The sequence below is a fragment of the Gillisella vitis genome (assembly GCF_021559775.1).
In the GTDB taxonomy this organism is placed as follows: domain Bacteria; phylum Pseudomonadota; class Alphaproteobacteria; order Rhizobiales; family Rhizobiaceae; genus Allorhizobium; species Allorhizobium ampelinum.
In genome coordinates this window covers 57414-114720 of sequence record NZ_CP056047.1, presented here as the reverse complement: position 1 = coordinate 114720, position 57307 = coordinate 57414, and the positions used below count along the sequence as shown (strand labels likewise).

At 58.2% G+C, this 57307-nt stretch carries 53 protein-coding genes and 1 tRNA gene (2 of these 54 only partly in view); 20 read left to right on the top strand and 34 right to left on the bottom strand.

What is annotated here, in order from left to right:
• On the top strand, window positions 1–440 hold the 3' portion of the coding sequence (locus AVCG78_RS00545; protein WP_071202659.1) for an SDR family oxidoreductase. Its footprint begins 292 nt before the window's first position; 440 of the gene's 732 nt are visible here — the last part of the coding sequence; its start codon lies beyond the left edge, outside the window; it ends in the stop codon at window positions 438–440.
• A gap of 42 nt (window positions 441–482) precedes the next feature.
• Here AVCG78_RS00545 and AVCG78_RS00540 read toward each other — a convergent pair whose 3' ends face one another.
• The 15 genes from AVCG78_RS00540 to AVCG78_RS00470 all read right to left on the bottom strand — a co-directional run bounded on the left by AVCG78_RS00540 (window position 483) and on the right by AVCG78_RS00470 (window position 18192).
• A complete protein-coding gene (locus AVCG78_RS00540; protein ID WP_071202657.1) occupies window positions 483–1409 on the bottom strand; it encodes a carbohydrate kinase family protein in 927 nt (308 codons plus the stop codon).
• Window positions 1410–1507: 98 nt separating this feature from the next.
• Entirely contained in the window at window positions 1508–2200 is a 693-nt protein-coding gene (locus AVCG78_RS00535; protein ID WP_071202656.1) for an orotate phosphoribosyltransferase, read from the bottom strand.
• Window positions 2201–2465: 265 nt separating this feature from the next.
• Complete coding sequence (locus AVCG78_RS00530; protein WP_071202654.1) at window positions 2466–3641, bottom strand: GGDEF domain-containing protein; 1176 nt, start codon at window positions 3639–3641, stop codon at window positions 2466–2468.
• Window positions 3642–3851: 210 nt separating this feature from the next.
• On the bottom strand, window positions 3852–4904 hold the full coding sequence (pyrC, locus tag AVCG78_RS00525; RefSeq protein WP_071202652.1) for a dihydroorotase: 1053 nt from the start codon (window positions 4902–4904) through the stop codon (window positions 3852–3854).
• A 108-nt stretch (window positions 4905–5012) separates the two neighbouring features.
• Entirely contained in the window at window positions 5013–6101 is a 1089-nt protein-coding gene (locus tag AVCG78_RS00520) for a response regulator (RefSeq protein ID WP_071202650.1), read from the bottom strand.
• Window positions 6102–6209: 108 nt separating this feature from the next.
• Window positions 6210–8465 carry an ATP-binding protein gene (locus tag AVCG78_RS00515; protein WP_071202648.1) on the bottom strand — a complete coding sequence of 752 codons (2256 nt, stop codon included), beginning with the start codon at window positions 8463–8465 and terminating at the stop codon, window positions 6210–6212.
• The gene (locus AVCG78_RS00510) at window positions 8465–8959 is read right to left on the bottom strand and encodes a molybdopterin-dependent oxidoreductase (protein ID WP_071202646.1); all 495 of its coding nucleotides are present in this window, start codon (window positions 8957–8959) and stop codon (window positions 8465–8467) included. Before AVCG78_RS00510 ends, AVCG78_RS00515 begins: the two co-directional genes overlap by 1 nt.
• Entirely contained in the window at window positions 8956–9357 is a 402-nt protein-coding gene (locus AVCG78_RS00505; protein ID WP_071202643.1) for a response regulator, read from the bottom strand. Before AVCG78_RS00505 ends, AVCG78_RS00510 begins: the two co-directional genes overlap by 4 nt.
• Window positions 9358–9681: 324 nt before the next feature.
• On the bottom strand, window positions 9682–10422 hold the full coding sequence (locus AVCG78_RS00500) for a Crp/Fnr family transcriptional regulator (RefSeq protein WP_071202641.1): 741 nt from the start codon (window positions 10420–10422) through the stop codon (window positions 9682–9684).
• Between the two features lie 335 nt (window positions 10423–10757).
• Complete coding sequence (locus AVCG78_RS00495; RefSeq protein ID WP_071202824.1) at window positions 10758–11801, bottom strand: proline racemase family protein; 1044 nt, start codon at window positions 11799–11801, stop codon at window positions 10758–10760.
• A gap of 107 nt (window positions 11802–11908) precedes the next feature.
• On the bottom strand, window positions 11909–13162 hold the full coding sequence (locus tag AVCG78_RS00490) for an alpha/beta hydrolase (RefSeq protein WP_071202639.1): 1254 nt from the start codon (window positions 13160–13162) through the stop codon (window positions 11909–11911).
• A gap of 197 nt (window positions 13163–13359) precedes the next feature.
• Window positions 13360–14850: an acetyl-CoA hydrolase/transferase family protein gene (locus tag AVCG78_RS00485; protein WP_071202637.1), complete on the bottom strand. Its 1491-nt coding sequence runs from the start codon at window positions 14848–14850 to the stop codon at window positions 13360–13362.
• Window positions 14851–15335: 485 nt separating this feature from the next.
• The gene (locus tag AVCG78_RS00480) at window positions 15336–15821 is read right to left on the bottom strand and encodes a hypothetical protein (RefSeq protein WP_071202635.1); all 486 of its coding nucleotides are present in this window, start codon (window positions 15819–15821) and stop codon (window positions 15336–15338) included.
• Window positions 15822–16002: 181 nt separating this feature from the next.
• Window positions 16003–17295 (bottom strand): MFS transporter, encoded by a 1293-nt coding sequence (locus AVCG78_RS00475; protein WP_071202634.1) that lies wholly within the window; start codon window positions 17293–17295, stop codon window positions 16003–16005.
• Between the two features lie 33 nt (window positions 17296–17328).
• A complete protein-coding gene (locus AVCG78_RS00470; protein WP_071202632.1) occupies window positions 17329–18192 on the bottom strand; it encodes a LysR family transcriptional regulator in 864 nt (287 codons plus the stop codon).
• Between the two features lie 181 nt (window positions 18193–18373).
• Here AVCG78_RS00470 and AVCG78_RS00465 point away from each other — a divergent pair, with 181 nt between their 5' ends.
• From AVCG78_RS00465 to AVCG78_RS00450, 4 genes are read left to right on the top strand one after another with little or no spacing between them, the layout of a single operon-like run.
• Entirely contained in the window at window positions 18374–19369 is a 996-nt protein-coding gene (locus AVCG78_RS00465) for a TRAP transporter substrate-binding protein (RefSeq protein WP_071202630.1), read from the top strand.
• Between the two features lie 9 nt (window positions 19370–19378).
• Complete coding sequence (locus AVCG78_RS00460; RefSeq protein WP_071202629.1) at window positions 19379–19897, top strand: TRAP transporter small permease; 519 nt, start codon at window positions 19379–19381, stop codon at window positions 19895–19897.
• Window positions 19894–21180, top strand: coding sequence for a TRAP transporter large permease (locus tag AVCG78_RS00455; RefSeq protein ID WP_071203055.1), 1287 nt, complete (start codon window positions 19894–19896; stop codon window positions 21178–21180). The genes AVCG78_RS00460 and AVCG78_RS00455 overlap by 4 nt, the downstream gene beginning before the upstream one ends.
• Complete coding sequence (locus AVCG78_RS00450) at window positions 21180–22415, top strand: aspartate aminotransferase family protein (protein WP_234665122.1); 1236 nt, start codon at window positions 21180–21182, stop codon at window positions 22413–22415. The genes AVCG78_RS00455 and AVCG78_RS00450 overlap by 1 nt, the downstream gene beginning before the upstream one ends.
• A gap of 112 nt (window positions 22416–22527) precedes the next feature.
• On the opposite strand, the gene AVCG78_RS00445 is transcribed toward AVCG78_RS00450, so the two are convergent.
• From AVCG78_RS00445 to AVCG78_RS00405, 9 genes are all read right to left on the bottom strand, one after another.
• Window positions 22528–22845, bottom strand: coding sequence for a hypothetical protein (locus AVCG78_RS00445; RefSeq protein WP_015914784.1), 318 nt, complete (start codon window positions 22843–22845; stop codon window positions 22528–22530).
• Between the two features lie 229 nt (window positions 22846–23074).
• Window positions 23075–24562: an HAL/PAL/TAL family ammonia-lyase gene (locus AVCG78_RS00440; protein ID WP_071202623.1), complete on the bottom strand. Its 1488-nt coding sequence runs from the start codon at window positions 24560–24562 to the stop codon at window positions 23075–23077.
• Between the two features lie 128 nt (window positions 24563–24690).
• A complete protein-coding gene (hutC, locus tag AVCG78_RS00435; RefSeq protein WP_234665123.1) occupies window positions 24691–25596 on the bottom strand; it encodes a histidine utilization repressor in 906 nt (301 codons plus the stop codon).
• Window positions 25596–26510 carry an ABC transporter substrate-binding protein gene (locus AVCG78_RS00430; RefSeq protein WP_071202621.1) on the bottom strand — a complete coding sequence of 305 codons (915 nt, stop codon included), beginning with the start codon at window positions 26508–26510 and terminating at the stop codon, window positions 25596–25598. Before AVCG78_RS00430 ends, hutC begins: the two co-directional genes overlap by 1 nt.
• A gap of 63 nt (window positions 26511–26573) precedes the next feature.
• Window positions 26574–27251 carry an ABC transporter permease gene (locus tag AVCG78_RS00425; protein WP_071202619.1) on the bottom strand — a complete coding sequence of 226 codons (678 nt, stop codon included), beginning with the start codon at window positions 27249–27251 and terminating at the stop codon, window positions 26574–26576.
• Entirely contained in the window at window positions 27248–27898 is a 651-nt protein-coding gene (locus tag AVCG78_RS00420) for an ABC transporter permease (protein ID WP_071202617.1), read from the bottom strand. Before AVCG78_RS00420 ends, AVCG78_RS00425 begins: the two co-directional genes overlap by 4 nt.
• A complete protein-coding gene (locus AVCG78_RS00415; RefSeq protein WP_071202615.1) occupies window positions 27895–29007 on the bottom strand; it encodes an ABC transporter ATP-binding protein in 1113 nt (370 codons plus the stop codon). Before AVCG78_RS00415 ends, AVCG78_RS00420 begins: the two co-directional genes overlap by 4 nt.
• Before the next feature lie 386 nt (window positions 29008–29393).
• Window positions 29394–29469, bottom strand: a tRNA-Thr gene (locus tag AVCG78_RS00410).
• Window positions 29470–29552: 83 nt separating this feature from the next.
• A complete protein-coding gene (locus AVCG78_RS00405) occupies window positions 29553–30518 on the bottom strand; it encodes an NAD(P)H-dependent flavin oxidoreductase (protein WP_071202613.1) in 966 nt (321 codons plus the stop codon).
• A gap of 312 nt (window positions 30519–30830) precedes the next feature.
• Here AVCG78_RS00405 and AVCG78_RS00400 point away from each other — a divergent pair, with 312 nt between their 5' ends.
• Window positions 30831–32099, top strand: a complete 1269-nt coding sequence (locus AVCG78_RS00400; RefSeq protein WP_071202820.1) for a hypothetical protein — start codon at window positions 30831–30833, stop codon at window positions 32097–32099.
• Window positions 32100–32205: 106 nt separating this feature from the next.
• Here AVCG78_RS00400 and ppk2 read toward each other — a convergent pair whose 3' ends face one another.
• Window positions 32206–33090 (bottom strand): polyphosphate kinase 2, encoded by an 885-nt coding sequence (gene ppk2 / locus AVCG78_RS00395; protein ID WP_071202611.1) that lies wholly within the window; start codon window positions 33088–33090, stop codon window positions 32206–32208.
• Window positions 33091–33341: 251 nt separating this feature from the next.
• On the opposite strand from ppk2, the gene phoR reads away from it, so the two are divergent.
• The 7 genes from phoR (at window position 33342) to phoB (ending at window position 41436) form a co-directional block, all read left to right on the top strand.
• A complete protein-coding gene (gene phoR / locus AVCG78_RS00390) occupies window positions 33342–34559 on the top strand; it encodes a phosphate regulon sensor histidine kinase PhoR (RefSeq protein ID WP_071202818.1) in 1218 nt (405 codons plus the stop codon).
• A 193-nt stretch (window positions 34560–34752) separates the two neighbouring features.
• Window positions 34753–35778 (top strand): substrate-binding domain-containing protein, encoded by a 1026-nt coding sequence (locus AVCG78_RS00385; RefSeq protein WP_015914773.1) that lies wholly within the window; start codon window positions 34753–34755, stop codon window positions 35776–35778.
• A 127-nt stretch (window positions 35779–35905) separates the two neighbouring features.
• On the top strand, window positions 35906–37393 hold the full coding sequence (gene pstC / locus AVCG78_RS00380; protein WP_015914772.1) for a phosphate ABC transporter permease subunit PstC: 1488 nt from the start codon (window positions 35906–35908) through the stop codon (window positions 37391–37393).
• A complete protein-coding gene (pstA, locus tag AVCG78_RS00375; RefSeq protein ID WP_071202609.1) occupies window positions 37390–38727 on the top strand; it encodes a phosphate ABC transporter permease PstA in 1338 nt (445 codons plus the stop codon). Before pstC ends, pstA begins: the two co-directional genes overlap by 4 nt.
• Window positions 38728–38825: 98 nt before the next feature.
• Window positions 38826–39641, top strand: a complete 816-nt coding sequence (gene pstB / locus AVCG78_RS00370; protein ID WP_015914770.1) for a phosphate ABC transporter ATP-binding protein PstB — start codon at window positions 38826–38828, stop codon at window positions 39639–39641.
• A gap of 43 nt (window positions 39642–39684) precedes the next feature.
• Window positions 39685–40392: a phosphate signaling complex protein PhoU gene (phoU, locus tag AVCG78_RS00365; RefSeq protein WP_015914769.1), complete on the top strand. Its 708-nt coding sequence runs from the start codon at window positions 39685–39687 to the stop codon at window positions 40390–40392.
• 360 nt (window positions 40393–40752) lie between these two features.
• Window positions 40753–41436, top strand: coding sequence for a phosphate regulon transcriptional regulator PhoB (gene phoB, locus AVCG78_RS00360; protein WP_015914768.1), 684 nt, complete (start codon window positions 40753–40755; stop codon window positions 41434–41436).
• A gap of 91 nt (window positions 41437–41527) precedes the next feature.
• On the opposite strand, the gene AVCG78_RS00355 is transcribed toward phoB, so the two are convergent.
• Entirely contained in the window at window positions 41528–42079 is a 552-nt protein-coding gene (locus AVCG78_RS00355; protein ID WP_071202607.1) for a GcrA family cell cycle regulator, read from the bottom strand.
• 429 nt (window positions 42080–42508) lie between these two features.
• On the opposite strand from AVCG78_RS00355, the gene AVCG78_RS00350 reads away from it, so the two are divergent.
• From AVCG78_RS00350 to AVCG78_RS00340, 3 genes are all read left to right on the top strand, one after another.
• On the top strand, window positions 42509–43717 hold the full coding sequence (locus tag AVCG78_RS00350; RefSeq protein ID WP_015914765.1) for an aspartate aminotransferase family protein: 1209 nt from the start codon (window positions 42509–42511) through the stop codon (window positions 43715–43717).
• A gap of 15 nt (window positions 43718–43732) precedes the next feature.
• Window positions 43733–44650, top strand: coding sequence for an ornithine carbamoyltransferase (gene argF / locus AVCG78_RS00345; protein WP_071202605.1), 918 nt, complete (start codon window positions 43733–43735; stop codon window positions 44648–44650).
• 292 nt (window positions 44651–44942) lie between these two features.
• Window positions 44943–45932 carry an Hsp33 family molecular chaperone gene (locus AVCG78_RS00340; protein ID WP_041696131.1) on the top strand — a complete coding sequence of 330 codons (990 nt, stop codon included), beginning with the start codon at window positions 44943–44945 and terminating at the stop codon, window positions 45930–45932.
• Between the two features lie 11 nt (window positions 45933–45943).
• Here AVCG78_RS00340 and AVCG78_RS00335 read toward each other — a convergent pair whose 3' ends face one another.
• From AVCG78_RS00335 to dapD, 5 genes are all read right to left on the bottom strand, one after another.
• Window positions 45944–47224 carry a glycerate kinase type-2 family protein gene (locus tag AVCG78_RS00335; protein ID WP_409065485.1) on the bottom strand — a complete coding sequence of 427 codons (1281 nt, stop codon included), beginning with the start codon at window positions 47222–47224 and terminating at the stop codon, window positions 45944–45946.
• 8 nt (window positions 47225–47232) lie between these two features.
• Complete coding sequence (locus tag AVCG78_RS00330; RefSeq protein WP_071202814.1) at window positions 47233–47832, bottom strand: DsbA family protein; 600 nt, start codon at window positions 47830–47832, stop codon at window positions 47233–47235.
• 130 nt (window positions 47833–47962) lie between these two features.
• Complete coding sequence (locus AVCG78_RS00325; protein WP_071202603.1) at window positions 47963–48559, bottom strand: hypothetical protein; 597 nt, start codon at window positions 48557–48559, stop codon at window positions 47963–47965.
• The gene (gene dapE / locus AVCG78_RS00320; RefSeq protein WP_071203062.1) at window positions 48546–49760 is read right to left on the bottom strand and encodes a succinyl-diaminopimelate desuccinylase; all 1215 of its coding nucleotides are present in this window, start codon (window positions 49758–49760) and stop codon (window positions 48546–48548) included. The genes AVCG78_RS00325 and dapE overlap by 14 nt, the downstream gene beginning before the upstream one ends.
• 104 nt (window positions 49761–49864) lie before the next feature.
• Window positions 49865–50722, bottom strand: coding sequence for a 2,3,4,5-tetrahydropyridine-2,6-dicarboxylate N-succinyltransferase (gene dapD / locus AVCG78_RS00315; RefSeq protein ID WP_071202599.1), 858 nt, complete (start codon window positions 50720–50722; stop codon window positions 49865–49867).
• A gap of 266 nt (window positions 50723–50988) precedes the next feature.
• Here dapD and AVCG78_RS00310 point away from each other — a divergent pair, with 266 nt between their 5' ends.
• Window positions 50989–51867 (top strand): LOG family protein, encoded by an 879-nt coding sequence (locus AVCG78_RS00310; RefSeq protein ID WP_071202812.1) that lies wholly within the window; start codon window positions 50989–50991, stop codon window positions 51865–51867.
• 250 nt (window positions 51868–52117) lie between these two features.
• Here AVCG78_RS00310 and AVCG78_RS00305 read toward each other — a convergent pair whose 3' ends face one another.
• Both AVCG78_RS00305 and AVCG78_RS00300 read right to left on the bottom strand, forming a co-directional pair.
• On the bottom strand, window positions 52118–53353 hold the full coding sequence (locus AVCG78_RS00305) for a flagellar hook protein FlgE (RefSeq protein WP_071202597.1): 1236 nt from the start codon (window positions 53351–53353) through the stop codon (window positions 52118–52120).
• A gap of 120 nt (window positions 53354–53473) precedes the next feature.
• Window positions 53474–53779 (bottom strand): hypothetical protein, encoded by a 306-nt coding sequence (locus tag AVCG78_RS00300; protein WP_071203064.1) that lies wholly within the window; start codon window positions 53777–53779, stop codon window positions 53474–53476.
• A gap of 33 nt (window positions 53780–53812) precedes the next feature.
• Between AVCG78_RS00300 and AVCG78_RS00295 the strand changes: the two genes are divergently transcribed.
• On the top strand, window positions 53813–55042 hold the full coding sequence (locus AVCG78_RS00295) for a DNA recombination protein RmuC (RefSeq protein ID WP_071202810.1): 1230 nt from the start codon (window positions 53813–53815) through the stop codon (window positions 55040–55042).
• 86 nt (window positions 55043–55128) lie between these two features.
• A complete protein-coding gene (locus AVCG78_RS00290; protein WP_071202595.1) occupies window positions 55129–56028 on the top strand; it encodes a ribokinase in 900 nt (299 codons plus the stop codon).
• Between the two features lie 57 nt (window positions 56029–56085).
• Here the strand turns inward: AVCG78_RS00290 and argB are convergent, their stop codons facing one another.
• On the bottom strand, window positions 56086–56973 hold the full coding sequence (gene argB, locus AVCG78_RS00285) for an acetylglutamate kinase (RefSeq protein ID WP_015914753.1): 888 nt from the start codon (window positions 56971–56973) through the stop codon (window positions 56086–56088).
• 101 nt (window positions 56974–57074) lie between these two features.
• Between argB and AVCG78_RS00280 the strand changes: the two genes are divergently transcribed.
• On the top strand, window positions 57075–57307 hold the start of the coding sequence (locus AVCG78_RS00280) for a sigma-70 family RNA polymerase sigma factor (RefSeq protein WP_015914752.1). It continues 349 nt past the right edge of the window; only the first 233 of its 582 coding nucleotides appear in the window; it begins with the start codon at window positions 57075–57077; its stop codon lies beyond the right edge, outside the window.

Sequence of the window (57307 nt, the reverse complement as noted above, 5' to 3'; positions counted from 1 at the left end):
TCGATATCGACGACGCGATGTTCGAGCGTCAGATCGCCGTCAATCTGAAGGGAACTTTCTTTGGCATGCGCGAAGCGGCGCGGCGAATGCACGAGGGCGGTCGGATCGTCAATATTTCCAGCAGCGTTGCGGCGATGCGAGCGGAAAACTACAGCATCTATGCCGCCACCAAAGCAGCCATCGAAACAATGACGAGCATCCTCGCCAAGGAATTGCGCGGACGCAGCATTACCGTCAATGCCATCGCCCCTGGTGCGACGGCCACGGACCTGTTCCTGGATGGAAAAAGCCCGGTAGCCATTGAGGCCTTTGCCCGCTTGGCACCGCTTGAACGGATCGGAACGCCAGAGGAGATCGCCGCCGCCGTCGCCTTTCTTGTCGGCCCCGAGGGAGGCTGGGTCAATGGCCAGACAATCCACGCCAATGGCGGCGTGATCTAGCGTTTGTCAGGGAAAAGTAAAAAGCGGTTTCCCTGGCAGACTCTAAAGCCCGATTTCATGCGCAAAGGGCGGATTGGCGCCTGCCCGCGATACCGTCACCGCTGCGGCTTTGGAGCCGAGTGCCAAGGCCTTGGCGATCTGCTCTTCTGTCAATTTTGTCACTTGTTGCTTGGTCAGCAGGTTCTGCATTTTCAGCGAGGCGAGAACACCTGCATCGAATGTGTCGCCTGCACCAACCGTATCGACCACCGTTACCTTTTCGCTCGGCACTTCGACCTTATGATCAGCTGTATAGCCAACCGCGCCATCGGCACCGCGCGTGACGACCACCAGTTTGGCACCGTGATGCAGCCAGTGACGGGCAAGCGTGTCTTCGTCGCCGTCCAGGCCGAACCAGGCGAGATCCTCATCGGAAAACTTGACGATGTCGGAAAGCGCTGCCATGCGGCGGATACGGGCCATATGGGCAGCCTTATCCTTGATGAAGCCGGGGCGGATATTGGGATCAAGCGAGATAACCCGGGTCTTGTGTTCGCGGTTGAGCAGCGCTTCATAGGTCGAGCCGCAGGGCTCGGGGATCAGGCTGATTGCGCCGAAATGCAGCGCTTCACAGTCTTCGCCCAGGGCTGGCAGGTCCGCCTCGGTAATCATCCGTCCAGCAGTGTTTTCATCGTAGAAGGCGTAAGTAGCATGGCCATCGACCAGCTTGACGAAGGCAATGGTCGTCGGTCGCGACAAGGTGGCGCAATAGCTGAAATCCACATGGCTGGCACGCAGCGTGTCACGCAGGATATCGCCCATCATGTCGTCGGAAAGGCCGGTGAAGAAGCCGGAGGCAACGCCCAGGCGTCCAAGCGCAATGCCGGTGTTGAAGACCGCGCCGCCCGCATAGGGCGAAAAGCCCTTTTCACCCAACGTCGTTTCGCGTGGCAACATGTCAATCAGGGCTTCACCGCAACACAGGATCATTCTGGCCTCCCAAACCGGGCTTTCGGATAAACTTCAATCGATTTAAAACAGAAAGCGAAGAAATGCCAGCCACCCTGGCGGATCTTCGCAAGGCAGTCTCAACCCAGCGTGCTGACCCCGCCATTGCGACCGGACCATTCGAGTGGGGCATCCAGGAAGGATTCCACTTCCGACAAGGTTTTGTCATCAAACAGTTTCTGGTCGCGGGCCACGGCCAGAACATTGCGCCAGGTGGCGATATAATGAAGTTTGACGTTGCCGTTTTCGAAACGCTGATGGGCTTGCGGGAAGATCCCGTAGAAGAACAAAGCGATACTGTGATCCACCACACCGCCAGCGGCCCGCACGGCATCGATAAAGGTAAACATGCTGCCGCCTGCTGTCGTCAGGTCTTCGATGACAAGCACCCGGGCACCGTCAGGCATATGACCCTCGATCTGGGCGTTGCGGCCATGGCCCTTGGGCTGCTTGCGCACATAGATCATTGGCAGCGCCAGCCGATCGGCCAACAGAGCGGCAAAGGGAATGCCCGCCGTCTCGCCACCGGCAATACAGTCGAATTGCTCGAAACCGGCATTGCGCAGCAGCGTGGCAACCGCAAAGTCCATCACGGCAGAACGGACACGCGGATAGGACAGAAGCTTGCGGCAATCGATATAGACGGGGCTGCGCATGCCGGAAGCCAGCTTGTAAGGCTCAGCGGCATTGAAATGCACCGCCTTGATTTCCCAGAGCATTTTCGCCAGCAACTCCGCCATGACGGCCGGATCGGAAAAGGAAGTCTGGGTCATCGGTGCTCCTGTCTTCTGCGCAAATGGGTCAGCCGGGATGACCGCAGTCGCTCCGGCAATCACATGGCGAGGCTGCGGCGGAGTAGACATGTCCTTGCCTTTACCCGCGCGGCTTTAACGCATCCATGCCCATAGCAGGAAGCTGGAAGGCAGGCCAGAGGATATATCCGGGGATAAGCGCGCGTCATTTACAATCGAACCGCCCTTTGTTTTTGGCGGTCTTTTGTCGTTTCGGGAAACTGGTTCTGCTTTTCCTGGACATCCTTTAGGCGCTGTCGGCTTCCACTGACAGGCCACTCTCCCAGTTTGCCACTGCCGTTTCTACCCGGTTGCGACCGAGCCGTTTGGCATTGTAAAGCGCATTGTCCGCCAGGTTGAGGATCTCATCGAAGGTCAGGCCGGATACCGTGCCATAGGCAATGCCGACACTGGTCGTTGCCACGAAACTGTCTCCATCCACCACGACTTCGCGATCCTGAAGCTGGCGCCGGATCCGCTCGCCGATCCACTCGGCCCGTCCTGGCGCAGCATTTTCCAGCACGGCGGCAAACTCTTCACCTCCCAGGCGGGTGACGCTGGAAAGACCGATGGCTGTTTTCAGTTCCGCAGCAATATTACGGATCACCTCGTCGCCCACAGCATGGCCATAGCGGTCATTGATCGCTTTGAAACGGTCGATGTCAAAAACCAACATCGCCATATCCTCGTGGAAGGTTTTGGTGCCATGTGCATTGAACAGAGCCCGGCGATTGCAAAGGCCTGTCAACGCATCGGTCATTGCCTCCAGCCGGTGCCGGGCAGTGATCCGGGCCTGATGCAGGGTCAGAGACAGGGCGCCGATACCACTCATGCCAGCAATGCAGACCGCCATATTGATATCTTCCACCCATCCGCTCGGTGCCACCGCCAGCCGCCACTCGCCACGCTGGATCAAAGCCAGGGCGCAGGCGAGGAAAGAGAGGCTGGTGGCGCCATAAAGCACGGTCATGCCGGAAAGTACGCCGGGCGATTCCGCCCGTCCAAGCCAGTATTGATGGGCAATTGCCAACATCACGATGGCGGTAGCGGTGTTGAACAGCATAAAGCCAATGCCGCCATATCCTGATAGGAAGGCCGCACTCAGCGCGATGACAGCAACGCAGGAGACACCGATCAGCGTCTTGAAGGGTATAATCCCTGTGCGAAACTGCCTGGCGGCGGCATAAAGGATGAAGAAACCGGTGATGATCGAGGACATGGCCAGCGCCCCCAGACCTCGTGAAGGGGTCGAAGTGAAAAGGCCATAGGCCAGAATTCCGACCATGGTGAGGGCAAGCCCGATAACCCAGCTGAGCAGGAAGGAGTTTTCCCGCCGCGCCATCCATGTTCCCAGGAAGGTGAAAAGGAGGCACAGCGTGGAAACGCCCAGGGCGAGAAGTAAAGAACTAAAATCCACCATCATGTCTACCCTGAAACGCGTGAGTATGGGGGGATAAGGTGGAACCCGGCGCCCCCAAGGAAAAATGAAATACCCCAGATCGCGTTTCTGCCCGGACCGAGTCCAGGAATAGGTCTCTATGCCAATATTCGCCTTAAAAAGCTTCGCGGAGGATAAATTTCAGTTTTCCTTACTCCATCATGACCGTCAACTTGATGGATGATCCGCATCGGGTCAAGCCTGTATTGCGGCCTCGACGTCCCAATGGATTGGAAACATCGGGTCGAAAACGGTGACCGGTCCAGCACCCGTTTCAATCTTTGCCGGAAAGGCGACCGGTGCGTCACGTCTGACGAGGGTTATCATCTCGTCGTTTGGTTGAAGCCCATACCAGGCCGGACCGTTGAGCGAGGCAAAGGCTTCCAACCGGTCGAGGGCCTCGTCCTCCTCAAACACATGAGCAAGGCAGCTCATTGTGTTGATGGACGTATAAATACCCGCGCAGCCGCAGCCGCATTCCTTCAAAGGATCGACATGCGGGGCTGAATCCGTGCCAAGGAAAAACCGGCTGTCACCGGAGGTCGCAGCGCGGCGCAAGGCAAGGCGATGGCTTTCGCGCTTGGCAACCGGCAGGCAATAATAATGCGGCCTGATGCCACCAACCAGAATGGCATTGCGGTTGATGATCAGATGATGGGTGGTAATCGAGCCAGCCAGATTGCTATCGGCACTGAGGATATAATCGATCCCGTCGGATGTGGTGACATGTTCCATCGTCACCTTCAACTCCGGCAGACGGCGGCGCAATGGATCCAGCACGGTGTCGATAAATACCGCCTCACGATCGAAAATATCCACCTCCGGCGTCGTGACTTCACCATGGACACAAAGCGGCAATCCGATTTTCGCCATCCGCTCCAGAACCGGCATCGCCTTGTCGAGATCGCGCACGCCGCCATGAGAATTGGTGGTGGCACCGGCTGGATAGAGCTTCACCGCGGTGATCAGTCCGGTTGTTTTGCCCTCCTCAACATCATCAGGGCTGGTCTGCTCCGTCAGATACAGGGTCATCAGTGGCTCGAAGCGATCGCCCTTCGGCACGGCGGCCAGAATGCGCTGCCGATAAGCCTCTGCATCCGCTGTCGTCACCACCGGCGGCACCAGGTTCGGCATGATGATGGCGCGGGCGAAGTGCCGGCTGGTATCGCCGATCACACCTTCCAGCATGGCGCCGTCGCGGAGATGTAGATGCCAGTCATCGGGGCGGCGAATGGTAAGCGAGCGCATGGCGGATCTCCGGCGAGTATCAGGCTTGGCGGCGCTGCAAACTGCTTGCGCCCTATATCCATGCTGGAAATACCATGTTCAGCGTTGGAGGCAAGCGCGGCAATGCCGTCAGGCGATTTTGTCCAACGGCAGGGCAGCGGCCTTTCTGGCTGCTTCCTCGGCCTGTTCACGCCGGTCGGCCTCAATAATCTCATGGATTGCCGGTAGCGCCCGTTCAAATGCGGCAACGCAGGCCGGGTCGAACTGACTTCCAGCCCGCGCCAACACATGCTCCACAGTCCGTTCATAGGACCAGGCAGGCTTATAGGGGCGCTCAGTGGTCAGGGCGTCGAAATTGTCGGCAATGCAGACGATCCGGCCGGACAGGGGAATGGCGTCGCCTGCCAGGCGGTTGGGATAGCCTTGCCCATCCCAGCGCTCATGGTGGCTGGCGGCGATTTCAGCGGCAAGCTGAAGCAGCGAGGAATGAGACTGGGCGAGAATGTCACTGCCGATCTGGGCATGAGACTGCATCTGGCGATATTCGGATTCGGTCAGCCGGCCCTGCTTGAGCAAGACCGTGTCGGGCATGGCGACCTTGCCGATGTCATGCATCGGCGCTGCCAGCTTCAGATCGGTGCAGAACTGCTCTGGCAATCCCATTTCGTGGGCGATGGCCTGCGCATAGGCGGCAACCCGCAAGGTATGGCGCGACGTATCCGGGTCCTTGTAGCCGGCTGCCAGCGTCAGGCGTTCAATGATTTCCTGTTCGCGCTGCCGCAACTCGCCCACGGCCCTGTCCACTTCGCGTCGCAGCCATTCGGCCTGGTCCGCCAGCTGACGACGGGCAATCGACAGGCTGACGATATTGTGGATGCGGGCCTGGAATTCGATCGGGTTAACCGGCTTGGTCAGGAAGTCGATAGCCCCGGCATTCAACGCGGCCATCCGCGTTGTCATATCCTTGTCGGCGGTGATGAATACCACCGGCACCTGGGCATATTTCTCGAATCGCACAATCTCCGTGTAAAGCTCGACGCCATTATACACCGGCATCTGGTAATCGATGATGGCAACATCGAAATCCAGCTCCGGCAGCGCGGAGAGCACCTCCTCCGGGGTTGAAAAGGCCACGGGTTCGCAGTGGTCGATTTTCTTGACCAGGCGGGTCAGCAGTTTCAAATTGGTATTGTTATCATCAACCAGCAATATGCGCATTATAGCCTCCGCGACCGTCAGGCCACCTGTTTCAATTGTCTGCGGGGTTCAATGCGCCCCGTAGGTTTCCCCAAGCGCTCCCTCAGGGGTTGGAATGGTTCCGCCGTTTCAGGCTCCTACCAGTTTGAGCTTCATCAAATCCACCTCTTGCGTCAACCTGTGAACGGCATCCGGCGTCGGCTGCTGCACTCTTAACGCATGGGCAAAGCCTGCAATATCGTTCAAACCAACATTGACGGCAGCCCCCTTGATCGTGTGGAGCACGCGATCGATTTCGCGGGGATTGCGCTGGGCCATGGCATTGTGCAATTCGCCAAGCAGCTGGGCGGCATCGTCAAAGAACGATTCGATCAGTTCCTGGTAGATCTCTTCGCCCAGAGCCTCGACCAGTTCATCATGGCGGGCCTCGTCAAGCCCGTTAATCTCGTCAAGATGCTGTTGCAGCGTCAGTGGGCTATGGTCCAACACACTGTCTTGCTGAGGCTTGGTCTCAACTGGCTCCTCACCCGAGGCCTGTTCGCGGTCCACCGGTGCAAAACTCAGAATGAGGTCGCGCAGGCGGTTCATGGTCACGGGTTTGGATTCGAATCCCACCATGCCGGCAGCGCGGCACCGACGACGATCATCGTCAGAAGCATTTGCGGTCATGGCAACAATCGGCGTCAAGGCGGAAGCCCCGCCGCGCTCGATGATATGACGGGTTGCCTCGATACCGTCCATGACCGGCATTTGCATATCCATCAGGATCATGTCGAAGACTTCCCGCTCGGTGCGGGCGACCGCCTGGGCACCATCGCCAGCCACAACCACATCCTGACCGAGTTTCGACAGGAAACGGCTGGCAACCTGCTGGTTGACCCGGTTATCCTCCACCAGTAGGATCTTCAGACGAGGCAAATCCGCGCTGCTGTGGCGGGCATTCTGGCGGACATCGTCCTTTCCGGCTGCCATAACCGGCAGTTCGAACCAGAAGATGCTGCCAACCCCCACCGTGCTGCTCATGCCCAGTTCGCCGCCAAGCTTCTCGACAATCTGCTTGCAGATTGTCAGTCCAAGCCCGGTGCCGCCATATTTGCGGCTGATGCTGGCATCGACCTGCGAAAATGGCTTGAACAATTTGGCAAGCCCGGTCTCATCGATGCCGATGCCGGTATCTTCCACCTCAAACCGCAACATCAACGCGCTGCCGCGATAGAATTCGCGCAGCCGCAGTGTCACCACGCCGTTCTGGGTGAATTTGATGGCATTGCTGAGCAGATTGAGTAGAACCTGGCGCAGGCGGGTGGGATCGGTGCGCACATAGAGCGCATCGAGAGACACCGGAATATCCAGCACTAGCTGGTTGTCCTGATCGTCAGAGCGGCCCTGCATGATGCTGATGGTATTTTCAGCCAGGCTGGAAATATCGACGGCGCGTTCTTCCAGCTCCAGCTTGCCATGCTCGATCTTCGAGTAATCCAGGATCTCGTTGATCACTTCCAGCAGCGCTTCGCCAGACGAGCGGATGGTCTTGACGCTTTGCAGGGCATCAGACGGCAGCTGCGAATATTCCAGCAATTCGGCCATGCCCAGGATGGCATTGAGCGGTGTGCGGATTTCATGGCCCATGGTGGCCATGAACTGGGATTTGGCCCGGTTGCCGGAATCGGCAGCCTCGTAAGCATCCGACAGTTCCCTGGTCATGGTTTCCAGGCGGCGGCTGGTCTCGCGGACCGACTTGAGCTGGCGGTGTAACGTGACGACGAGAAAGATTACCGACGCCATCAACAGACCGAGCATAATTGCCGAGGTCTTTTCCATCTCGAACATGGCGCTGCGGATGGTGGAGCGTTGGCTGCCAACGTAGGAATTGGTGTAGATCAACAGGTCGTTGGTTTGCGCGCACAAGACATCCAGGTCCTGCTTAACCTCTTTAATCTGTTGAGTGTCCGGTACAACGCCGGTTTGAAATCCATCCAAAACCGGTTCTATTTTCCGGATGATGTCGCCGATGCTTTGCAAATGGCCTGATATCGTCGTGTCACTGTTGAAATAGCTACCGAATTTGGAATCATTGACCAGGTTGATCCGGGACAGGAGGATATCGTAGCGCATAGACACTTGCGCGATTGCCTTCTCGTCGCTGGCACCCTGGTTGCTGGCTTCCACCAGGACATAATCGAGGGCGCGCGCTTCCCGGTCCAATTGGTAGATCGACCAGACTGCGTTTTCCCGGATATCGTCAAACAGCAGGCGATAGCGGTCCGATACATCCTTGAACAGCAGAAGAAATGTCAGCAGCAAGACACCCGACAGGATCAACAGGATCATGGTCGTCTTTGGCTGCGTTTGACGTTTTTGCGCTGTGGCTGGAGCGAGCAGCATCACCGAACCTCGAGCGATTTGATCTGCCAAACGGAGCGCGCGAAATAGGTTTCCGTATAGAGACTGCTGTCCTCGTCGAACGGATAGATCACCATCATCGGGCCCTTGTCACGCACCGGCATGGTTTCACCGTCCATGCGTGTGGCAAGGATAATGTTGAGCCCGGTTACATCTTCTGGCGGAATGACTGCCGAATAGTCATTGAGCGCCCGTACCGTGACAGCTCCCCGTCCAGCGCCCGCGGCATCCAGAACAGCGCGCAGCAAGGGGCCGGAATAGGTGGCCGGCTTTTTCGTCCATGGGGTCTCAAGCGTCACGGTCCGTCCTGGCAAGGCGTCCAGCATGGCGAGATCGAAAATGGCCTTGTCGCCGCTGTTGGAGTGGGAAAGCTTGCCTTCGACAGTCAGGATGACGGCACCCTTGGGCTTGTCGAGCGCCTCGGCGCGCGGTACCAAGGCAAAAAGCAGGGCGATGGCGAGGACATATCCTTTCATCGGACCACAGCGCCCCGCGCTTCACCCGCAACGCTGCCGCCACGGTAATTGGCGATCAACTGGCGGAAGGCCAGGGCTTCAACCGGCTTGGTCAAAAAGTCGGTAATGCCGACCTGACGGGCGGCCTGGCGCAGTCCCGGCTCATTGTCGGCGGTGACCATAATGATCGGCACCTGGTCATAACGGCCGAGCTGGCGGAGCGTGGTGACAAATTGCAAACCGCTCATACCCGGCAGGATCTGATCGACGATCAACAGATTGAACAGTGTTTGATGACACAGAACCAGCGCCTCATTGGCATCGGCCTGCACGATGATTTCATCATCGGCGACCTTGCGTGCCAGATGTTTCAGGATCATCGCGTTGGTGGCATTGTCTTCAACGATCAGAATGCTCATGGTTTCCTCCGTTGAGGGTTTTCGCTGGGACAGCAGACCTGATGACAACACATCCGCAACGGTCGGGCGGACTGTCGCATTCGGGCAGCATCATGTCAGGATTGCATTTTCCATGCTGGACCTTGCGGGGAGCAGTCTGCATCATGCAGAACCAAGTCAGCGCTCCAAGTCTCAGCGATTACCCTTGCTTGTAGCAGGGGCACACTGAAATTGACTAAAGCAATAAGCTAAAATTTTAGTTTTTCTTGTTTTAGGGCAATTGGCGAGATCCATGAGGGACCGTCGCCTTGAATTTCGACCTAAACTATTGGGAAAAATAACAATTCATGCAAAATCGAATTGCGACAGGCGCCGCAATAACTCATGGGGTTGACGGATGACAATCGCATTACGGTTGCGTTCGATCACCCCATCCTGCACCAGACGCGACATCTCGCGTGAGACGGTTTCGCGGCGTGCGCCAACATGTTCGGCTAAAGCCGCGTGAATGATAACCGGAGAGATCGTGCGCTGCTGAGGCTTGTCCTCAGAAGGTTTCGACAATCGTAGCAAGGTTGTGTAAAGGCGGTGCCGGACATCGAGATAGGAAAACTCGCATATTCTGGCATGCAGGACGTGCATGCGCTGGACCAATACGGACAGAAGGCTCAGACAGACGGTGTGTTTTTGAGCGATAATGTCATTGAAGACGTCCACTGGCATTCGAACCAGCGTCGCATCGGTGGTGGCCATCAGACAGAGATTATAGCCTTCAGGGCGTATCGCATCCATTTCTGCCATGGTGCCGCCGGGGCCGATCATATCCAGAAATAACTCCTTTCCGGCTGAAACACGCAACGTGGCACGCAGAGCGCCGGATAGGACGACGAGCACAATTTCGGGTCTTATGCCATAATCGAGGACAATCGTGCCACCCGAAACGCTCTCAACGGTGCAGAGCTGCGACCATGCCCTATCTTCTTCCGGTGTCAGGCTGGCGAAAATATCCGCCTTGGCCAGAAACATGCCCGTATCTGTCATGTCCATATCTGCCATGCCAGTATCAGCAGTGTCTTGCGATGTCATTGCGTCCCCTTGCCGAAAGCATCATGCGCTTTGCCAATCGTCCGAAATTTGCTTTGCCACGGTGTGGCATCGTGTCCAAAACCGGTTGCTGCTGCTCTGCCCAAAACCCTAGACTTACAAAGCTTGCCTTAGGAAAATTGCCACCCGGCTTTCCTGAAAAGACAAACGAAAACAAAAGAGATGACACGATAGCCAGTTCCGTATGAAGCTGGCACACTGTAGTACGGTGCATTCAACACACTTGACAACCTTAAGAATAGATGGGTTTGTGACGCTCCCTCACGTTTTAAGATTCCCGATGTCGGGAGGCCCCCAGCCGGGCGCCATCACAGCTCTTAAATCTTGATGGTTTCGGCCGCAGCACCCCAGACATCCGTCAACACAAACCCACCCCCCAGTGGATCGAAGGCATCCAGGGCAACCTGGTGGATGCCATAGGTAAAGCCGCGCCCGGTAATGGTGGGAATGACGGCGGGGCGCCCGGCAACAGTTGTCAGGCCTTGCAGACCGACCGTGAACTGCGAACCGATGATCGAGCGCGACAGAAAGCTGTCCCCCGGCTTGACCCGGCCACGCGCATGCAATGTGGCGAGATTGGCCGAATTTCCTGTGCCACAAGGCGAACGGTCCACTCGGCCCGGCCACATGGTGGTGCAGGTCCGCACAGCGCCGTCTGGGTCTTCATCACGAAACATCACATAGGCGACGCCGGAGATGGCCGGAATATCTGGATGGACGACCTGTATGCGCTGATTAATTTCGCTCTTCAGCAGCATGCCCGCCTCCACCAGGCGGCGGGCATTGCCCGGTTCGATGGTCAGTCCGAGTTGGCGGACATCCACAAGCGCATAAAACACGCCGCCATAGGCGAGATCGAAGCGAATCTCGCCCCAACTCTCCGTGGCAATCTGCGCGTCCAGTTCGTGAACGAAGGATGGCACCATGGTCAAGGTGACGCTGTCGCAATGCCCCTCTTTGCATTGAGCCACAGCCTTGACCAGCCCGGCGGCGGTTTCCAGCATCACCACCGTTTCCGGTTCCTGCATCTCGATCATGCCGCTTTCAAGCAGGGCCGTGGTGACGCAGATCGAGTTGGAGCCGGAACTGGCATGGGCCTGATCCGGCTGAAGGATGATGAAGGCGGCATCCGCTCGGCTGTCCTTGGCCGGCAGCAGCAGATTGACCGAGCCGATTGGCGCACCGCGTGGCTCCAATACCAGAAAATGCCGCAGCTCCCGGCCCTTCGGGTCCGTATTCAGCCAATGCAACTGATCCGCCACCGTATCACCGGGAATTTTCGGAACCCCACCAATCGCCACTTTGCCGATTTCGCCTTCGCAATGCACATCGAGCAATTGCATCATCCGCTTCCATCTCATCGCGGCATCCTCCGGTTCGTGGCTGATCAGTTCCTCAAGCAAAAGGCGATCTACTGCATAATTCCTGAAACCGAAATCGATTCAAGGTGGTAATTATAGAGCAGAGATCACCGTGGCACTGTGTCACCGACAGAGTTAACCGTCGAGCCAGCGCTTTCGCCAAGCTTTTTCAGCTGATCACCATAGTTTCGGCGGGTCCGTGGGTCGAAGATCATGATCGGCGCACTGATTGCGGTGCTGGCGGCCTGGCCGATCGTGTTGGTGGCGCCGATAGTGACGGCACCGAGGGCTTCGCCGACACCGACCTGCGAATCCGTGACGGTCTGTCCGGCAATCAACCGTCCACCAATCAGCCGCACCACTTCCGGGCTTTCCGCGAATTTGCCGTGGTTCAGCCTATCACCCGTTTTCAGCTTGGTCAGATCGAGAACGGTGATACCAGCCTTTTCGAGCACGCTTCGATACGGTTCATTGGCCGGATTGATCTGTCCCAGCCGGTCGACATTGCCGGAAATGCGCCGGGAAATACTCAGCGCCCGGTCATCCTGCGAAACGAACAGCGTGAAATGTGGCGGCTTTGGCCCCAGGGCCTGAAACTGCTTGCCGAACACATCAACATCCAGATCTGGAGAGGCAAGAATGACATTGGTAATCTTGGCATTGACCCCGCCATGGCGGATGGCCATTTGCCGCAGCGCTTCAACAGCAAGCCACGACCCCATCGAATGCGCCATGACGGTCACATCTGAAACCTGTGGGTCGCTGGTCATGCGGGTCAGCATCTCTTCCAGGGCATCGCGGGAATAATTGGTGCTTTCCTTGTCGTAATTATAGTCGAAAATACTGGCGCGAGACGGCCAGGTAAACACCATTGGCACCACATCCGTGCCTGAATCGTGAACGATCTGGGCAAAGCGATAGACGGAATCCTCGTAGGTATTATTGAACCCGTGCACGAATAGCAGCACGCGGTGCTTGCCCTTTGCGTGGGTGTTCAGCCAGGCCCGGCGCTGCTGGTCGGTCTGAATGGGCTGGACGGCAACGGTCGTGAAGTCCTTGCGCGGATCCGGCGGCAGCTTCTTTGGCCATTGAACCTCGCCGATCTTGCGGTTTGCGGCGGGAGGAATCGAAATGGTGACGGCATCGATCAACAGACCCGTTCCGCGCTCGCCGCTGAACAGGATCGATTTATCTTCGGAGGGGGCGCGGGTCGTCGCAGCCAGGAGATTGACCTCGCTGGCATTGGCGGCCTTAACCGCGCCGACCGGCTTCATCACGCCCACCGCCCGCGACGCGCAGCCCACCAACAGCACGCCGAGCATGATAATAGCGAGGGGCCGGGCCGCCGAGCGCATGGACATGGAGAGACCACGCCGCCTTGAGCGGCGGGGTGGAGCTGTGATGTTCTGCTTTTCAGAAAGAGATGGGGCGGATCGGTCGGCATGCGGCTTGATCATTGTCGGGTCCGGTCTATATCCGTCCCGGGTCAGCATCATGCAGCCCGGCTCTGGTGTCGAAACCGGTTTATCGTCATTAGACGCTTGATACCAGTCAAATTTTATCGGCGCATGGTTCCTGTCTCACGCATCGATTGATGCCAGGAAAACGCCTCTTCGAGAATGTGAGGCGTATGACCGCCCCGCGCGAGCGCCCTCTGATAATAATCGGCAAGCTGGTCGCGGTAATCGGGATGCACGCAATTGTCGATCACCAGCCGCGCCCTTTCGCGCGGCGCCAGGCCCCGCAGATCGGCAAGCCCCTGTTCGGTGATGAGAATATCGACGTCGTGTTCGGTGTGATCGACATGGCTGACCATGGGAACGACAGAGGAAATCGCCCCATTCTTGGCAATCGACTTGGTGACGAAAATCGACAGATAGGCATTGCGGGCAAAATCGCCCGAACCACCGATGCCGTTCATCATCTGTGTGCCGCCGACATGGGTGGAATTCACATTGCCGTAGAGGTCGAATTCAAGCGCCGTATTGATGCAGATCAGCCCCAGCCGCCGAATGACTTCCGGATGATTGCTAATTTCCTGCGGGCGTAGCACGAGGTGATGCTTGTATTCAGCCAGTTTTGGCAGGACCTTCTGATACATCTCCGCCGACAATGTAATGGACGAGGCAGAGGCAAAAGTCATCTTGCCGGCATCGATCAATTCAAAGGTCGAATCCTGCAAGACCTCCGAATACATCTTCAAGTCATGGAACGGTGTATCGATAAAGCCATGCAGGACAGCATTGGCAATGGTGCCGATCCCGGCCTGCAACGGCTGGAGATCGTAGCCCATCCGGCCTTGGCGGACTTCGCCGAGCAAAAGCTCGATCAGGTGAGCGGCAATGGCCTTGGTATCTTCGTCCGGTGGCTGAATGGGGGCCGAGCTGTCATGTTTTTCAGAGACGACAATGGCGACAATTTTTTCAGGAGGAATGGAGATATAGGGCAGCCCGACACGGCTTTCCGGCGTCACAACGGGGATCGGCATGCGGGCCGGGCGACGCGACGGGATATAGATGTCGTGCAGACCTTCAAGCGTGATCGGCTGCGACAGGTTCAGCTCGATAATCACCTTCTTGGCGAGAATGGCAAAACTGGCAGAATTGCCAACCGATGTGGTCGGCACAATGCCACCATGCTCAGTAATGGCCACCGCCTCAATGATGGCAATATCGACCGGCGCGATCTGACCGGTGCGCAATTGCTCCACCGTTTCCGAAAGATGCTGATCTATGAACATCACCTCACCGGCATTGATCGCCTTGCGCAGCGCCGGGTCCGCCTGGAATGGCATACGCCGCGACACGACATGGGCCTCGACAAGCGTCTTATCGAGATCATTGCCCAGCGACGCACCGGTCATCAGCGTGATCTTCAAAGGATGCTTGCGAGCCCGCTCCGCCAGCGCCATCGGCACCGCCTTGGCTTCACCGGCGCGGGTAAAGCCGCTCATGCCGATGGTCATGCCGTCTTCTATCATGGCGGCGGCCTCGTCGGCCGTGACCAGCTTGTCCATCAGAGGCCTGTAGCGAATACGATCACGCAGCATCGGAAATCCATCTCCTCTATCGTCAGGCCTGTCCGGAAGGGATACTTCAGCCCACGCCAACGCTTTTCGCCCGGTCAGGCTTAATCACGTCAATTGTAACATCTTGTGTTGTTTTCATAATTTACCCCCATGGCACCAAACTCACCGGTGAATACTGGAGTAATGTCGGCGCGATAAAACGCGATTGCCGGGTGGTCGGCATTGACATATCTCAAGTGGGGACATTGCGCGCGGCGCGGTGCTTGCGCTATCAAACGTTGCCATCCATGCAAGATGGCGAGCGTCCGGACGGACGACTTAGCGTATAGGTATAAAGACCAGAATACTGTCGTTAGAGCATTTCCAGCAAAAGTGCTTAGCGGTTTGCGTCCGGAAATGCGTCAAACAAAGGGTCAGAGTATTGATGCGTTTCCTGAAAACACGGAAATGCTCTTAGGGCGCACGTTAACGTAACGGCGTATGGGCCTTAAGGCGGGCCTATGGGATCAGACGTTAATCGAAGGTGCCGAGGTCGAGATGGTCGATGATGCAGACGATGTCCCGGCAGCAATGGGCGAGGATGTCGCATTGCTTCCACTGGCGGCGAAGCCGCTGTCAGTCTTGGCGGATTTGGCTCCCGGTTGGTTTTTCGAGCTATCGCCGACATCAGGCAACGCCGTCTCCGTCGTCTCTGCCATCCGATCATAAGCGTCCTGCGCCTGGGGAAGCGGGACATCCGGGAAGACCCGGCCCGCATCCAGAAGGGCAAACAACACGAGAGCGGGAGGCCGCACAACGTTCAGAATGACCTTATCCAGAACATTGTCACCATTTTGCGCATCCAAGGCCAGATTATAGGTCTCCCGTTCGGCAAGACTTAAGGTCTCCGGCAAAACGGCTCCTTCCTGCAATGGGCTGGCCTGAAAAGGACTGGCCGTATCTTCTTTTGCCGCACCCGCAGAAGGAACCGAGGTGTTAAGTTGAACAATCATACTTGATCCTCACACTCTATCCGGGAGGAATTTATCATGGCCAAGTATGCATTCAGCTAAATCAATGATTCGATTTTTATCAACCGACCTATTTGAAACGGAGAGCCTCTGGATCTTTTTGTTGCCATTTGTCCTTTCAGGAAAACCAGCCTCTCCTTTTCCCTGACAATGGCTCCTCGTCTCAACGGGCTGCCGAGAGCGCCGAGCGACCAGTTTTCTCCAGAGTAATCGCCAGGATAGAGGCCAGCAGGCAGAAAGCTCCGGCGATGAAGAAAGCGGGCAGATAGCTCTGCAACTGCGTGCGTGACAGACCGGCACCATAGGCAGCCGTTGCAGCGCCGAGTTGGTGGCCGGTAAAGACCCAGCCGAAAACGATCCCTGCTTTTTCACGACCGAAGCGGTCGGCGGCGATCTTTACGGTGGGAGGCACGGTGGCGATCCAGTCCAGGCCGTAGAAGACCGCAAAGATCGATAGCCCGTAGAAGCTGAAATCGCTGAACGGCAGGAAGAGCAAAGACAAGCCGCGAAGGCCATAATACCAGAAGAGCAACCAACGATTGTCGAAGCGGTCGGAGAGCCAACCGGAACCGATCGTTCCGAAGAAGTCAAAAATGCCCATCACCGCAAGGACGCTGGCGGCAGCCACCGGCAGAATGCCGAAATCGCCGCAGAGCGTGACGAAATGCGTCTGGATCAGGCCATTGGTGCTCAGACCGCAGATGAAGAACGTCGCAAAAAGAATCCAGAAGGTGGATGTCTTTGAAACCTCCCTGAGCACGGAAACAGGTGTTGCCAGCATTGTCAGCAGGCCACCGGCTTGCTGAGGTGGCGGCATCACCTGTTCCTCGCCGAAAGAGGGAAGGTTGAGATCGGAGGGACGGTCACGCATAACCGCCAGCACGACGAGTGCAGCCAGCAGGATCATGCCGCAGACGAAAAAGACTGTCATTCTCCAGCCGTAGCTTTCCGTCAATTGCGCCATCAGCGGCAGGAAAACCAATTGGCCGGTGGCCGAGCTTGCCGAGAGCATCCCAACGACAAGGCCGCGATGCCTGGTGAACCAGCGGGCCGAAACGGTGGCGGCGAGCACCATGGCTGTCAGGCCTGTACCGAGGCCGACGACTACGCCCCAAAGCACCAGAAGCTGCCAGATCTCCGTCATGAACAAGGACCCAATGAAGCCGCTGGAAATCAGGATCATCGCGAAGACGATGACTTTCCGGACGCCGAAATAATTCATGAACGCTGCCGAGAACGGCCCCATCAGGCCAAACAGCACCAGCCGCACGGCAAGCGCCGAAGAAATCTGCGAGGTTTCCCAGCCAAACTCATCCTGAAGTGGCTTGATGAGCACGCCTGGGGCGCCCATGGCACCTGCCGTGACCAGCATGGTGAGGAAGGTTGCCGCGACGACGATCCAGCCATAGTGGATGTTGCGCCGTGCCAGCATGGAGGCAAGTGCATTGGAGATCATGGGGCTGTTCCAAGGTGACACAGGTTCAAGGCATTATGCGGTAGAAAGAGAATGCTGGAATTCTGCACGCAGGAACGTCGCCAATTGCCTGACTGGCAGGCGCGGTTGTTGGGGCAGAACCATTGCCAGCCGCAAGATCGGCAGTTCCGGCAGGCCATCATCACCCCCCAGCTTGCGCCAGTTCGCAGGCACTGCCGTCTCCGGCAGGACCGTCAACAGGTCTCCCGAATGAACCGCCAGCTGAATTCCAGCGATGTCCGATGACGAATAGACAATCCGCCAACGGCGATCCGCACGATCAAGCGCTGCCAGAACCTGTGGCCGGGACCGGCAGCCGTCCGGAAAAAGCGCCAGTTGAATGGTACTGCTGTGTTCCGGGTAACGGTTTGGCGCCGCGCACCAAACCTGCCGTTCCAGGCGGATCAACTCCCCCTTAGGCTCTGCCGGACTTTGCGTGATGATGGCAATATCCAGCTCCCGGCTTTCAACCATGCCTTCCAGATGGTGAGAGAAATCATATTGCAGGTCCAGATTGACCTTGGGATGCTGTGGCGCAAAACGCTGCATCAGCGCCGTGCCGAACAGCGTCAGGTAGTCATCGGGCATGCCGAGCCGGACGCGGCTTTCATTGCGGCCTTCAAGCAGCGTGGCCAGGGCTTCATCCTCGATTGCCCTTATGCGCCGCGCATAGCCAAGCAATCTTTCCCCGATCGGCGTCAAGGTGACCCGGCGATGCCCGCGATCGAACAACCGCAGATCAAGACGCTCTTCCCATTTGCCGATCGCCATGCTGACCGCGGCCTGCGTGCGTCCCAGCCGTTCTGCCGCCGCCGTGAAACTGCCCGTCTCGGCAACAGCTACAAAGCTTGCCAGTGCGTCGCTATCGAGATTGCGCATTCTGCTCCGCCATTGACCAATCGACCGTCGAAACGCTTCCTATCTCCCAAGGTGCAACCGTTTCAGAAAACGGCTGCTATCAGCGGCGCTTATGCATCAATAATAAAATTGTCATTTTCAGCCGCGCAATGACAATTATTCTCATGCTGCGTCAACACAAGAAGAACGTAAAGGGGAATTCATGTTCACTCTCAACAAAAGCAGCCGGCTGCCGGCCATCATGCTCGGCACCGTACTTGGTCTTTCCAGCCTTTGGTCCAGCACCGCCAATGCTGAAACAACATTGCGGCTGGCGCATGCTTCGGCGCCTGAAAGCCTGATCAACGAAGCAGTTCAAAAATTCGCAACAGAAGTTGGGGAGAACACCAAGGGTTCGGTCAAGGTTCAGATCTTCCCGAATGCCCAGCTTGGTGACGAAGGCCCAATCGCCGATGGCGTCGGTGCGGGTTCAATCGATATCGGTCTTGGCGGTGCGGTCGATGCCATCGATCCGCGCCTTAACGTGCTGTCGCTGCCGTTTCTGTTCAAGGACGCATCAAATGTTCACGCATTTCTTGATGGCGAACAAGGCCAGAAGATCCAACGCCTCGGCGAGGAGCGTGGCTATGTGATGCTCGGCGTGCTCGACTCCGGCTTTCGTCAGTTTGCCACCAGCAAGCCCATTGAAAAGCCTGCGGATCTGGCTGGCGTAAAAATTCGCACGCCTCCCAATCCGGTCATTCTCGCCACCATGAAGCAGCTTGGCGCCTTGGCGGAATCCATTCCTTTCGGTCAGGTCTATACAGCGCTGCAATCGCATGTCGTTGCGGCCGTCGAGCCTGAAATGCGCGATTACTGGGACTCCAAATGGTATGAAGTCGCCAAGGACCTGTCGATCTCCAATTATATCTGGACCGCCAACTGGTGGTACATGAACAAGGACAAGCTGGATTCGCTGACGCCTGACGAACAGGCCGCCGTGAAGAAGGCCGCGACAGACACCGTCGTCTGGTATCGGAGCGCCTTGGACAAGGCCTATGCCGACACCCAGAAGAAGCTCGAGGGCAAGGGTGTGAAGGTGACGAAAGTCGATACCGCACCGTTTGTCGCGCTGGTCTCGCCGGTCTACGAGCAGTTCTCGAAAGAATGGGGCAGTGATCTCGTGTCGGCAGTGAAACAAGCCGCAAGCGCGAACTGAGGCCCATCCATGGATCAGTTTTCAGAAAACCCCTCACCCGGCGGGTGGGGGTGGGTGAAGCGCATCTTCGAGTTTGCGGGTGTGCTGGCCTTCATCATTATGTTCGGATCAACGCTGCTTGGCGTGATTGCTCGCTATTTCGGTTTGGGCGGGTTCGAATGGTCTTTCGAAGTCGCAGGGATCGCTTTCATCTGGATCATCTTCATCGGGTTGATCAATGCCGAAGTGCGCGGTGAAAACGTGGCTTTCGAAGCCTTCAAGCACAGCGCCCCGCCCCGTCTGCGGGCCGTATTCGATGCCATCGCCAACCTGGCGCTGCTGACCATGGGACTGGCTTTCGTCATCAGCGGCTGGGCGGTCTGGCAGCGTTCTTGGAAGGTGCCGACATCCGTCTTGCGCATGCCGACCGGCGTGATCACGGCGACCATCCTTATTCTCGGCGTCGCAGCCGTCTGCATTGCGCTCTACCGCCTTTCCCACAGGGTTCGTCCCCTGCCCGGAAAGCCACAGGAAGGATCACTGCGATGACCGTTGCCGTCCTTATCCTCAGCTTTTCGTTTCTGCTGCTGATCGGCGTTCCCATTGCATGGTGCATGGGCGTGGCCAGCCTGCTGACAATCTATGTTGGCCATCTCGGCCTGCCCTTCGCCTGGTTTGCACAGCAGACGATCCGTGGTGCCGATGCCATTACCCTTGCGGCCATTCCTCTGTTTCTCTTTGCCGGGGAATTGATGAACCGTGGCGGCCTGACCACCCGGATCATGCGGGTCGCGGAACATGTTTTCGGTCGCATCACCGGCGGCCTTGGCCTCGTCAATGTTGCAACGGCCCTCGTCTATGGCGGCATCAGCGGCTCGGCGACCGCCGATACCGGCGCTGTCGGATCGATCATGATCCCCGCCATGGCCGAGCGTGGCTATCCGAAAGCCTTTGCCGCAGCCGTCACCGCCGCCTCGGGCACCCTTGGCATTATCGGTCCGCAGAGTGTCATTCTGATCCTCTATGGCGTGCTGACGAACACCTCCATCGGTGGTCTGCTGGTTGCAGCCCTGCTGCCAGGCCTGTTCATCGCGGTGACATTCATGGTCACATCCTACATCGTCGCTAAACGCCATAATTTTCCGCGCAACGAAACACCCGCGCAATGGGGTGAAATTGGCAGGGATGCGCTTGGCGCCCTCCCTGCCCTGCTGATGCCCGTGCTGGTGCTGGGCTCGATCATCGGCGGTATCGCCACAGCCACAGAGGCCTCGGCGCTCGCCGTTGTCTATTCATTCCTGATCGGAATCTTCGTCTATCGTGAGCTTCCGCTGCGTTCGCTCTATTCGGCGGCGTCCGCTGCCGTGGCAACGACAGGCGTAATCATGATGATCATGGCGCTCGCGACACCATTCGGATGGATTCTGACGGTCGAACAGGTGCCAGCCAATGCCGCCGCCTGGATTACCGGGCTGCATACGACACCGCTCGTCACCATCATCCTCGTGCTGGTGTTGTTGAAAGTCGTTGGCTTCTGGCTCGATCTTGGGCCAGCGCTGATCATTCTGGCGCCGATACTGGTTCCTATCGCCCTGGCAGCGGGCATGACGCCTTATCAGACCGGTATTGTCTTCACCATGACGCTCGGCATCGGCCTGTTTACCCCGCCGATCGGCACGAACATCTTCGTCGTCTGCAATGTCGCGAAAATCGACATGTGGTCGGTCTCGAAGTGGCTGGTTCCCTATTGGATTGCCAGCGTGGTTTGTGTTGCGGCGCTTGTCGCTTTCCCCATCCTGACCGAATGGCTTCCAAGCCTGTTTGGAGTTTAATGATGCAACATCTGGTTTGCGGTATATCCAGCGGCGGACGTGAAGTTCCCGATCTGGACGGGAAGAGATTTCTCGTCGCCAATGCACAGGGGCCGTATGTCTGGGACGCAGACGGTCGGCGATATGTCGATACGGCCCTTGGTTTCGGCGCGACGTTTCTCGGACATACCGATCCCGTCGTCACCGAAGCCATCCGCGAAGCCTTGAGCAAAGGCTCGATGCCCGCCTATGCTCACGCCCTTGAAGAGGAAGCGGCAGCAGCCCTTGCTGCCCATAGCCAGGATCTGACCAAGGTCATCTTTCTCAATTCGGGCAGCGAGGCCGTGCATCTGGCGTGCCGGACGGCACGTGCGCTGACCGGGCGGCAAAAAATCGTCAAGATGGCGGCCGGTTATGACGGCTGGTTCGATGACGTGGCTTTCGGCAATGCCGGAGCGCCGGAAGCGAACATGGCGACAAATGATCGGCCATCGAACGGCAATACCTTACTGCTTCGCTTCAACGATCGGCAGGATGTCGAATTGCTGTTTCAGGAATGCGATGATATCGCCGCCATCGTCCTGGAGCCGATGATGGCCAATGCAGGATGTATTCTCGCCGACCCAGGATATCTGCAACACGTCGCCTCGATCGCGCACCAGCATGGCGCGCTGGTGATCATGGACGAAGTGCTGATGGGCTTTCGGCTCTACGGTGGCCTGGCAAGCCATCTGATGGGCATCCGTCCGGATCTTGCCACGGTCGGCAAGGCAATTGGCAACGGCGTTGCTGTTGCAGCTTTGCTGGGCACGCCTGAGGTCATGGCAGCCTTCGAGGACCGCCGCATCAACCGCGCTGGCACCTATAACGGCAATCCGGTCGCCTGCGCGGCCGTGAAAGCGGCGATGAGCGTTATCGATACCGTCGATTACGGCGCACTCGAAAAAGCGGGAACCGACCTTCAGGCGCATGCGATCCATGTCTTCAGCAAAGCAGGCATCGACATCTGTGCGAGCGGCTATGGCACTGTCTTCACACTGTGGCGTGGCAAAAAACCGCCCTCGACCTACCAGGAAGCGGCACAGCTCGCTGACAAGGATTTTACCGCCAAACTTCATACCGAACTGCGGCGCAACGGTGTGATGTCGATGTATAACCAGTTCGGACGGTATTATCTTTCCGCCCGGCATGAGGAGGAAGCACTTGGTCTCTGGGCCGAGGCTTTTGAAAAAGCCGCCAGATCGGTCGCAGCCTGACGGGCCCTGTTGCAGAACTCCTTAAATCAGACTCGATTCAAGGATAAATTAGACAACACATATAAATGGTAGCAGCGCCGTTCGTCTCATGAAACGCATGGCGCTGTAACGGTCAATGAGAATGGGCATGCTGCTCATTATGTTTACGGGTCGCTGCGGCCTTCTTTGCGGAGGCAGATCGTTCCTCCTTGCTTCTTGCAGCAGAAGCCTTGCCGCCTTTACGTCCACCCTTTTCCGAGGATGCATGGCTTTCGGGGTGGCCCCGACCTGAACCTGACTTGTTGCCGCCACCGCTTTCTTTGTTCACCGTCGCCCAAGCGCGGCTTTGCGCTTCCTTTTCGGGTACGCCACGATTTTCGTAACTTTCTTCGATATGTTCGGCCTTGCGTTTTTGCTTGTCGGTGTAAGCGGATTTGTCACCACGGGGCATGAAACATCTCCTTTTGCTGATTTGAAAAAATAACCGCGCTGGATGTCGTAAAGTTCCGAAATGATGTCGACATGAGCGCAAACAGCCAAAATCCCCGTCGGAGCGATTGGAGCGGACTGGTCGCAGACCAGGCGGGCCGAGTGGCAACAGACGAAGGATGGCTATGTCTTTCAAACACACTGCCGATTTCAAGCACAGGACAAATCCGGCAATGCAAAAGCCATTTGCCTCAATGCGGTGGAGCCTGCTCTCTCAAGAGGGCGCGAACCTTTTCAATGTCTCCGGAAAGTGGCCGGTCGTCTGAATAGGGTGGGAGGTGCTCGCGAACCATGCTGTAGAGCGCATTGGTTCCCGCTGCTCGCTGCCCGGCATCTGCGAGGAAATCATGGGCCTGCGCGCCGGCCATCCATTCAATCGCCAGAATATACTCGACATTGTCGATGACCGCGAGCAGCTTGTTGGCGGCTGCCGTGGGATGGGCCAGGAAATCCTCCTGCAGGCCGGAGGTCAAACCGCCATCGGTAGAAGCTGGGGCCGCAAGGCGGCGATTGTCGCCGACAAGAGCCGCCGCCGTATATTGAGCGATCATAAAGCCGGAATGGCTTCCGGCATCGGTGGCGAGGAAGGGCGGTAAGCCACTCACCAACGGATTGACGAGCCGATCGATCCGACGTTCACTCATGGCTGCGATCTGCGCAATGGCAATCGCCAGACTATCGGCTGCCTGACCCAGCGCCGGGGCGACAGCATGGGCCTGCGATGAAATGATGGGTTGTTCTGGCGTCCCCAGGATCGCGGGATTATCCGTGGCCGAGGCAAGTTCACGATCAACGATCACCGCGCACGAATCGAAGACGTCACGCGCGGCACCGTGGGCATGTGGCACGGCCCGCAAGCTTAGGGCATCCTGGGTCCGCCTGCCGCACGCGGCAGCAATCAGTCCGCTGCCCTGAAGCCTGGCCCGAAGCGCTGCCCCGACAGCCGCGATACCCTTTGAAGGACGCAGGGCGAGAACAGCTTCATTGAAGGCATCCATCTGGCACCCAGCCGCTTCAAGCGTCAGAGCCGCGATAGCATCCGCCCAGTCGAGCAGATGCGCGGCGCGGGCCAGCGCCACACTGGACAGACCGGTTGCACATGCCGTGCCGTTGACGAGGCTCAGCCCTTCCTTGGCGCCCAGCACCAGCGGTTGAAGACCGATCTGAGCCAAAGCATCCCGCCCGCTGAGAGGACGGCCACCGACGCGCGCTTGCCCCTCACCGATCAGCACAAGCCCGGTATGGGCGTTGTGGGTCAGATAACCGGCAGACCCCCGCGACGGAACGTCGGGAATGCAATCCCGCTCTAAAAACGTCAACAGATGCGAGACGATATCGCGCCGGACACCGGAATGGCCGTGGGCGAAATTGGCGATCTGAGCCGCCATGATAGCCCGCACCTCACGCGCATCCAGCAACGGACCGATGCCACAGGCATGGCTGAGGACAATCCCGCGTGACAGCCGGCCCTGCGTAGCGCGATCGACAACCGTATCCGAGAGGGCGCCGATACCGGTCGTGATGCCATAGGCGCGGACACCGCTTTCCACGATACGCTCCAGGATCTGGCTTGCCCGATCGATGCGTCGATAGGCATTGTCGGAGAGGGAAAGTGCCTCACCCTCGCCGACACGCGCAACAGCGCGCCAATCCAGCCCGTCATCAAGAACAACGCTCATGAAATTCTCCTGAAGGGTATGGGCCGTGATGCAACGATGGACAAAGGCGTTTCTCCATTCTTGGAACCAGCCGGTCTTGAAACCAAGATGCCTTGAAATCAGTCAGAGCGCGGCATTTGGGCAGGGCCTCACGTGCTGCTGTAAAGACGATAGCGGCTGCCGGGATAGAGCAAGCGGACAGAAGAAACGATGCCCTCAGCCGACCATGTACGGCGGCGCACAAGCAGGCATGGTTCGGACTTCTGGATCGCCAAAAGCTTGCACTCCCAGGCCTGCGCATTGACCGATTCGATATGCTGCTCCGCCTTGACGATCGGCGCGACCTCCGTCAGGTAGCCATTTGGCGTGACGGCATTGAAATCCTGATACAGATAATCAGGCGCGCAGCCGGGATTGACGAAACGATCCTCGATCTGCATCGGAAGTCCATCTTCGGCATGCATGATAATCGAATGCGCCACCGGGTCTGCGGGTGATACGCCCAGAGCTTCGGCAAGTTCCTCGCCACAGGCTTCCATCTGAAGCAGGATCACCCTTGCGCTATGAATGCCACCGTTGCGACGGATCTCATCAGCAATGTTGGGCACGCTCTGAAACTGCGAAGTTCGTTTCCTGGTCGCCACAAAGGAGCCTTTGCCGCGCAGGCGCACCACAAGCCCTTCGTCCGCCAGTTCACGCAGAGCGCGATTGGCCGTCATCCGGCTCACCCCGAGAATGTCGACCAACTCGTTTTCCGATGGAACGCGCTGGCCGATCTTCCACTCACCGGTTTCGACACGGCTGCGAACATAGTCTTTCAATTTGACATAAAGCGGCGTGGCGGAGAGCAACGTGGCAGGAGGGTGGCCCTCCTGCCCGATCTCCGCATCTTTCTGGACCAGAGGCATCACGTTCCCGGAAAAATTCTGTGTCACGATCCATAACCATGAAGTCGTCGATAGGCATACATATCTGGATATCAGGCGCCCGGTCGCTGGTAGGCCCCGGGCGTTGGCAGGCAAACAGCGGATACAGCTCGCCTGCCAACCCCACATCAGTTCAGCTTGTGTTGCGCAAGCCAGTCGCCGGCGACCACATCGAAACTGTCATGATTGCCCAGACGGCCGTTCATAACAACGAGATCCTTTGTGGTCAGGGCGGCTGATACTGCATCGAGCGTCTTTGTCACGGTCTCACTGACTTTCGCAGTGGCGATCACAGGAACCACATTCTGGGCAGGAAAGAGGTTCTTGACATCTTCCAGCATGACCAGATCGTTCGTCGCGATGGCAGGATCGGTCGAAAACAGGTTTGCGGCCTGTATCTGACCATTGACGAGTGCCGACAACGTCAGCGGGCCACCGACATCAAGCGCCTTCAACGACTTGAACTCCAGCCCATAGACCTCCCTCAGGCCGATAATGCCTTCCTTGCGCGTCTTCCATTCCGGGGGACCGCCGAGCACGAATTCGGAAGCAACCGGGGCGAGATCGGCAATCGTCTTCAGTTTGTATTTCTCGGCTGTCGCGCGTGTCACCGCAACGCCGTCCGAATCCTGCGCCGCTGACGGTGTCAGCATCGACACGCCCTTCGGCAGGGCAGCCTTGAGGGCCGCCGCCACATCGTCTGGCGTATGGGCTGTGGCTTTCTTGTCGAGATAGCTCAATGCCGCGCCCGCATATTCCGGCAGGAGATCGATTGATCCGTCGAGCAAGGCTGGCATATAGACCTCGCGGCTTCCGATGTTCAATTTTGTCTCAACCTTAATCCCCTTGGCGGCTAGGGCCTTGGCGTAGAGTGTCGCCAGAAGCTGGCTCTCGGGGAAATCGGCAGAACCGATGATAATCGTCTTGGTATCGGTTCTCTCAGTAGGGGGAGCCGCCAGCGGATCGCCTGCAGCAAGCCCTGATGCGGCTGAAAGGGTCATGAGCGCGAAAGCGCTGACGGCAGTGATGATCCTGAATGCCATGCGAGCTTCTCCTGTGTTGCTTACCGAGACATAGGGTGAAAAGTCGTTATTGCATCGTCAGCGCTACCGTTTCAGGCGGCGCGTCAGTCCGGGCGAGACGGTGAACCTCGATATAACGCCGATCAAAAGATCGACCGTCAGCGCAAGCGCACCGACAAGAACGGCGCCTGCCGCCATCTGGTAATAATCGTGCTGCGCCCGGCCATCGATAATAAGACGCCCCAAGCCGCCAAGGGAGACATAAGCGGCAATCGTTGCGGTTGAGATAATCTGAAGCGTTGCACTGCGCAGGCCGGAAAAAATCAGCGGCAGCGCGCAAGGCAGCTCGACATCAAACAGGATATCAAGCGGGCGCTTACCCATGCCGCGTGCCGCATCGACCGCCGCCGGGTCCACCGCCGCGATACCGGCATAGCTGCCGGTCATGATTGGCGGTACAGCCAGAAGCACCAGCACGATGAGGCTCGGCACGATAAACGCCATGTCGGACGAGAAGACCGGGCCGAACAGGATCACCAGGAGAACAATAAGGCCAAGGCTCGGAAGGGATCGCAACGCATTGGCGAGACCGGCGATGAACACCACGCCGCGCCCGGTATGCCCCACATAAAGCCCGACGGGCAAGCCGATCAGGCAGGCCAGCAAAAGTGCGGCGCCGCTATAGGCCAGATGCTGGATGACCAGAGCAATAACGCCACCGTCTCCGGTCCAATGGGCGGGATCTGAAAACCAGTCGATCATCGCAGCCCCCTCTCCGGCTGCCATGGTGTCAAGCGATGCGCGATGAACAGCACAAGCCCATCCAGAAGCGCTGCCAGAACCACGCAGAGCACGATGCCCGCAATGATCGGGGTCAGGAATTGCAGCTGGAGGCCTTGCGTAAAGAGAAGGCCCAGCTGTGGCGTGCCGACCAGAGCGGCGACAGAAACGATGCTGACATTCGACACCACGGCAACCCGCAATCCGGCCGCGATGACCGGAACAGCCAGCGGCAATTCCACCGTCAGAAGGCGTGCTGCGCGGCGGTAGCCCATGGCATTGGCGGCCTGAAGGACATCAGGAGAAATTGAATCCAGGCCGTCGCTGACCGTGCGCACCAGAAGCGCCAAGGCATACACCGTCAACGCAACGACGACATTCAAAGGATCGAGGATCCGCGTGCCAAGCACGAGCGGCAACAGAACGAACAGCGCCAGCGACGGAATTGTATAGAGAAGTCCGGCGGCACCCAGCAGAGTGGAGCGAAACACACCGGCACGCTGGGCAAACCAGCCGAGCGGCAGAGCCAGAAGCAGGCCGATCAAAACCGGGATGACGGAAAGCGAGAGATGCCAGATGAACAGCTCGGCGATCCGCCCGGACTCATTATAGAGCCAATCGAACCTCATGGCTGCATTCCAAACTGGCCGGCACGCGCCCCCTCAATGGCCGCAACCACATTCGACAGCGTGACCGTACCGACGAGTTCGCCCGATGCACTTACAACAACGCCGCGGCCTGAAGGCGAACTGAGCGCAGCATCGAGCAAATGGCGAAGACTGCTGCCTTCGGGTGCCAGCGTCCCGCTGAGATTGAGATCACCCTCGCGCAAAGGCTGTTGAAGTCCCTGCGCATCGGCCCAGCCGATGGGTCGGTTCGCGGCATCGGTCACAAGAACCCAACGGTCCGTGGCAGCATGGCGAAGGGCTTCCGGGGTTGCGCCAAGCGCTGCCGTCGGTTCAACCCCAAGAGGGACCGTGCTGCCGAATTCGGCGAAACTCAGGAAGCGGTAGCCTCGATCCCGACCAATGAAGTCCGCCACGAAGGCATCCGCCGGTCGCGCCAGTAGTTCCTGCGGTGTTGCGATCTGCGCAAGCGTCCCCCCGGAGCGCAGCACCGCCACTTGATCCCCGAGTTTCAGGGCCTCGTCGATGTCATGGGTGACCATGATAATCGTTTTGCCGATGTCACGCTGAAGACGGAGAAACTCATCCTGCAACTGGCCGCGCACGACCGGATCGACGGCGCTGAACGGTTCGTCCATCAACATGAACTTGGGATCGGAGGCCAGCGCCCGAGCCACGCCGACACGCTGCTGCTGTCCGCCCGAAAGCTGCCAGGGATAGCGATCGGCAAAAGCGCTGGTCAAGCCAACGCGCTCCAACAGCTCATGTGCAGTCCGAAGCGCCTGCTGTTTCGGCGCACCGTTCAGACGCGCCGTGGTCGCGATGTTCTGTACAACGGTGCGATGGGGGAAGAGACCGGCATGCTGGATGACATAACCAATTCGGCGCCGCAACAAAGCAACATCCATCCGACCGGTTTGTTCGCCATCCAGCAGAATAGATCCGGACGACGGCGTAATCAGCCTGTTGATCATCCGCAGAGACGTTGTCTTGCCGCAGCCGGAAGGGCCAACCAGAATGGTCAGCTTACCAGTGGGAGCCACCAGCGAAAGACTGTTAACGGCAGTTGTTGCGTCGCCGTAATGCTTGCTGACTTGGTCGAATGTTATCATGCAATCCCCTGCGGTCAGTGGCTGCGCATTCACATCTGACGTAAGCGGTCAGTGACGAAGTTGTCTATACAATCATGGGAAAATCACTTTCGCAAGATGGCTAAAATATATTATTAGGACACCTTTACTGTAGCAGTTACTGACATAGATCAGAGGATCTGAGCTCCAATCGCCTCCACCCGGCAATCTTTTTCTGAGCGTAGTGTAGACCAGCACGCCTGGAGTCATGAGGCTGACGCACCAGGTTCGGTGCGGACACTGCCGAGGTAACGCCGCCTGTCGAAATCTCCTCAATCAATTGAAATCGAGAGACATTTAAGCAGACATAAATTCTGGGAGACCTTGGGGAGCTATCGTTTTCGACCGCAAATTCAAGTGAATTTAAGTGGTGCCGCTTGCAGGACTCGAACCTGCGACCCCATCATTACGAATGATGTGCTCTACCACCTGAGCTAAAGCGGCACGCGAGGCCGAAGATCAGCCTGCGATGTGTGCGGGTGGATACAGGCAAACATTGCAGATTTCAAGATGCCTTTTGGTATCCGTTACACTTTTCCGCAGATCCTGTCTCGGGCGGCGCGATATTCCGTGTCCAGTCGATCGACCAGCGCGGCAACGGGTTCCACGGCCTTGATGGCACCGATGCCTTGGCCGCAGCCCCAGATGTCCTTCCACGCTTTGGCGCCGGTGACGGCGCTGCCGAAATCCATCTTGCTGGGATCGGCTTCCGGCAATTTGTCCGGGTCCAGGCCCGAGGCAACAATGGATGAGCGCAGGTAATTGCCGTGAATGCCGGTAAAATAGTTAGAGTAGACGATATCGGTGGCGCTGGCCTCAACGAGAGCCTGCTTGTAGGCATCCGGCGCCCGCGCCTCTTGCGTGGCAATGAAGGGCGAACCGATATAGGCCATGTCGGCACCGGCTGCTTGAGCGGCAAGAATGGCGCCGCCGGTCGAGATCGAACCGGCAAGCAGCAGCGGCCCATCGAACCATTCGCGGATTTCCTGTAGGAGCGCGAAGGGTGATAGCGTTCCCGCATGACCACCAGCCCCAGCGGCAACCGCGATCAGGCCGTCGGCGCCCTTGCGGATCGCCGAATGGGCATGGCGATTGTTGATCACGTCATGCAGCACGATACCGCCGTAAGAATGGATCGCGGCATTCACCTCCGGCACGGCGCCCAGCGAAGAGATGACGATCGGTACCTTGTATTTGACGCACATGCCCAGGTCGTGCTCAAGCCGTTTGTTGGAGCCGTGGACGATCTGGTTGACGGCGAACGGCGCAGCCGGATGCTCGGGATGGGCGCGATCATGGGCGGCAAGCTCCTGGGTAATCTCATCCAGCCATTCGTCCAACTGCGCTTCCGGCCGGGCGTTCAACGCCGGAAAGGCGCCAACCACACCCGCCTTGCACTGCGCCAATGTCAGACGCGGATGCGAAATGATGAACAAAGGCGATGCAATCACCGGCAGTCTGAGGTGACGAGACAAGATATCTGGAAGAGCCATTTGGGCCTCGAAAAATTGACGTTCGCGTAAACGTCAAAAGATTAGCAGACCTGTCGCCGGTTGAAAAGAGCAGAGCAGTTTGTCCACCAAGCTGAGAAGACCTAGATGTTGATCCGGCTAACAGCGGCAGCCGCACTTGCTCCAGAACCATCGCAAGCCGCTCGCCAGGCTTTATAATGATGTTTTTCCACTATCGATCTGTCGGGGGATGGGCTGTGGGCTTGCGGTTTGCCTAGTCTCCGATTACCGATTCAAGGGAAGAAGAATGCCCGATACATTTCGTCGCGGGCCATGAATGTGGAAAGGTCTCGCGTGAGCGGATTGGAAACGGCCATCAGAAGCGCCCTCGACCGGTCGGAGCGATCGCGGGCTGAAGTTCGGGCCAGAATTTACCAGTCTGCGCGCCAGGCTCTGGAAGCAGGTCTCAAGAAGCAGAATGTCAACGATCCGGAGACCGTGGCCGAGCAGCGCCATCGGTTGGAAGCGACCATTCATGCGATCGAGCAGCAGGAGCGGGCACGGCTGAAAGCAGAAGCCGCCGTTGAGCCTGTGTTACGCGCTCCGGTTCCGCCGCCCACGTCGCCACCTCTCTCAACATCAACGCCGCCAAGAGGTCCCTTGCCATCGGCACCAGCCGATACAAACGTTCCCGGCGACGATTCAGCCTCGCTGTCCTTCGGCGTCGATCGAGATCACGGGCGGCCTGCCGAACCAAGCCTCGACCTTGATGATGTACGGGCCGAACGGCATGACCGGGCGGATCCGGCAGGCATGTCGAGTTTTGCTTCGTTTTCGGCCCGGCCAAAGAGTGCAGAGCCAGAGAGCGCGGAAGACGAGTATGACGAGGAGCCTGTCCGTGGCATGCGGGCGGAGCCCGTTGCAAAGCCACGCCGTCGCCGGGGCGTTCTGTCGCGCCTGCTGATTTCCGTCACCCTTCTGTCTTCCATCGGCATTGCGGCCTGGTGGGTCTATTCCACCGGCCTGTTGCTGTCTCCTGACCAGCGGCAGACGGGCGCGCCCTCACCGACGCCGACTGTGTCGTCGGAAGACTTCAATGGCGACCAGCCCACCGATCAATCCGGCGGCGAAGCGGCAAACGAGCCAAAGACAATCGATCCGCAACGCGGTTTTTCCAATGATTGGATAGAAGCCTTCCAGCCCGGCGACGCCTCGAAAATCAAGGCAAGGCCAAATGCCACGGCGGATGTAGTCGGCGCCAGCGATGGCCAGGCTGTCCATATCGTTTCACGCAGCACCGACATGGATGGGACGGCCGCCATCGAAATCGCGCCTGACCTGTTGCGTCAAATGGCTGGAGGAACCTCGACCATTGCCCTGACTGTACAGTCTTTTGGTGAAAAACCGGTTCAGTTCTCGCTGAGTTGCGCATTCGATCGTCTGGGCGACTGCGCCCGTCACAGATTCACAGCCAATCCGGAAAAAGCCGACCTGTTGTTTCGAGTGACCCTGCCGAACGGCATCGCTCCCAACGCGCCTGGGCAGCTTCTGATCAACGCCGATATCAGCGGTCAGGGCAACGGTATCAATCTTTATGCTGTGCGTGTTCTTCCCGGCAAGTGATGGCGGTGGCAGTATCGTTATCTCGAACGAAACCCGAAAAGATACTGCCGCACGCCAAATCTGCTGAATGTCCGCTTGAAAAACACCCTGCGGACAACGTCCGCCGTCAGAGAATATCCGGCGCCTCTGCGACGATCTTTTTGTCAATCTCGCCGATCGCCTTTATGTCGCGCCCTTCATAGTCAAGGGAAAGCAGCATATGCCTTATGACATTGAGGTGAGCCCGGCGCTTGTCATTGGCCTTGGCTACAATCCATGGGGCGTGCTTGGTATGGGTTTCCTTCAGCATCCGGTCGCGTTTTTCGGTATAATCGCCCCATTTATCCAGGGCGGCAATGTCCATGGGCGACAGTTTCCAGACCTTCAGCGGATCGTGACGGCGGTCATGAAATCGCTTGATCTGCATTTCCTGGCCGATATCGAGCCAGAATTTGAAGAAGTAAATGCCCTCCTGCCCGATCAGCTTTTCAAACCGTGGCGCCTGTTCCAGGAAATGCTCGTATTGGTCGGGCGTGCAAAAGCCCATGACCGGCTCCACAACTGCTCGATTGTACCATGAACGGTCGAACAACGACATGTCGCCGCCGCCCGGAAAATGGGTGATATAGCGCTGAAAATACCATTGACCGAGTTCCGTTTCTGATGGCTTGGTCAAGGCGACATTGTGGACCGATCGAGGATTCATATATTCGAGAATGGAGTGGATCGTGCCGCCTTTGCCAGCCGCATCTCGCCCCTCGAACAGGGCCATCACCCGTTTGCGGGTCGATTGCAGCCAATACTGCACCTTAACCAGTTCGATCTGGAGTTTTTTCAACTCCTCCTCATAGACCTCTCTTTTCAACTTCTTGTCATAGGGATGACCGCCAGAGCTCAGCGCTTCCTTTTCAACCCAGTCCGGCAGAACCGGATCGTCGATATCAAAGGCGCGCAATTCACCCCTGATCCGCAAAGTTACGCCACGACTGCCTGCCTGCTGCTCATCACCCATTCCATTCTCCCTGTCGCCGCACTGTCTGATTTGAGTATATTGACCATGAAACTGTCAAAATCTTCAACAACCTGTTTGAAACGTGGGAGTGCGACGCTTCGTTCCCGTCCGTGCGTTGACATTCATTCGTGCGTAGGCGGTAAAAACCTGTCATGCAACAGGAATAGGGTATCTCTCCAGCCCACCCATACCGCCGCCGGAGGTTTTCATTGAAGCAGTTATTTCCATCCTGGCGGCGCTTTGGCGAGCGATTGCGCGACCGCTGGGATTTTATCCTCCTGGCGATCCTGGTCTCCGGCTCGTCGGTGTTGGCCGGTGCCGATAGCGAGTTCGGCGTCGTCCTGCTGCTCTTTTCGCTGATGGTCATCCTGCTCTATAAGGGCGCAGAAGACAAAGATCCGCCGGTGCATTTCCCTGTGGCAGCCTCGCCTGTCTTGCCGCATGGCGAGGAAGTCGAGGGGCTTGTGCAGGCGACGATCGCGGCGATCGACCTGCCCTGCGTGGTCTTCGGCTCGGATGGAGGCGTGGTCTTCCAGAACGGCGCCGCCGAAAAGGCGTTTGGCAAACTGGAAACCGGCGTGCATATTTCTGCCCGTTGGCGGTCACCCGGCATTCTCGATATGGTGCGCGAGACCGTCGGCAATGGCTTGCCCAACCAGATCGAACATTCCGAGGTGCTGCCCTCCGAGCGGGTCTTCGCGGTGCGGGTCGCGCCCCTGTCCCTACCGCAACTGAAGCGGGATTCTGCCCTTTTCGTCATGACGTTTCGCGATATTTCGGAACTGCGCCGGATCGACAGAATGCGTTCGGATTTCGTCGCCAATGCCAGCCACGAACTGCGCACGCCGCTTGCCTCTTTACGCGGTTTCATCGAGACCCTGCTCGGCCCCGCCCGCAACGACCTGAAGGCGCAAGAGCGCTTTCTGGGCATCATGCTGGATCAGGCCAACCGGATGAGCCGGCTGGTGGACGATCTGCTGTCCCTGTCGCGGCTGGAGTTGAAAGCCCATCTGGCGCCTGACCAGAAAGTGTCGCTCCAGCCCGTTCTAAGCCATGTGCGGGACAGCCTGACCCCTCTCGCCGCAGAGCTGGATGTGGATCTGCGCCTGCATCTGCCACAGGAGAGCATCGAGGTCACGGGCGACCGCGACGAACTGATCCAGGTTTTCGAAAACCTGATCGAAAATGCCTGTAAATATGGCCAGGAAGGCAAGCAGGTGGACGTCTTTCTACGCCAGAAAACAAGCGGCGTGGAAGTCAGCGTGGTGGACAAGGGGCCGGGCGTGCCTGCCGAGGATGTCCCGCGCCTGACGGAACGCTTTTACCGTGTCAGTGTTGCCGATAGCCGCTCCAAGAAAGGAACCGGCCTGGGGCTTGCCATCGTCAAGCATATCCTGACCCGCCACCGCGCGCGGCTGATCATCCGCTCTGAACTAGGCCAGGGGACCGACTTTACCGTCCGATTTTGACAGATTTCGCGTCTCTTTTTAACTCTTGGAATATTTATATAGATATATCAAATAGTTGAACTGTCACAAATGTTTCACCCAACTGACATAAAAGCAAAGCCTGTCGGGGCTTAAGAACAAGCCGCCGGAGCACGGCGATTGTAAGCGACAGACGCTTGCATCCCACACGAAAGCTCATTCTCGGGAGAGATAAATGAATATGCTGAAATTGTCCGTAGCGGCTCTGGTCGCCTCAGTCGCCTTTGCTGGCGCCGCCGCTGCGCGTGATCAGGTCCAGATCGCTGGTTCCTCCACCGTTCTTCCCTATGCCAAGATCGTTGCTGAAACCTTTGGCGAGACCTTTACCAAGTTCAAGACCCCGGTCGTTGAATCCGGCGGCACCGGCGCTGGCCTGAAGGAATTCTGCAAGGGCGTTGGTCCGGAAACCATCGATATCGCCAATGCATCGCGTCCGATCAACAAGTCCGAAGCCGAAGCCTGTAAGGCTGCTGGCGTGACCGACATCCAGGAAGTCAAGTTCGGCTATGACGGCATCGTTTTCGCCGTCGACAGCTCCAACAAGGACCTGGCTCTGGTGCCGACCGACCTTTACAAGGGTCTGGCTGCTGAAGTCGTGGTTGACGGCAAGCTTGTTGCCAACCCCTACAAGAAGTGGTCGGAAGTCAACAAGAGCCTGCCGGACACCGATATCATGGCGTTCATTCCGGGCGAAAAGCACGGAACGCGCGAAGTGTTCGAAGTCAACGTCCTCCAGCAGGGCTGCAAGGACGCCGGTGCTCTTGACGTCATCAAGGCTGCCGTTGGCGAAAAGGATGCCCCTAAGAAGTGCATCGCCGTGCGTAAGGATGGCAAGGCTGTCGATATCGACGGCGATTACAGCGAAACGCTGGCCCGCATCGCTGCCAACAAGACCGCCATTGGCGTATTTGGCCTGTCCTTCTATGAAAACAATGCCGACAAGCTGAAGGTTGCCACCGTTTCCGGCGTCAAGCCTTCGGTTGAGACCGTTGCCACTGGCAAATACCCGGTTTCGCGTCCGTTGTTCTTCTACGTCAAGAAGGCCCATCTCGGCGTTATCCCTGGCATGAAGGAATATGTCGACTTCTTCCTGTCCGAGCAGATGATCGGCACTGACGGCCCGCTGGCCAATTACGGCCTGGTTCCGGCTCCCGACAAGGAGCGCGAAGAGTTCCGCGCCAAGTTCACCGCTGGCAAGTAAGACTTTGAGGCTGGCGCGGACACTGTCTGCGCCAGCCTCATCATGATGTTGCGGTTGATGTTTATTGATGACGTAACATGCGGCCCAGCCCTTGGCGGCAGGGCGTGGAGAGGCCGGGGATGGTAGAATGAGTACGTCAATCCTAATTTTTATCGTCATAGCTATCGGGATCATCGGCTACCTGCTGGGCTCGTCAAGGGCACAGTCGCTCGCGCAAGGCCGCGCGTCTGCCCTGCATTCCCGCTATGGCTATCATGGCAGTTTTGTTTCTATTCTGGCAGTTGTACCCGCCTTCCTGGTGCTGGGTCTCTGGATGGCGATTGCGCCATCGCTGATCGAAACGCGTGTACGCGATGCGATGCCCGATGCGGTCAAGGCACAGGCCGGAGCCACCCAGAACCTCAATTACGGCACCATCGGTGCAATCGCTCGTGGCCTGAAAAGCCTTGACGACGACCAATTGGCCAAGTTGAAAAGCGCAGATGCCACGACTGCCCGCACAATGCTGGCCGAACAAGGCGTACCGCTGGCCGGCGAGCCTGAGCCCTACATGATCGTGGCTGCCGAGGCCTTGAACGGCATGCGCGCCATCAACGACCTGGCGCTGACCATCGTGGTAATCGCCACCTCGCTCGCAGGCGCCCTGTTCGGGCTTCGGTTGATCGCGCCACGCTTTCGCGCCCGCAACCGGGTGGAGCAAGCCATTCAGGCAGCCTTGGTCATCTGCTCTTCCATCGCCATCTTGACGACAGTCGGCATCATCATGTCGATGCTGACGGAAGCCACCCACTTCTTCCGGGAGGTTCCGGCCTGGCGGTTCTTCTTCGGCACGGTCTGGGATCCTCGCTTTGCCGCTGCTGGCGCCACCGATACCGGCGGCCAGTTCGGATTGATCCCGCTTCTGCTCGGCACACTCTATATCGGCGTGGTCGCCATGCTGTTTGCCGTGCCCGTCGGTCTGTTTGCTGCCATCTACATGGCCGAATATGCCTCGCCACGGCTGCGCTCGATCACCAAGCCACTGCTGGAAGTGCTGGCCGGTATTCCGACCATCGTCTACGGCTTCTTCGCGCTGACCTCGGTCGGTCCGTTCCTGCGGGATATCTCCGCCAAGATCAACGGCATCGCCACCGGCGATTTCGTCAGCTTCATCCAGGCACAGAGCGTGCTGACGGCAGGCTTCGTGATGGGGATCATGCTGATCCCCTATGTCTCCTCCCTGTCGGACGACATCATCACCGCCGTGCCACGCTCGCTCCGGGATGGTTCGCTTGGCCTGGGCGCCACGCGGTCAGAAACGGTCAAGCGGGTGATCCTGCCGGCAGCACTTCCGGGTATTGTCGGCGCGCTGCTGATGACGGCATCGCGTGCTATCGGCGAAACCATGATCGTGGTGCTGGCCGCAGGCGTTGCCGCGCGCATCCAGCTTAATCCTTTCGAGCCGATGACAACGGTCACCGTCAAGATCGTCAATCAGTTGACCGGCGACCTTGAATTCACCTCGCCGCAAACGCTGGTAGCCTTCGCGCTGGGTATTACCCTGTTTGCCATCACGCTTTGCCTTAATATCTATGCGCTTTACATCGTGCGCAAATACCGGGAGCAGTACGAATGAGCGAGACCCTCTCCCCCGCTGCGGCAGGCCACGGCGCTGGCGCCCTTGCCCCTGTATCGCGTCCTCGCCGGGATATCGGCATCAAGCGTCGCTACGCCGCTGAGCGCCGTTTCCGGGCCTATGGCATTGTCGCCATCAGCTTCGGTTTGCTGTTCTTGCTGCTACTGCTCACGTCGGTGGTTTCCAAAGGCTACACAGCCTTCTTGCAGACAACGATCACCGTTCCGGTTGAGTTTAGCGAGAAGCTGATCGATCCCAGCAACCAGCGCGCCACCAATCCCGATGTTTTGGTTGCGGCAAATTATCCGGTTCTGGTGCGCAATGCGCTGGCGGCAAAACTGAAGATCGATACGTCAAACCGTCCGGCGATGAAGCAATTGACCGAGATGGTGTCCGACAATGTCCGCGTCCAATTGCGCAACATGGTCGTTGCCGATCCGTCGCTTGTCGGCAAGACGGTTCCGGTTTCGGTCCTGGCCAGTGCCACAATCGATACGGCCTTCAAGGGGCAATTCGACCTGACGGTCGATGAAAGCAGCCGTAAGATTTCCGACCAGCAGATCGGCTGGATGAATGCGCTGGCTGAAAGCGGCGCGCTGGCCAAGTCCTTCAATACCGGTATTTTCGTCAACGGCGCATCCAGCCGCCCGGAAGCCGCAGGTGTTGGCGTGGCCTTGATCGGTACTGCCTATATGATGCTGACCGTGTTGATCCTGGCTCTGCCGATCGGCGTGGCAACCTCGATCTATCTTGAGGAATTTGCCCCGAAGAACCGTTGGACCGACCTGATCGAGGTCAATATCAACAATCTCGCAGCCGTTCCCTCTATCGTCTTCGGCCTGCTGGGCCTGGCGGTGTTCATCAACTTCGCCGGTCTGCCGCGCTCGGCCTCGCTGGTCGGTGGCCTGGTGCTCACCTTGATGACCCTGCCGACGATCATCATCGCCACCCGCGCAGCCTTGAAAGCCGTGCCGCCGTCGATCCGCGCTGCGGCGCTCGGTCTTGGCGCATCCAAGATGCAGACCGTGTTCCATCACGTCCTGCCGCTCGCCATGCCCGGCGTGTTGACTGGCACGATTATCGGCCTTGCCCATGCATTGGGCGAGACCGCACCGCTGCTTCTGATTGGCATGGTGGCTTTCGTGGCGGATTATCCAGGCACACCGCTCGATCCGTCCACGGCGCTGCCGGTGCAGATCTATATGTGGGCCAATGAAGCCGAGCGCGCTTTCGTGGAGCGGACGTCCGGTGCCATCATCATTCTGCTGATTTTCCTGCTGATCATGAATGTTGGTGCCATCCTGCTGCGCAGGCGGTTTGAGCGGCGGTGGTAGAAACCAGCTGAACCACGGTCCTGGGCGATAACGTCCAGGAAAGTTCGTCGCGGCTTTCGCCAAGCAATTGCGAAAAGAAAGGCCGGAGGAGTAAGAATATGAACATGATGTCTGAATCAGCAGTTGAAAAGGCCTTGGATCAGAAGATGACCGAAGTGAACACCAAGATGGTCGGCAAGGATGTGTCCGTTTACTACGGTGAAAAGCGCGCCCTGTTCGACGTGAACCTGAATGTCCGCGAAAATACCGTCACGGCGCTGATCGGTCCTTCGGGTTGCGGCAAGTCTACGTTCTTGCGGACGCTGAACCGCATGAACGACACCATCGATCATTGCCGGGTCACCGGCCTTATCACCCTCGACGGCATGGATATCTACGATCCATCTATCGACGTTGTCGAGCTTCGCGCCCGCGTCGGCATGGTATTCCAGAAGCCGAACCCGTTCCCCAAGTCGATCTACGAGAACATTGCCTACGGCCCGCGCATCCATGGTCTCGCCCGCAACAAGGCAGACATGGACCAGATCGTCGAAAAGAGCCTTCAGCGCGCCGGTCTTTGGAACGAAGCAAAGGATCGCCTACAGGAGCCGGGAACGGGCCTTTCCGGCGGACAGCAGCAGCGTCTGTGCATTGCCCGCGCCATTGCCGTCAGCCCGGAAGTCATCCTGATGGACGAGCCCTGCTCGGCCCTGGACCCGATTGCGACGGCCAAGGTAGAAGAACTGATCCACGAATTGCGGGCCAATTTCACCATCGTCATCGTCACGCATTCGATGCAGCAGGCCGCTCGTGTGTCCCAGCGCACGGCAATGTTCCATCTCGGCCAGTTGGTCGAGGAAAACGATACCGACAAGATGTTCACCAACCCGGACGACCAGCGGACCCAGGACTATATCATGGGCCGGTTCGGCTGATCCGACGGTTGATTGAAAATGCATCTTTTTAAAGGATCAGAACATGACAGCGCATATCTACACCGCCTTTGACGAGGAACTGAAATATCTAATGCGCCGCATTTCGGAAATGGGCGGTCTGGCCGAGCAGATGGTGGGTGAATCCGTTCGCGCGCTGGTCAATTCCGATGCCGCCCTCGCCCAGAAGGTGATCTCCGACGACGTGATCATGGACAATGCCGAGCGCGAAGTGGGTGACAAAGCGATCGTCACCATCGCAAAACGTCAGCCCATGGCCGCCGATCTGCGCGAAATCATCGGTGCGCTCAGGATTGCCTCGGATCTGGAGCGCGTTGGCGATCTCGGCAAGAACAATGCCAAGCGGGTCATGGCCGTGCAAGGCACCGGCGTGCCGCGCAAGCTGGCCCGCGGCATCGAGCATCTTTCGGAACTGGCGATGACCCAGCTCAAGGAAGTGCTGGATGTCTACACCACCCGCTCGGCGGAAAAGGCCAAGTCGATCCGCGACCGCGATGAGGAGATTGATGCGATCTACACCTCGCTGTTTCGCGAATTGCTGACCTATATGATGGAAGATCCGCGCAACATCACCACCTGCACGCACCTTCTGTTCTGCGCCAAGAATATCGAGCGCATCGGCGACCATGCCACCAATATCGCCGAGACCATCTATTACATGGCCACTGGCGCACAGCCCGAGGGTGAGCGCCCGAAGGACGACACGACGACCGCTTTCGGGGTCGCCGATTGAGATGACAATGCGAGGATGTTGACCCATCCCCGCATTGCATGACGTGTTGATATCTCAAGGCATCAAGACCTTGAGATATCAAAGAAAAGCATACCAAGAGCCATGATCTGTGGCTGCCGGTATGAAACCATGACGGAGATTGGCATCGGACAGCTCAGCGTCTGACGCCAAATGGGGTGGGGGCTTCACCCGAAGGTTCGACCTGTGGCGACAGGCCAGCCTTCCAGTCACAGTAGAGCGCCATCATGAAGCGCAAACATGCTGTAAACATCGAAATTCTCGTATTGCCGTGTTCTTTTTCGCCAGAGCGGACAAGGAAAGGCTTGCGGGAAGACTCTCTCATTGAAGGTATGGGATCGAATGCTGCCGAAAATTGCCGTCGTTGAAGACGAAGAAGCCCTGAGCGTCCTTTTGCGTTATAATCTGGAATCGGAAGGCTATGAGGTCGAAACCATTCTGCGGGGAGACGAAGCCGAGCTTCGCCTGCAGGAACGGGTACCGGATCTGCTGATCCTCGATTGGATGTTGCCGGGTGTTTCCGGCATTGAGCTATGTCGTCGCCTGCGGATGCGGCCCGATACCGAGCGCCTGCCGATCATCATGCTGACCGCGCGTGGCGAAGAGAGCGAACGGGTGCGCGGACTTGCCACCGGTGCCGACGATTATGTCGTCAAGCCTTTCTCGACCCCGGAACTGATGGCCCGCGTCAAGGCGATGCTGCGCCGCGCCAAGCCGGAAGTTCTGTCCAGCCTGCTGCGGTGCGGCGATATCGAGCTTGATCGCGAAACCCACCGTGTCCATCGCAAGAGCCGCGAAGTGCGCCTCGGGCCAACCGAATTCCGGCTGCTGGAATTCCTGATGACCTCACCCGGCCGGGTGTTTTCCCGCTCTCAACTGCTGGATGGCGTCTGGGGCCATGACATTTATGTGGACGAGCGCACAGTCGATGTCCATGTCGGACGGCTGCGCAAGGCGCTCAACTTTTCCAATATGCAGGACGTGATCCGCACGGTGCGCGGCGCTGGCTATTCGATGGAAGCATAAGATCGCTGCTCGGTTTTTATGGACCGAAAACCCAGTGGAACGAAAAAAGCGAGCCGGGCGGCTCGCTTTTTTTATGACATCCGATCAAAGATCAACGGGCGTTGGCGGCAGCCCGGCGCCGCTCGTTTACCGGCTGGTAGGCGAGCTTCGCATGATATTTGCAATAGGGCGAATTGTCCTGGCTGTCGCAGCCACAGAAATGAAACTCATCGGTCATCGGGTCGCCAACCGGCCATTTGCAGGTCCGCTCGGTCAGATCCGTCAGCGACAGACGGCGCGAGGCTGGCAGAATGGTGGTGTTGAGAACCGGCAAGGCAGCCATGTTCTCGGTGACATCCATGTCGAGATCGTCGTTCAGCGCGGTCGCCGCAGTGGTGCGCGCGGCAGGACGCGGCGCGCTGGAAGGCGTGCGTGCAGCAAAACTCGGTGCGCGGGGCGTGGACGGTGCTGGCCGCTTGGGTGTGCGCGCTGGCGTCGCCGCAGGACCGCCTGCCTTGGCGCGTCCAGGAAGGCACAACCGATGCACCTTGCCAATCACGGCATTCCGGCTGACGCCGCCAAGCTGCGTCGCAATCTGACTTGCGCTCAGGCCTTCGGCCCATAATTTCGTGAGTCTTTCAACTCGCTCGTCCGTCCAGTTCATGCCGCAATCTCCGCCTGGTGCACGCGCTTGACGCGGAATCCATCATCCATGTCCCGGAAGGTTCCGGAACCCAACTTTCCTCGTGTTGTTGGTGACTTTTCCGCCGCATGCAGTGTAGTAATTCGTTATTAACCTAGTGTGAGCCTGACTCCGTGACAAGAGTCGCCGAATCATCGTGAATCGAATTTCAGGCTTTTCCCCAACTTGCTATCCACCGATTTTTTATCGATGCTGTTTGTTCAACAGCGCTCGCAAGGACATGTCGGAGCGATGCCTTTGCCCCGATGTTTTGTTGACAACGCTGGCGGAAGCCGGAATAGTGCAAATGCCGCCGAAAGGCGGCATTTTTGATTTTTTCCACCGGTTTTTCGGTGGTTGGCCTATAAACTCATTGAGACTTCAAAAAGCCGCTCGAAAGGATTTTCCGCCATGGCTCAGACATCAACGCCGCTGTTCAACACGTTTTCACGTGCGCCGCTGCGTTTCGAGCGAGGCGAGGGCCCGTGGCTTTATACTGAAACAGGTGAGCAATATCTCGACTTCGCTGGCGGCGTCGCCGTGACGTCCTGCGGTCATTCGCATCCGCATCTCGTCGAGGCATTGAAAAGCCAGGCGGAGAAAGTCTGGCACCTTTCGAACCTCTATGAAGTTCCCGGCCAGGAACGCTTGGCCGCAAGGCTGGTCGAGGCAACATTTGCCGACAAGGTATTTTTCACCAATTCCGGTGCCGAAGCGCTCGAATGCGCCATCAAGACGGCTCGCCGCTATCACTATAGCAAGGGCCATCCGGAGAAGTTCCATATCATCACTTTCGAGGGTGCCTTTCATGGCCGCACCATCGCCACCATCGCTGCTGGCGGCCAGGAGAAATATCTTGAAGGCTTCGGCCCCAAGGCGCCCGGCTTCGACCAGGTGCCGTTCGGCGATCTCGACGCATTGAAGGCGGCGATCACCGACAGCACGGCTGCGTTGCTGATCGAACCGATCCAGGGCGAAGGCGGTATTCGCGTCGTGGGGAGCGAGTTCCTGCGCGAATTGCGGGCAATCTGCGACGAGAAGGGCCTGCTGCTCATTCTCGACGAAGTACAGTCGGGCGTTGGCCGGACGGGCAAGTTCTTTGCCCATGAATGGGCTGGCCTCACCCCCGACATCATGGCGGTCGCCAAGGGTATTGGCGGCGGCTTCCCGTTCGGTGCCTGCCTTGCCACAGAAGAGGCTGCGTCTGGCATGACGGCTGGCGTGCACGGCACGACCTATGGCGGCAACCCGCTGGCCATGGCGGTCGGCAATGCGGTTCTCGATCTGGTTCTCGCCGATGACTTCCTGCAAAATGTCCGGGATGTGGCGCTGATCTTCCGGCAGGGTCTGGCTGGTCTGAAAGACCGTTTTCCAGGCGTGATCGAAGACGTGCGCGGCGAGGGCCTGATGCTCGGCATCAAGGCCGCAGTGCCATCCTCCGAACTGCTGCATGCGATGCGCCACGAGCATATTCTGGGCGTTCCGGCAGGCGATAACGTCATCCGCCTGCTTCCGCCTCTGACGCTGACTGCTGAACAGGCCCGAGAAGGCCTCAAGCGCATCGAACAGGCCGCCGAGGCCTTGTCCGCGCAGGCCGCCCTCAAAATCGCTCAGGCATGAACGACAGGTAACACCATGGCATCCCCGAAACACTTCCTCGATCTCTCGGCCATGACGTCCGAGGACCTTCACTCTATTCTGTCCGACGCCCATCAGCGCAAGACCAAGACCCGGGCCGGAACAGCGGACAAGCCGCTGGCCGGCAAGATGCTGGCGATGATTTTCGAAAAGCCATCGACCCGCACCCGTGTTTCCTTCGATGTCGGCATGCGTCAACTGGGCGGCGAGACGCTGTTTTTGTCCGGCACGGAAATGCAGCTTGGCCGCGCCGAGACGATTGGCGATACCGCCAAGGTCCTGTCGCGCTATGTCGATGCGATCATGATCCGCACCACTGATCACAACCGCCTGCTGGAATTGGCCGAACACGCCACCGTTCCGGTGATCAATGCGTTGACCGACCTGACCCATCCCTGCCAGATCATGGCTGACATCATGACCATCGAGGAACATCGCGGCCCGATCCGGGGCAAGACGCTGGCCTGGACGGGCGACGGCAACAATGTGCTGCATTCGCTGGTCGAAGGGGCGGCCCGCTTCGGCTACCGGATGAACATGGCTGTGCCAATGGGCTCTGAGCCGGAAGACCAGATCCTCAACTGGGCGCGCAACAATGGCGGCGAGATCATGCTGTGCCATGATGCCGACCGCGCCGTGTCCGGTGCCGATGCCGTAATCACCGATACCTGGGTATCGATGAACCTGGAGCATAAGGCACGCGGCCATAACGTATTCCAGCCTTTCCAGGTCAACCCCGCCCTGATGAAACAGGCAAAGCCCGATGCATTGTTCATGCACTGCTTGCCCGCTCATCGCGGTGAGGAAGTGACCGATGAAGTGATCGACGGGCCGCAATCAGTTGTGTTCGACGAGGCGGAAAACCGGCTACATGCCCAGAAGTCCATTCTCGCCTGGTGCCTTGGCGCAGTATGATGGTTTCAGGCTGCTGAAAGCCTTTGCAGAGTGGGGTTGCAGACTTCGCTGCCCCGCGAGATTGCGAGAGCATGGCTGATGCGCAATTTTACCGCTTGATCTTGAGGCGGTAAGATACCATTTGTCCGTCTTGTTTCGAGGCATGGGCTTTTCCTCGGTTCGGACAGGTCGCTGTGAACCCACCTTGACCAAATAATCGTCATGCAGTCATTTTAGATTGCAGCGCCGTGCGGTAGATGCATGGCGTTGCCCTGCATTCATCCAGGGATGCATTCGTGCCAGGAGTTGTGCCATGACAGACAAATTGAGCGCGTTGGGCGAGTTCGGCTTTGCCGGTGACGACCGAGTCGTACCCTTCCAGGTCGATGGTCTGGATGTGCGGGGCCGTGCGGTCCAGCTCGGGCCTTTGCTCAACACGATCCTGGATCGGCATGACTATCCCCCGGCTGTTGCCCGCCTGCTGGCCGAAGCGATTGCACTGACCGTGCTGATCGGCACCTCGCTGAAATTCGAGGGCAAGTTTATCGTCCAGACCAAAAGCGATGGCCCGGTGGATTTGCTGGTTTGCGATTTTGCCACGCCGGAAAATGTCCGTGCCTATGCCCGCTTTGACGAAGAGCGGTTGGCGCAGGCATTGGCCGACGGCAAATCGACACCAACGGACCTGCTCGGCGCGGGAATCCTGGCCTTCACCATCGATCAGGGCAATTACATGCAGCCCTATCAGGGCATCGTGCCGCTGGATGGCTCCTCGCTGGAAGACATTGCCGGTTTTTATTTTCGCCAGTCGGAGCAAATCCCGACGCGGGTGCGGCTGGCCGTGGCCGAGCTGTTTGATCGAGACAGTTCCGGCAAGCCGCGCCACAGCTGGCGCGCTGGCGGGTTGATCGCGCAATTTCTGCCGGAGGCCCCTGAACGCATGCATCAGGGCGACCTGCCGGGCGGTGATGGTGACGACAATGCGTATGACGGTCCCGATGATGACAATTGGGCGGAAGCCCGGATGCTGGTGGAAACCATCGATGGGGACGAGTTGACCGATCCGCAGATCGGCACCGAACGGCTACTGTTCCGGCTTTTCCACGAGCGCGGCGTCCGCGTTTATGAACCGCAGGCCGTCCATGATCGGTGCAGCTGTTCCCGTGACAAGATCAAGGGTGTACTGAAGGGCTTTACCGCCGAGGAAATCGCCGCCAGCGAAGAAGAAGGCGAGATTTCCGTGACCTGCGAATTCTGCTCGACCACGTATAAATACGAGGCCGATGAAGTGACGCCCGCATAATCTGCGAGCGCTCAACGGATCAGGATTGCCCTGAAATCATTGACATTGGTGCCAGTCGGGCCGGTTTCGAACAGGTCGCCCAGCGCTTCAAAGGCGCTGTAGCTGTCATGGGCATCCAGCAGGGCCGCGCCATCCAGCCCCTGTTGTTTCAATCGGACAATGCTGGTGCCATCGACAAAGGCACCGGCATTGTTTTCCGTTCCGTCGATACCATCGGTGTCGGCGGCAAGCACCTCGATATCGTGACCAGCAATGCCCAGCGCCATAGCGAGCGCGAAAGCGCCGTTGCGCCCACCGCGTCCTGCGGCCTGCGTCCCTTGGTTTTTGATGGTGACCGTGGTTTCGCCGCCGGACAGCAAGACGACTGGCTTGGGAAATGGCCGATCCTTAGCCGCGATTTCACGGGCCAGCGCCGCATGAACGCCAGCCACATCGCGCGCCTCCCCCTCGATACTGTCGGACAGGATCGCAGCGCGCACGCCAGCCGCTTCTGCGGCAAGCGCTGCTGCCTCAAGGGAGACGCTGGCTGACGCGATGACATGATGCCGGTTGCGCGCAAAGGCTGGATCGTCTGGCCGGGGCGCATCGGCGGCTGAGGAATTCAGGTGATCCAATGCCGTCTGCGGCAGGCGCAAACCATAGGCGCGAACAATCTCCAGCGCCTGATGACGGGTTGAGGCATCCGGGACCGTCGGGCCAGAGGCCACATGCGCCGGGTTGTCGCCGGGAATATCGGAAACGATCAGGCTGACGACTGGCGCTCTGGTCAAGGCCACCAACCTCCCACCCTTGATCGTCGACAGGTGTTTGCGCACCACGTTCATCGCGCTGATCGGCGCACCGCAGGCCAGCAATTGCCTGTTGAGGTCGATCTCGTCCTCCAGCGTCATCCCGGCGGGCGGTGCGGGCAGCAGCGCCGAGCCGCCGCCGCAGATCAAGGCAATCACCAGATCATCGGGACCAAGCGGGGCAACGAGGTGTTTCAGCCGTTCAGCCGCGGCGAGACCATTGGCATCGGGCACCGGATGCGCCGCTTCGAGCAATTCCAGCCGGGCAAGCGGACAGCCATAGCCGTATCGAGTAACGACAACACCTTCCAGCGGGCCATCCCACAGCGCCTCCAGGGCCGCTGCCATCTGGGCGGCCCCTTTGCCAGAACCCACAACCACCGTGCGGCCCTTTGGTCTGGCAGGCAAATGGGTTCGGATTCCATTCAGTGGATCGGCCGCCGCAACGGCAGCAGCAAACAGGGAGGTCAGAAAGGAACGGGGATCAAGCGTCAGAGGAGCCATAGCCAAACTTACGCGGCCCTCGCCTTGGCAATCGCTTCCTTCAGGGCTTTTTCATCCAGCGCGCCGGGATAGAGCGTCGTGCCGATCACGAAGGATGGCGTGCCGCGAAAATTCAGCGCTTGCGCCTGGAGCCAATTGCGATCGAGCAGGCGAGAAATCTTGTCGCTGTTTTTGTTGGCGGCAGCCTTGACGGCGGTCATGTTGACACCAACGCTTTCAAGCGCCTGGGAAACGCTATCGGGCGTCAATCCGCCCTTCATATCCAGCAGGGCATCTTGTGCCGCTTTATACTGGCCAAGGTCGGGAATGGAAAGAACAGCTTGGGCCGCGACGACCGAGGCCGGCCCAAAAACCGGCCAATCCTTCATCACCAGCCGCACATGACCGTCGTCCTTCACCACTTTGCTGACAATAGGGTGATAGGTTTTGCAGTAGCCGCATTGATAATCGAAGAATTCGGCAATGGTGACATCACCCTTTGGATTGCCCAGCACGGGAATATCCTTATCGAAGAAAATCTCCTGCGGACCGAGCTCCTTGGCCCTCAGCAAACCGGGCGTAGCAAGGCAAGCGGCAGCGGCAACCAGTGTCCGGCGTTTGATCATGATGGAATCCCCATTGTGAGTGCAAACTATCATGGGTCTTGCAGGTCGGAATAAAAATTTTCGTGTCCGGCGCAGAGCGATCAGGTGATCGCTAAGAAGCGCAAGCAAGTGCCGTGGCGGTCAGAACTGATGTCTATAGTGGCGCGACGTCCAGATAGCGTTCCAGGAATTCCGACAGTAGCGTTGTCGGCACCAGCATGACCACGGTGATGGTCGAAACCAGCAGGGTCTGGCCATCCAGGACCGCCGATGTCAGCCGGAACACGCCACCAACCAGGCCAAGCAGGAGCAATAGCCAGAGCAAGATCACCACCTGCCCTAACCCGGGCATCAGGACGGATATGGCGATCAGCAGTGCATTGGCATAGGCAATCGGCAGCGCCAGCCAGTTGGATGTCACCACCAGGGCGTTGAAGCGGTCGTCAATCGAGAAGAAACGGCAGACGAAACCAACCAAAATCAGCGGCAGCATCCAGCTGGCCAGATCGATCATTGTCATGCGCAGGAAAAACAAGGTCCGCATTTGCTGATAGACCGGAATATCCTCCAGCAATGCCTGATACCAGAACACCCATGAAAATATCATGGCCGGCAAAGACCAGGCGATGGACCAGAAGGAGCGGCTGACGCCCCGGTCTGACAGGTCGAGATAGCTGAACCCCTGGCGGTCGCCCTTTAGCAACAGCCAGATCCCGGTCAGGTAGATTTCGACCTCTTTAAACCCCGGCATGGGCAAACCAACTACTGATGAATTCACCGTAAATGCCGGTCAGCGCTTCCAGGTCAGGCACGGCGACCCGCTCATCAACCATATGCATGGTCTGGCCGACCAGGCCGAATTCCACCACAGGGCAGTAATCCTTGATGAAGCGGGCGTCGGACGTGCCACCTGTTGTCGATAGGGCTGGCGTTTTACCGGTCATTTTTTCGATGGCAGCACTCAAGGAGGAGATCAGCGCGTTGTTGCGGGTCAGGAACACCTGGCTTGGCCGGTCGGCCCAGACCAGCTCATAGGCAATCGGCGGGCGGCCTGGTCGCAGCAGCGGATCGGCGCTGGCCGTATCAAGCCGGGCAATGATTTCGGTCCGCAGCGTCTCGGCGGTCCAGGTATCGTTAAAGCGGATATTGAATTTGGCGCTGGCACGGGCCGGAATGACATTGGTGGCGGCGTTACCGACATCAATCGTCGTGACTTCCAGATTGGAAGGCTGAAAATTTTCCGTTCCCGCATCGAAGGCCGGATGCATCAGCGCTTCCGCAAGCTTGATCATACCCCGCACCGGATTGTCGGCCAGATGCGGATAGGCGGCATGGCCCTGGACGCCCTTTACGATGATCTCGCCTGACAGCGAGCCGCGCCGCCCGATCTTGATCATGTCGCCAAGCTGGTCGGGATTGGTCGGTTCGCCCACCAGGCAGGCATCCCAGCGCTCGCCTTTGGCGGCGGCCCATTCTAGCAGTTTGGTGGTGCCGTTGATCGAGGGGCCTTCCTCATCACCGGTTATCAGGAAGGAAATAGACCCCTTCGGCGCGCCTTGGCTTTCGATATGGCGGGCAATGGCGGCGACAAAGCAGGCGATGCCGCCCTTCATATCGACCGCGCCACGTCCGTAAAGTTCGCCTCCAGCGATCTCGGCGGAAAACGGCGGATAGGTCCAGTCCGCCTCATTGCCTACAGGCACCACATCTGTATGCCCGGCAAACATCAGATGCGGCCCCTCCGTGCCCAGCCGGGCATAGAGGTTCTCGACATCCGGCGTGCCCTCTTCGCGCGCCACCATCCGTTCCACGGTAAAGCCCAACGGTTCCAGCATGGCGGCCAGCGCCGACAGCGCCCCGCCCTCGGCAGGCGTCACGGAGGGGCAGCGGATCAGGGTCTGAAGATTGTCGACGGGATCGGTGGCAGATGAATTGGCTGGATGCTTTGACATATCGATCTTGAGAACGAGACAAGGGAAAAGGATGGACGCCATCAAGGCTGAAAGGGGCAGGAGCCAGCCAAGGACGCCGTGTTCCTGCCCAGAAAAGCCGCAGATCAGTCGCGTAGCAGCTCGTTGATACCGGTCTTGGAGCGGGTCTGGGCATCGACGCGCTTGACGATCACGGCGCAATAGAGGCTGGGCGCCGGCAAGCCGTTCGGCATGGTGTTGGGCGATGGCATGGAGCCTGCGACAACCACGGAATACGGCGGCACTTCACCATACATTACCTCGCCGGTGGCGCGGTCGATGATCTTGGTGGACTTGCCGATATAGACGCCCATGCCGAGCACGGCGCCTTCACGAATGATGCAGCCTTCCACGACTTCGGAGCGCGCGCCGATGAAGCAATTGTCCTCGATAATGGTCGGCCCGGCCTGCATCGGCTCCAGCACGCCGCCAATGCCGACACCACCCGACAGATGCACATGGCGACCGATCTGGGCGCAGGAGCCTACCGTCGCCCAGGTATCGACCATGGTGCCCTCGCCGACATAAGCGCCAAGATTGACGAAGGACGGCATCAGGATAGCGTTGGGGGCAATGAAGGCCGAGTGACGCACCACCGCATTGGGCACGGCGCGGAAACCGGCGGCGCGGAACTGGTTTTCACCCCATCCTTCGAATTTGGACGGCACCTTGTCCCACCAGGTCGAAGCCCCCGGCCCGCCCTTGACGACCTCCATGTCATTGAGACGGAAGGAGAGCAGCACAGCCTTTTTCAGCCATTGATGCACGGTCCATTGGCCATCCTCTCCACGGGTGGCAACCCGCACCTTGCCCTGGTCGAGCAGGGCAAGCGATTGCTCGACAGCATCGCGCACTTCGCCCTTGGTCGAGAGGGTAATGGTGTCGCGATTGTCAAAGGCAGTCTCGATGACGGTCTGTAAAGAGGAGAGGTCCATGGCGCTCATGAGGATTCCTTAAACTTCATTGGCTAACGTCAAGTCCCGATGCCATCGGTCCTGCGTTGATAAACTGGTGATTTCCTCTAACGCATTGGCTTGCCCTTGGGAACCATTCAGCGTCCTTTCGCGCGCATGTTTTCCAAGGCGGTGCCGCAGCTTTGATCACCACATGGATGCGAGACGTCCGTCGGCAGAAAGCGCCGCCGCCGTCATAAATCCCACTCGATTGACGGGATCATGCAGCAGTGCGGCAAGAGATGAAAGGTTCGAAGATGGCGAAGATGCGCAATGGAAAACGGCGAAAGACGGATGGCAGCTGGGCGCCGCTGAAGGACAACCAGACGGATCGGCAAAATGCCAGGATCGTTCCGCAGACGCCGCAGACCCTGTCGCCGTCCTATCGCCTCGCCTATGCCGATGACGATTTTTTGTGCCGGGAAGAATTGCGCCCGGTGCGTCTGCAACTGGAATTGCTGAAAACCGAAATGGTGCTTTCCGAACGGGGCATCAAATCCACCGTGGTGATGTTTGGCGGCGCACGCATTCCGGCACCCGGCCAATCCGCCTGGGCGGCGCGCAACGACATACAGCGGCGTAATCTCGAAGCCGCATCGGTATTTTATGACGAGGCCCGCGCCTTTGCCCGGCAATGCAGCCAATACGCGGCACGGTTCGACTATCAGGAATATGTGATCGTCACCGGCGGTGGGCCAGGTGTGATGGAAGCGGGAAATCGCGGCGCCGCCGACGTCGGTGCGCCATCGATCGGGTTGAACATCGTGCTGCCGCATGAACAGGCGCCCAATGCGTTCGTGACGCCGGACCTGTCCTTCAACTTCCACTATTTTGCCATCCGCAAGATGCATTTCCTGATGCGGGCCAAGGCAATCGTCGTCTTTCCCGGCGGTTTCGGCACGCTGGACGAGATGTTCGAGGCGGTGACGCTGATCCAGACCAAGCGTATGGCACCGATTCCGCTCATCCTGTTCGGTCGGGAATTCTGGCACAGGATCATTGATTTCGACAGCCTGGCGGAGTTCGGAACCATTGCACCCGACGATGTCAAGCTGTTGAGCTTTGTCGAAACCGCTGACGAGGCCTGGGATATCATCGCCCGGCGGTATGAAATCGAAACGGCTGAAACCGCGTGATCGTATGTGAAGACCTATACGGAAAAAAGGAAAAACCTGCCGTGCGGGCACACGGCAGGTTTTCCGGGAATCGCCATCGGAATGAGCGACGGCGATCAAGCGTGGCGCGCTGGTAAAGGAATGGGCCTTTCCTTTGCTCCTCTGACAGCGCCGTGCGGCATATATGGCACGCGACGCTGTAACGCCTTATATCTGCTGCATAATCTTTCCATGCGTTCAGAGAGATGACAGCCGATAGATCTGCGATCCGTTACCGGACCATGTTGATGACGGTGTCGAGCATGTCGGCTGCCGTCTGGAACACCTTGGAGTTAGCGCTATAGGCGCGCTGAGCGGCGATCATGTCCGACAGTTCAGACGCAAGGTCGACGTTTGAGCTTTCCAGCGTGCTGGATTCGATGGTGCCGAAGCTGCCTGTGCCAGCAAAGCCGACGACGACGGTACCGGAATCGGCATCCACCTTATAGGCAGTGCCGCCAACCTCCTCGAGGTTGTCAGGGCTGGCAACGGTGGCAAGCGCAATCTTGTAGGTATCTGTTGTGGTTCCGTCGGAAGATACGGTGCTGATAACGCCATCACTGCCGATCGTGTAGTCGGACGAACTGCTGGCAGCACTGCCGTTTGCGCTACCCTCTATGCTGGTGGAGGTGGCCGTCTGGGTGATATCCGAAAAATCCAGATCAATCGTAAGGCCTGTCTCGGAATCGGTGAAGGACAGGGTGCTCGTGCTGCCGTCTTCCAACTCCCCTGCGCTATCGAAGGTCAATGTTGTCGAGCCTAGTTCACCATTGTCATAGGGGAAGCTGGTTCCGTCATCATCGTCATTAGCCTCATCGTTGCGGTAGATCGAAACTTCCCACTCATCGTCATCGGTCTTGGTAAAATAAATGTCGTATTGGGTGGAGGCACCTTGTTCGTCATACGTGACGATCGAAGACTTCGCCGTGTAGGTAGCATCCGCGGAGTTCGAAGACGGTGTATCCCCAGAAACGACTTCTTTATCGCTCTCCAGGTTCCCGCTGACTTCGCCGGAGGTCGTGGCCGACGCCGTGACCTCGCTGGTGTCGATTTTCACCGGTTCAAGACCGTCGAAACCATTGATGACAGAAGCCGGTTCGCCGTTGTCGTAAGAATAGCCCAGCAGCGTATAGCCGGATGAGTTCACAAGGTAACCATCCTCGTCAATCTCGAAGTCGCCCTGACGGGTCAGGAAAACATCACCCTCATCATCCTGCACAACGAAATATCCGTCACCGTCGATCGCCAGATCCGTCTCCGACGAGGTCGACTCGAGATCACCCGACTGGGACACTGTTTGGGTGGTCGTCGAAGTCGTTCCGCCATTCACCAAACTGGAAAACGCAGTCTCCGTGCCTTTGTAGCCGGTCGTGCTCGTATTGGAAATATTATCCCCGATGGAGGTGAGTTTATTGGACTGCGCCGTCAGCCCCGATACCGATGAGTTCATTGCAGATGCAAGAGACATATAACGGTCTTTCTGTATAATTGTTGTCGTAGCGAATTGATGTCTATAAAAACTTGTGTGAGGCTTACGGCTTTTCTATTCATTTGATTTTATTTCCATATTTTAAATCCAGCCGCAGATTCACTGGGTTGAAACGACCTTGGAGAATGCTTGGCCATGCAGCTGCACGCCCTGCGAATCGAGGAAATGAAATGGAGACGGCAAAATGGGCGATGGCTGGCAGCCCTGCCCTCGCTTGGGGGCATCTGAAACAGGCGAAACCGCTGGCGTTAATGGGCGCGATAACGGCTTTTCGGTCTCTTCAACGCAGGCCTGACAACTCCAGCAATTTTGATTTTCGAAATATTTGATAGAATTCCTGGCGATGTCCTTGCCGAAAAACTGGTGGCACCACAGAATTTGTTCACGATTTGATCTAGCCTTCATCAACAAACCTGCTAGATTGCGCCTATGAACCAAATGCTTTCCGCCCTCAGCAGACCCGCACTGGCCTATGGTGAAAACCAGTTCAGCTTCGGCGCCGTGGCGCTAATCCTGGCCGTGATCGTGCTCGCTGCTCTCTGGCTGCGGCTCTGTTTAAAACTTCGACAAAAGGAAGATTTCGACCTCGGAGCCGCGATTGCCGCCGAGCGGCAGGCAAGCGAGGATCGACGTCTCGAGGCCTTGATGCAGGCGCAAGCCGAAATGCAGGGCCGGCTTGCCACCATGACGGACCTGTTCGGCGCCCGGCAATCGGAGTTCAACCGCAGCATCAACGAGCGACTGGACGGCATGACCCATCGCTTGGGAAGCACGATTACCGAACAGACGAAATCCACCCATGACAATCTGCGTATCCTGCAGGAACGGCTGGCGGTTATCGATGCCGCGCAGAACAACATCCAGTCCCTGGCAAAGGATGTGGTCGGGTTGCAGGCCATTCTGTCCAACAAGCAGACGCGCGGCGCCTTCGGTCAGGCACGGATGGAAACCATTATAGCCGATGGCCTGCCGATGGGCGCCTACGCCTTCCAGGACACGCTCTCCAACGGATCAAGGCCCGATTGCACCATCCGGATGCCGAACGGTCAGCCGCCGCTGGTGATCGACGCCAAATTTCCACTCGAAGCCTGGAACGCCATCCGCGACGGGACGACGCCAGAACAGAAAAAACTCGCTGGCCAGCAGTTTCGGCGCGATATGGAGGTGCATCTCAAGGATATTGCCGAGAAATACCTGATGCACGGTGAAACACAGGATACCGCCTTCCTGTTTGTCCCATCCGAATCGATCTTTGCGGAGATCCACGAGAATTTCGAGGGGATCGTCCAGCGCGCCCATAAGCTGCGGGTGGTGATCGTTTCGCCCTCCCTGCTGATGCTGTCGATCCAGGTCATCCAGGCCGTGTTGAAGGATCAGCGCATGCGCGAACAGGCTCATCTGATCCAGGGCGAGGTCATCCATCTGATGGAGGATCTCGGGCGGCTCGACGAGCGGACCCGCAAGCTGCAAAGCCATTTCCTGGCCGCCCAGAAAGATGTCGAGATGATCCTGACCTCGACCGACAAGCTCAATCGGCGCAGTGCCAGAATAGAGGCGATGGATTTTGCCAGCGCGCCCGATCCGACGGCAAAGCCAGCACCACAAACAGATGCTAGCGTCGAGAGCCGGACGGGTCTTCTCAAGCTGCGCCTTGTTGACGAAGACTGATCACTGCCGCAAAACAGAACCCGAATCAGTCGGACCGGTTTCCTTCAGGCCCGCATCGTTCAAGCAGCATCGTCAGGAGTGCGCCCATGATTACCGTTTTCGGCTCCATCAACATGGATCTCATCGCGACCACCAGCCGTCTGCCCAAGCCAGGTGAGACAGTGGCCGGCAACGGCTTTGCCACGGCAGCCGGCGGCAAGGGCGCCAATCAGGCGCTTGCTGCACGCCGCGCAGGCGCCCAGGTGCGGATGGCCGGTGCGGTCGGCAAGGACGGGTTCGCCGCCCCTGCACTGGCGCTTCTGGAGGAAAGCGGAACGGATCTCGACAGCGTCAAGACCGTAGCGGAGGCAACCGGAACCGCACTCATTCTCGTCGGCGGTGACGGCGAGAACATGATTGCGGTCGTTCCCGGCGCCAATGGCAGCCTGACCAGCGCCGATGCCAGCGCCGCCATCAAGACCATGACTCGCACTGACAGTCTCGTGCTGCAATTGGAAATTCCAGCCGCAGCCGTCGAAACCGCCCTGCATGAAGCAAAGGCTGCCGGGATCCGCAGCATCCTCAATATCGCCCCACTAACCGAGGAGGCCGCGCGCCTCGGACGAATGGCCGATATCGTCATTGCCAATGAAACCGAATTCGAGCGGCTGGCTGGTGAGACCAACATGGGGGCTGCGGAACGCGAAGCCGCGCTTGTCCGCCTACATGGCGAAACCGGCCAAATCCTAATCGTGACGCTGGGCGCCGAAGGCGTCATCGCCATACGCGATGGCAAGATTGAGCGTGCATCCGGCTTGACCATCGAGCCGGTCGATACTGTCGGTGCCGGGGACACCTTCTGCGGTTATCTGGCCGCTGGTCTAGACGCGGGCTTTGCCTTCGAGGAGGCGCTGCACCGCGCTGCCGTCGCCGGGTCCCTGGCCTGCCTGAAAGCTGGTGCGCAACCCGCTATTCCGCTAGCAGAAGCCGTCACGGAAAGACTCTGATGCCGGATCGGCGCCGTGCTTGATTCAGCGCGGCGCCGAAGGCCTGATTGCATAGCTTCAAGGCACGATCAGCGTACCCGCGCCATGTTCCGTGAAGATTTCCAACAGCACGGAATGCGCCGTCTTGCCGTTCAGGATGACAACACCATGCACGCCGGCATTGATCGCGTCGATGCAGGTTTCGACCTTGGGGATCATGCCACCGGAAATCGTGCCATCCTTGATCAAGGCGCGGGCCTGGGCGACCGACAATTCCTTGAATAGCTCGCCATTCTTGTCCAGTACACCAGGGACATCGGTCAGAAACAGCAGGCGGTCGGCCCGCAGAGCACCGGCAATGGCACCGGCAAAGGTATCGGCATTGATATTATAGGTATGCCCGTCCCGACCGGGGGCAACGGGGGCGATGACCGGGATCATTTCGGATTTCGCCAGGAGATCGAGCAGCGTGCGATCGACCTCGACCACTTCACCGACAAAGCCCAAGTCCAGAACCCGCTCAATATGCGAATCGGGGTCAATCACGGTCTTCTTGGCTTTTTCGGCAAATACCATATTGCCGTCCTTGCCGCAGAGCCCAATCGCCCATTCGCCGGTCTGGTTGATCAGCGCGACGATTTCCTTGTTGATCGATCCGGCCAGCACCATTTCAACGATTTCGACGGTTTTCTGGTCGGTGACGCGCAAGCCACCTTCGAATTTCGATTCGATCCCCATCTTGGTCAGCATTGCGCCGATCTGCGGGCCACCGCCATGCACAACAATCGGATTGACGCCGGACTGTTTCAGCAGCGCGATATCGGCGGCAAAGGCCCGGCCCAATTCTGCGTCGCCCATGGCATGGCCACCATATTTCACGACAATCGTCTTGTTTTCATAGCGCTGCATGAAGGGCAACGCCTGCGCAAGAAGGCGGGCCTGGGTTTGGCTTTCGGAGGCGCTCATTGAGGATCCCTTCGGTTGGTTCGGCGCCTTTTACCTCAAGAATACGGCAGATGGAATAATCCAGACGGCACTGTTGATCGAAATGATATGGGGAAACTGCAATGAACGCAGCTATCCCTGGACCATTACGCGAAGTGGATGCATGGATGAGCGATGAGATCGGGATATTGCTGGGGAAAATTGCGCTCAAGGACCGTATGGCCCTGTCGGAGCTCTATCGACGCACCAGCCCGAAACTTTTTGGCATCTGCCTCCGTCTGCTGAAAGACAGGAGCGAGGCGGAAGACGCGATGCAGGAAATCTTCGTAAAAATCTGGCAGCGAGCTCAAAGCTT

Excerpts from the sequence above, each read along its gene's own strand:
- AVCG78_RS00540 (WP_071202657.1), bottom strand. The coding sequence starts at position 1,409 with ATGATCCTGTGTTGCGGTGAAGCCCTGATTGACATGTTGCCACGCGAA.
- AVCG78_RS00535 (WP_071202656.1), bottom strand. The coding sequence starts at position 2,200 with ATGACCCAGACTTCCTTTTCCGATCCGGCCGTCATGGCGGAGTTGCTG.
- AVCG78_RS00530 (WP_071202654.1), bottom strand. The coding sequence starts at position 3,641 with ATGATGGTGGATTTTAGTTCTTTACTTCTCGCCCTGGGCGTTTCCACG.
- pyrC (WP_071202652.1), bottom strand. The coding sequence starts at position 4,904 with ATGCGCTCGCTTACCATTCGCCGCCCCGATGACTGGCATCTACATCTC.
- AVCG78_RS00520 (WP_071202650.1), bottom strand. The coding sequence starts at position 6,101 with ATGCGCATATTGCTGGTTGATGATAACAATACCAATTTGAAACTGCTG.
- AVCG78_RS00515 (WP_071202648.1), bottom strand. The coding sequence starts at position 8,465 with ATGCTGCTCGCTCCAGCCACAGCGCAAAAACGTCAAACGCAGCCAAAG.
- AVCG78_RS00510 (WP_071202646.1), bottom strand. The coding sequence starts at position 8,959 with ATGAAAGGATATGTCCTCGCCATCGCCCTGCTTTTTGCCTTGGTACCG.
- AVCG78_RS00505 (WP_071202643.1), bottom strand. The coding sequence starts at position 9,357 with ATGAGCATTCTGATCGTTGAAGACAATGCCACCAACGCGATGATCCTG.
- AVCG78_RS00500 (WP_071202641.1), bottom strand. The coding sequence starts at position 10,422 with ATGACATCGCAAGACACTGCTGATACTGGCATGGCAGATATGGACATG.
- AVCG78_RS00495 (WP_071202824.1), bottom strand. The coding sequence starts at position 11,801 with ATGAGATGGAAGCGGATGATGCAATTGCTCGATGTGCATTGCGAAGGC.
- AVCG78_RS00490 (WP_071202639.1), bottom strand. The coding sequence starts at position 13,162 with ATGTCCATGCGCTCGGCGGCCCGGCCCCTCGCTATTATCATGCTCGGC.
- AVCG78_RS00485 (WP_071202637.1), bottom strand. The coding sequence starts at position 14,850 with ATGCTGCGTGATCGTATTCGCTACAGGCCTCTGATGGACAAGCTGGTC.
- AVCG78_RS00480 (WP_071202635.1), bottom strand. The coding sequence starts at position 15,821 with ATGATTGTTCAACTTAACACCTCGGTTCCTTCTGCGGGTGCGGCAAAA.
- AVCG78_RS00475 (WP_071202634.1), bottom strand. The coding sequence starts at position 17,295 with ATGATCTCCAATGCACTTGCCTCCATGCTGGCACGGCGCAACATCCAC.
- AVCG78_RS00470 (WP_071202632.1), bottom strand. The coding sequence starts at position 18,192 with ATGCGCAATCTCGATAGCGACGCACTGGCAAGCTTTGTAGCTGTTGCC.
- AVCG78_RS00465 (WP_071202630.1), top strand. The coding sequence starts at position 18,374 with ATGTTCACTCTCAACAAAAGCAGCCGGCTGCCGGCCATCATGCTCGGC.
- AVCG78_RS00460 (WP_071202629.1), top strand. The coding sequence starts at position 19,379 with ATGGATCAGTTTTCAGAAAACCCCTCACCCGGCGGGTGGGGGTGGGTG.
- AVCG78_RS00455 (WP_071203055.1), top strand. The coding sequence starts at position 19,894 with ATGACCGTTGCCGTCCTTATCCTCAGCTTTTCGTTTCTGCTGCTGATC.
- AVCG78_RS00450 (WP_234665122.1), top strand. The coding sequence starts at position 21,180 with ATGATGCAACATCTGGTTTGCGGTATATCCAGCGGCGGACGTGAAGTT.
- AVCG78_RS00445 (WP_015914784.1), bottom strand. The coding sequence starts at position 22,845 with ATGCCCCGTGGTGACAAATCCGCTTACACCGACAAGCAAAAACGCAAG.
- AVCG78_RS00440 (WP_071202623.1), bottom strand. The coding sequence starts at position 24,562 with ATGAGCGTTGTTCTTGATGACGGGCTGGATTGGCGCGCTGTTGCGCGT.
- hutC (WP_234665123.1), bottom strand. The coding sequence starts at position 25,596 with ATGTGGGGTTGGCAGGCGAGCTGTATCCGCTGTTTGCCTGCCAACGCC.
- AVCG78_RS00430 (WP_071202621.1), bottom strand. The coding sequence starts at position 26,510 with ATGGCATTCAGGATCATCACTGCCGTCAGCGCTTTCGCGCTCATGACC.
- AVCG78_RS00425 (WP_071202619.1), bottom strand. The coding sequence starts at position 27,251 with ATGATCGACTGGTTTTCAGATCCCGCCCATTGGACCGGAGACGGTGGC.
- AVCG78_RS00420 (WP_071202617.1), bottom strand. The coding sequence starts at position 27,898 with ATGAGGTTCGATTGGCTCTATAATGAGTCCGGGCGGATCGCCGAGCTG.
- AVCG78_RS00415 (WP_071202615.1), bottom strand. The coding sequence starts at position 29,007 with ATGATAACATTCGACCAAGTCAGCAAGCATTACGGCGACGCAACAACT.
- AVCG78_RS00405 (WP_071202613.1), bottom strand. The coding sequence starts at position 30,518 with ATGGCTCTTCCAGATATCTTGTCTCGTCACCTCAGACTGCCGGTGATT.
- ppk2 (WP_071202611.1), bottom strand. The coding sequence starts at position 33,090 with ATGGGTGATGAGCAGCAGGCAGGCAGTCGTGGCGTAACTTTGCGGATC.
- AVCG78_RS00385 (WP_015914773.1), top strand. The coding sequence starts at position 34,753 with ATGAATATGCTGAAATTGTCCGTAGCGGCTCTGGTCGCCTCAGTCGCC.
- pstC (WP_015914772.1), top strand. The coding sequence starts at position 35,906 with ATGAGTACGTCAATCCTAATTTTTATCGTCATAGCTATCGGGATCATC.
- pstA (WP_071202609.1), top strand. The coding sequence starts at position 37,390 with ATGAGCGAGACCCTCTCCCCCGCTGCGGCAGGCCACGGCGCTGGCGCC.
- pstB (WP_015914770.1), top strand. The coding sequence starts at position 38,826 with ATGAACATGATGTCTGAATCAGCAGTTGAAAAGGCCTTGGATCAGAAG.
- phoU (WP_015914769.1), top strand. The coding sequence starts at position 39,685 with ATGACAGCGCATATCTACACCGCCTTTGACGAGGAACTGAAATATCTA.
- phoB (WP_015914768.1), top strand. The coding sequence starts at position 40,753 with ATGCTGCCGAAAATTGCCGTCGTTGAAGACGAAGAAGCCCTGAGCGTC.
- AVCG78_RS00355 (WP_071202607.1), bottom strand. The coding sequence starts at position 42,079 with ATGAACTGGACGGACGAGCGAGTTGAAAGACTCACGAAATTATGGGCC.
- AVCG78_RS00350 (WP_015914765.1), top strand. The coding sequence starts at position 42,509 with ATGGCTCAGACATCAACGCCGCTGTTCAACACGTTTTCACGTGCGCCG.
- argF (WP_071202605.1), top strand. The coding sequence starts at position 43,733 with ATGGCATCCCCGAAACACTTCCTCGATCTCTCGGCCATGACGTCCGAG.
- AVCG78_RS00340 (WP_041696131.1), top strand. The coding sequence starts at position 44,943 with ATGACAGACAAATTGAGCGCGTTGGGCGAGTTCGGCTTTGCCGGTGAC.
- AVCG78_RS00335 (WP_409065485.1), bottom strand. The coding sequence starts at position 47,224 with ATGGCTCCTCTGACGCTTGATCCCCGTTCCTTTCTGACCTCCCTGTTT.
- AVCG78_RS00325 (WP_071202603.1), bottom strand. The coding sequence starts at position 48,559 with ATGCCGGGGTTTAAAGAGGTCGAAATCTACCTGACCGGGATCTGGCTG.
- dapE (WP_071203062.1), bottom strand. The coding sequence starts at position 49,760 with ATGTCAAAGCATCCAGCCAATTCATCTGCCACCGATCCCGTCGACAAT.
- dapD (WP_071202599.1), bottom strand. The coding sequence starts at position 50,722 with ATGAGCGCCATGGACCTCTCCTCTTTACAGACCGTCATCGAGACTGCC.
- AVCG78_RS00310 (WP_071202812.1), top strand. The coding sequence starts at position 50,989 with ATGGCGAAGATGCGCAATGGAAAACGGCGAAAGACGGATGGCAGCTGG.
- AVCG78_RS00305 (WP_071202597.1), bottom strand. The coding sequence starts at position 53,353 with ATGTCTCTTGCATCTGCAATGAACTCATCGGTATCGGGGCTGACGGCG.
- AVCG78_RS00300 (WP_071203064.1), bottom strand. The coding sequence starts at position 53,779 with ATGAAGGCTAGATCAAATCGTGAACAAATTCTGTGGTGCCACCAGTTT.
- AVCG78_RS00295 (WP_071202810.1), top strand. The coding sequence starts at position 53,813 with ATGCTTTCCGCCCTCAGCAGACCCGCACTGGCCTATGGTGAAAACCAG.
- AVCG78_RS00290 (WP_071202595.1), top strand. The coding sequence starts at position 55,129 with ATGATTACCGTTTTCGGCTCCATCAACATGGATCTCATCGCGACCACC.
- argB (WP_015914753.1), bottom strand. The coding sequence starts at position 56,973 with ATGAGCGCCTCCGAAAGCCAAACCCAGGCCCGCCTTCTTGCGCAGGCG.